At 72.2% G+C, this 51,945-nt stretch carries 42 protein-coding genes and 1 pseudogene; 26 read left to right on the top strand and 17 right to left on the bottom strand.

Annotation, left to right across the window (positions count from 1 at the left end; genetic code table 11):
• From HDC93_RS13600 to HDC93_RS38325, 5 genes are all read right to left on the bottom strand, one after another.
• Positions 1-834, bottom strand: an 834-nt coding sequence (locus HDC93_RS13600; RefSeq protein ID WP_185010517.1) for a hypothetical protein, incomplete at its 3' end; no start/stop codon positions are given.
• A 26-nt stretch (positions 835-860) separates the two neighbouring features.
• Positions 861-4,499, bottom strand: a complete 3,639-nt coding sequence (locus tag HDC93_RS13595; RefSeq protein WP_185010514.1) for a hypothetical protein — start codon at positions 4,497-4,499, stop codon at positions 861-863.
• Positions 4,499-6,727, bottom strand: coding sequence for a hypothetical protein (locus tag HDC93_RS13590; RefSeq protein ID WP_185010512.1), 2,229 nt, complete (start codon positions 6,725-6,727; stop codon positions 4,499-4,501). Before HDC93_RS13590 ends, HDC93_RS13595 begins: the two co-directional genes overlap by 1 nt.
• Positions 6,728-6,733: 6 nt before the next feature.
• Positions 6,734-10,012 (bottom strand): DUF6603 domain-containing protein, encoded by a 3,279-nt coding sequence (locus HDC93_RS13585; protein WP_185010510.1) that lies wholly within the window; start codon positions 10,010-10,012, stop codon positions 6,734-6,736.
• 1,163 nt (positions 10,013-11,175) lie between these two features.
• The gene (locus HDC93_RS38325) at positions 11,176-11,400 is read right to left on the bottom strand and encodes a hypothetical protein (RefSeq protein WP_260419579.1); all 225 of its coding nucleotides are present in this window, start codon (positions 11,398-11,400) and stop codon (positions 11,176-11,178) included.
• Positions 11,401-11,451: 51 nt separating this feature from the next.
• Between HDC93_RS38325 and HDC93_RS13580 the strand changes: the two genes are divergently transcribed.
• The 3 genes from HDC93_RS13580 to HDC93_RS13570 are packed head-to-tail and all read left to right on the top strand — an operon-like array spanning position 11,452 to position 13,243.
• A complete protein-coding gene (locus HDC93_RS13580; RefSeq protein ID WP_398984934.1) occupies positions 11,452-11,955 on the top strand; it encodes a tyrosine-type recombinase/integrase in 504 nt (167 codons plus the stop codon).
• Positions 11,956-12,011: 56 nt separating this feature from the next.
• A complete protein-coding gene (locus tag HDC93_RS13575; RefSeq protein ID WP_185010508.1) occupies positions 12,012-12,926 on the top strand; it encodes a HipA family kinase in 915 nt (304 codons plus the stop codon).
• Positions 12,923-13,243 carry a SelT/SelW/SelH family protein gene (locus HDC93_RS13570; protein ID WP_185010506.1) on the top strand — a complete coding sequence of 107 codons (321 nt, stop codon included), beginning with the start codon at positions 12,923-12,925 and terminating at the stop codon, positions 13,241-13,243. The genes HDC93_RS13575 and HDC93_RS13570 overlap by 4 nt, the downstream gene beginning before the upstream one ends.
• A gap of 16 nt (positions 13,244-13,259) precedes the next feature.
• Here HDC93_RS13570 and aceB read toward each other — a convergent pair whose 3' ends face one another.
• Positions 13,260-14,885, bottom strand: coding sequence for a malate synthase A (aceB, locus tag HDC93_RS13565; protein ID WP_185010504.1), 1,626 nt, complete (start codon positions 14,883-14,885; stop codon positions 13,260-13,262).
• A gap of 208 nt (positions 14,886-15,093) precedes the next feature.
• Positions 15,094-15,708 carry an NTP transferase domain-containing protein gene (locus tag HDC93_RS13560; protein WP_185010503.1) on the bottom strand — a complete coding sequence of 205 codons (615 nt, stop codon included), beginning with the start codon at positions 15,706-15,708 and terminating at the stop codon, positions 15,094-15,096.
• Between the two features lie 243 nt (positions 15,709-15,951).
• Between HDC93_RS13560 and HDC93_RS13555 the strand changes: the two genes are divergently transcribed.
• Entirely contained in the window at positions 15,952-16,281 is a 330-nt protein-coding gene (locus tag HDC93_RS13555) for a DUF5955 family protein (RefSeq protein ID WP_311774542.1), read from the top strand.
• Positions 16,282-16,335: 54 nt separating this feature from the next.
• On the opposite strand, the gene HDC93_RS13550 is transcribed toward HDC93_RS13555, so the two are convergent.
• Positions 16,336-17,133, bottom strand: a complete 798-nt coding sequence (locus tag HDC93_RS13550; RefSeq protein WP_185010501.1) for an IclR family transcriptional regulator — start codon at positions 17,131-17,133, stop codon at positions 16,336-16,338.
• Between the two features lie 237 nt (positions 17,134-17,370).
• Here HDC93_RS13550 and allB point away from each other — a divergent pair, with 237 nt between their 5' ends.
• The 5 genes from allB (at position 17,371) to HDC93_RS13525 (ending at position 22,211) form a co-directional block, all read left to right on the top strand.
• Positions 17,371-18,711 (top strand): allantoinase AllB, encoded by a 1,341-nt coding sequence (allB, locus tag HDC93_RS13545; protein WP_185010500.1) that lies wholly within the window; start codon positions 17,371-17,373, stop codon positions 18,709-18,711.
• A 37-nt stretch (positions 18,712-18,748) separates the two neighbouring features.
• Positions 18,749-19,864, top strand: coding sequence for an allantoicase (gene alc, locus HDC93_RS13540; RefSeq protein ID WP_185010499.1), 1,116 nt, complete (start codon positions 18,749-18,751; stop codon positions 19,862-19,864).
• A gap of 280 nt (positions 19,865-20,144) precedes the next feature.
• Positions 20,145-20,969, top strand: a complete 825-nt coding sequence (locus HDC93_RS13535) for an AIM24 family protein (RefSeq protein ID WP_185010498.1) — start codon at positions 20,145-20,147, stop codon at positions 20,967-20,969.
• 89 nt (positions 20,970-21,058) lie between these two features.
• Complete coding sequence (locus HDC93_RS13530) at positions 21,059-21,685, top strand: dihydrofolate reductase family protein (RefSeq protein ID WP_185010497.1); 627 nt, start codon at positions 21,059-21,061, stop codon at positions 21,683-21,685.
• A gap of 130 nt (positions 21,686-21,815) precedes the next feature.
• Positions 21,816-22,211, top strand: coding sequence for a ribonuclease (locus HDC93_RS13525; RefSeq protein ID WP_185010496.1), 396 nt, complete (start codon positions 21,816-21,818; stop codon positions 22,209-22,211).
• Positions 22,212-22,249: 38 nt separating this feature from the next.
• On the opposite strand, the gene HDC93_RS13520 is transcribed toward HDC93_RS13525, so the two are convergent.
• On the bottom strand, positions 22,250-22,441 hold the full coding sequence (locus tag HDC93_RS13520) for a hypothetical protein (protein WP_185010495.1): 192 nt from the start codon (positions 22,439-22,441) through the stop codon (positions 22,250-22,252).
• Here HDC93_RS13520 and HDC93_RS13515 point away from each other — a divergent pair.
• Positions 22,395-22,532 (top strand): annotated as a pseudogene (locus HDC93_RS13515) (DNA-binding response regulator); the annotation flags it as partial. The gene HDC93_RS13520 and the pseudogene HDC93_RS13515 overlap by 47 nt on opposite strands.
• 15 nt (positions 22,533-22,547) lie before the next feature.
• Here the strand turns inward: HDC93_RS13515 and HDC93_RS13510 are convergent.
• Entirely contained in the window at positions 22,548-23,570 is a 1,023-nt protein-coding gene (locus HDC93_RS13510; protein WP_185010494.1) for a Gfo/Idh/MocA family oxidoreductase, read from the bottom strand.
• A 128-nt stretch (positions 23,571-23,698) separates the two neighbouring features.
• Between HDC93_RS13510 and HDC93_RS13505 the strand changes: the two genes are divergently transcribed.
• The 5 genes from HDC93_RS13505 to HDC93_RS13485 all read left to right on the top strand — a co-directional run bounded on the left by HDC93_RS13505 (position 23,699) and on the right by HDC93_RS13485 (position 31,980).
• Positions 23,699-24,436 (top strand): GntR family transcriptional regulator, encoded by a 738-nt coding sequence (locus tag HDC93_RS13505; protein ID WP_185011041.1) that lies wholly within the window; start codon positions 23,699-23,701, stop codon positions 24,434-24,436.
• 123 nt (positions 24,437-24,559) lie between these two features.
• Positions 24,560-25,708: an ROK family glucokinase gene (locus HDC93_RS13500; protein WP_097221728.1), complete on the top strand. Its 1,149-nt coding sequence runs from the start codon at positions 24,560-24,562 to the stop codon at positions 25,706-25,708.
• Positions 25,705-26,286 carry a sugar kinase gene (locus HDC93_RS13495; protein WP_185010492.1) on the top strand — a complete coding sequence of 194 codons (582 nt, stop codon included), beginning with the start codon at positions 25,705-25,707 and terminating at the stop codon, positions 26,284-26,286. The genes HDC93_RS13500 and HDC93_RS13495 overlap by 4 nt, the downstream gene beginning before the upstream one ends.
• Positions 26,287-26,410: 124 nt before the next feature.
• Positions 26,411-29,266, top strand: coding sequence for a DEAD/DEAH box helicase (locus HDC93_RS13490; RefSeq protein WP_185010490.1), 2,856 nt, complete (start codon positions 26,411-26,413; stop codon positions 29,264-29,266).
• A gap of 809 nt (positions 29,267-30,075) precedes the next feature.
• On the top strand, positions 30,076-31,980 hold the full coding sequence (locus HDC93_RS13485; RefSeq protein WP_260419564.1) for an SWIM zinc finger family protein: 1,905 nt from the start codon (positions 30,076-30,078) through the stop codon (positions 31,978-31,980).
• Between the two features lie 119 nt (positions 31,981-32,099).
• Here the strand turns inward: HDC93_RS13485 and HDC93_RS39645 are convergent, their stop codons facing one another.
• The 4 genes from HDC93_RS39645 to HDC93_RS13470 form a co-directional block, all read right to left on the bottom strand.
• Positions 32,100-32,393: a hypothetical protein gene (locus tag HDC93_RS39645; protein ID WP_398985131.1), complete on the bottom strand. Its 294-nt coding sequence runs from the start codon at positions 32,391-32,393 to the stop codon at positions 32,100-32,102.
• Positions 32,330-32,665, bottom strand: coding sequence for a hypothetical protein (locus HDC93_RS39640; RefSeq protein ID WP_221516673.1), 336 nt, complete (start codon positions 32,663-32,665; stop codon positions 32,330-32,332). Before HDC93_RS39640 ends, HDC93_RS39645 begins: the two co-directional genes overlap by 64 nt.
• Complete coding sequence (locus tag HDC93_RS37800; RefSeq protein ID WP_221516672.1) at positions 32,644-33,246, bottom strand: hypothetical protein; 603 nt, start codon at positions 33,244-33,246, stop codon at positions 32,644-32,646. Before HDC93_RS37800 ends, HDC93_RS39640 begins: the two co-directional genes overlap by 22 nt.
• 1,094 nt (positions 33,247-34,340) lie before the next feature.
• Entirely contained in the window at positions 34,341-35,627 is a 1,287-nt protein-coding gene (locus tag HDC93_RS13470) for an NAD(P)H-dependent oxidoreductase (protein WP_185010486.1), read from the bottom strand.
• A gap of 473 nt (positions 35,628-36,100) precedes the next feature.
• Here HDC93_RS13470 and HDC93_RS13465 point away from each other — a divergent pair, with 473 nt between their 5' ends.
• The 6 genes from HDC93_RS13465 to HDC93_RS13440 all read left to right on the top strand — a co-directional run bounded on the left by HDC93_RS13465 (position 36,101) and on the right by HDC93_RS13440 (position 42,827).
• The gene (locus HDC93_RS13465; RefSeq protein ID WP_260419551.1) at positions 36,101-37,801 is read left to right on the top strand and encodes an ABC transporter ATP-binding protein; all 1,701 of its coding nucleotides are present in this window, start codon (positions 36,101-36,103) and stop codon (positions 37,799-37,801) included.
• The gene (locus HDC93_RS13460) at positions 37,798-39,540 is read left to right on the top strand and encodes an ABC transporter ATP-binding protein (protein WP_185010481.1); all 1,743 of its coding nucleotides are present in this window, start codon (positions 37,798-37,800) and stop codon (positions 39,538-39,540) included. The genes HDC93_RS13465 and HDC93_RS13460 overlap by 4 nt, the downstream gene beginning before the upstream one ends.
• 68 nt (positions 39,541-39,608) lie before the next feature.
• Positions 39,609-40,370 carry a cyclopropane-fatty-acyl-phospholipid synthase family protein gene (locus tag HDC93_RS13455; protein ID WP_185010479.1) on the top strand — a complete coding sequence of 254 codons (762 nt, stop codon included), beginning with the start codon at positions 39,609-39,611 and terminating at the stop codon, positions 40,368-40,370.
• A 91-nt stretch (positions 40,371-40,461) separates the two neighbouring features.
• On the top strand, positions 40,462-41,151 hold the full coding sequence (locus tag HDC93_RS13450; protein ID WP_185010477.1) for a StsF protein: 690 nt from the start codon (positions 40,462-40,464) through the stop codon (positions 41,149-41,151).
• Positions 41,148-42,140: a phosphotransferase family protein gene (locus HDC93_RS13445; RefSeq protein WP_185010475.1), complete on the top strand. Its 993-nt coding sequence runs from the start codon at positions 41,148-41,150 to the stop codon at positions 42,138-42,140. Before HDC93_RS13450 ends, HDC93_RS13445 begins: the two co-directional genes overlap by 4 nt.
• Before the next feature lie 42 nt (positions 42,141-42,182).
• Positions 42,183-42,827: an HAD family hydrolase gene (locus HDC93_RS13440; RefSeq protein WP_185010473.1), complete on the top strand. Its 645-nt coding sequence runs from the start codon at positions 42,183-42,185 to the stop codon at positions 42,825-42,827.
• A gap of 6 nt (positions 42,828-42,833) precedes the next feature.
• On the opposite strand, the gene HDC93_RS13435 is transcribed toward HDC93_RS13440, so the two are convergent.
• Positions 42,834-44,108 (bottom strand): DegT/DnrJ/EryC1/StrS family aminotransferase, encoded by a 1,275-nt coding sequence (locus tag HDC93_RS13435; RefSeq protein ID WP_185010471.1) that lies wholly within the window; start codon positions 44,106-44,108, stop codon positions 42,834-42,836.
• Between the two features lie 232 nt (positions 44,109-44,340).
• On the opposite strand from HDC93_RS13435, the gene HDC93_RS13430 reads away from it, so the two are divergent.
• Both HDC93_RS13430 and HDC93_RS13425 read left to right on the top strand, forming a co-directional pair.
• On the top strand, positions 44,341-45,864 hold the full coding sequence (locus HDC93_RS13430; RefSeq protein ID WP_185010469.1) for a GMC family oxidoreductase: 1,524 nt from the start codon (positions 44,341-44,343) through the stop codon (positions 45,862-45,864).
• A gap of 43 nt (positions 45,865-45,907) precedes the next feature.
• Positions 45,908-47,143, top strand: coding sequence for a DegT/DnrJ/EryC1/StrS family aminotransferase (locus HDC93_RS13425; protein WP_185010468.1), 1,236 nt, complete (start codon positions 45,908-45,910; stop codon positions 47,141-47,143).
• A 49-nt stretch (positions 47,144-47,192) separates the two neighbouring features.
• Here the strand turns inward: HDC93_RS13425 and HDC93_RS13420 are convergent, their stop codons facing one another.
• Positions 47,193-47,966, bottom strand: a complete 774-nt coding sequence (locus HDC93_RS13420) for an inositol monophosphatase family protein (RefSeq protein ID WP_185010467.1) — start codon at positions 47,964-47,966, stop codon at positions 47,193-47,195.
• A 128-nt stretch (positions 47,967-48,094) separates the two neighbouring features.
• Here HDC93_RS13420 and HDC93_RS13415 point away from each other — a divergent pair, with 128 nt between their 5' ends.
• From HDC93_RS13415 to HDC93_RS13405, 3 genes are read left to right on the top strand one after another with little or no spacing between them, the layout of a single operon-like run.
• Positions 48,095-49,027, top strand: coding sequence for an aminoglycoside phosphotransferase family protein (locus tag HDC93_RS13415; protein ID WP_185010465.1), 933 nt, complete (start codon positions 48,095-48,097; stop codon positions 49,025-49,027).
• A gap of 55 nt (positions 49,028-49,082) precedes the next feature.
• A complete protein-coding gene (locus HDC93_RS13410) occupies positions 49,083-50,141 on the top strand; it encodes an inosamine-phosphate amidinotransferase 1 (RefSeq protein WP_185010464.1) in 1,059 nt (352 codons plus the stop codon).
• 14 nt (positions 50,142-50,155) lie between these two features.
• Positions 50,156-50,758: a dTDP-4-dehydrorhamnose 3,5-epimerase family protein gene (locus HDC93_RS13405; protein WP_185010462.1), complete on the top strand. Its 603-nt coding sequence runs from the start codon at positions 50,156-50,158 to the stop codon at positions 50,756-50,758.
• Between the two features lie 79 nt (positions 50,759-50,837).
• Here the strand turns inward: HDC93_RS13405 and rfbD are convergent, their stop codons facing one another.
• Positions 50,838-51,752, bottom strand: a complete 915-nt coding sequence (gene rfbD, locus HDC93_RS13400; protein ID WP_185010460.1) for a dTDP-4-dehydrorhamnose reductase — start codon at positions 51,750-51,752, stop codon at positions 50,838-50,840.
• Between the last annotated feature and the right edge of the window lie 193 nt (positions 51,753-51,945).

Genomic DNA, 51,945 nt, shown 5'->3' with positions numbered 1-51,945 from the left:
GCGCACCGATCCGGCGACCGTCAGGTCCTTGGCGGTGTTGCTGAGGCTGACGCTGTCGGCGAATGTGGCCGGGCCTTGGACGGTGAGGTTCCTTACGACGAGGTCAGGAATGCGTACGGTGACCGCCGTGGTCAGGGTGTGGGTGAGGGTGACGCCACCGGCTGTGACTTCGGCGCGGAGCATGAAGCCGGTGACGGTGGTCAGGCCGCGCGGGGTGGACCAGACACGTTCCTTGTCGAGGGGGACTCCGGCGGGGGTGTCGCCCCAGTGCATCGTGTACTTCGCGTCCGAGCCCTCCCAGCGGAGCACGGCGACCTCACCGTTCTCCACCATGATCTTCTCGGGCGCGAAATTCCGGAACACGAACCCGGCCGGGAACTTGTCCACCTCGACCGCAGCTTCCTTGTTGGTGAAGCTCCCGTTCGTCCTTGACGAACTCTCGATGATCTCGATGGAGACCTGACCCGCCGTGCGGTTGACCGTGATGTTGGACAGGGTGAGGGTGACGATCTGCCCGGTGAACTGCACCGCGCGGGCCGGGGTGAAGGTGATGACCGCGAAGCCGCCGGAGACGGTGGGGGCGGACGGCGTCCAGCCGGTGCTGGCGCCGGTCTTGATGTCGGCGCCTTCGGTGGTGAGGTGCTCGGCTCCCGCGCCGACCGGCACCCGGACGGTGATCTTGTTGCACCAGGCCGGCGTGGTGATGCCGCCGCCGACATTGATGTTGACGGAGCCGGATTCGGTTTCCTCGGCGGAGCTGACCCGCAGCGGCTTCGGGTCGGTCGACGGTTCGTACGGCAGCAGGTTGGTGGCGTTCACCATGACGACGCTCATGCAACAGCCTTTCTGTTGACGGAGGTTCAGGACGTCTCGGTCGCGTCGAGCAGCAGGTATCCGTACCGGGCCTCCGCCTGCGGATCGCCGAAGTGCGCCGCGGGATCAGCCGGAACGATCGGCAGCTCCACCCACTCGGTCTCCGACCCGCGCGGCTCGGCCCAAGTCCACGCTCCGTGCCACGACGCGGGCTGCGGCAGCACCACGCCTGCCTCCGTCGGTTCCGCCTCCGCCCGCGCCCGCCGGGCTTCCTCGGCCTTGTCGACCCGCTCGGCCGCGAGCAGTGGGCCGAGCCGGAAGGACGCCCGGATCCGCCGCATCGCCTCGGACACCAGGTCGTCGGGCAGCTGGACCTTGGTCACCGGGAGGATGTCCGTGGTGGCGTGCACCGCCGCGTACGGATCCATCAGCAGTGTCAGGTGGTGCGTCACCGGCTGGTCCGGGGTGCGCGCGGGCACGGCCAGGCCGTGGCCTTTGTCGATCGGGGTGAGATAGCCTCCGCCGCCCTGCGGCATGACCGCGTGGAAGAGGTCGTACGAGGTCTCCTGGTCGGGTCCGGTCGCCCCGGCGAAGTATCCGATGAGGCCGTCGCCGAGCCGTTTCTCGTTGCCGAGGCGGACCGGCCAGCGGTAGCCGTCGTACTCCTCCTCCGACTCTCCAAGGACCTGGTCCCAGCTCGGGTTGCTCAGCAGCGGTCCTTCGAGTTCGACGCCCAGATCGGCGCGCACCAGTGCTAGCGGGCGGCCGATGAGCCGCAGTGGAGAGGCGTCCTCCTGGGCCGCGTCGTCGAGGATGGTGTCGAGGGTCTGGTCGATGGTGTCGAGCAGACCGGTGAGGGCGGCGGCGGGTTTGTCCTTGAGGGTGCGGACGAACCGGGCCAGGTGCGGCATGGCGTCCTCGAACTCCTGGGCGTCGACGTCGGGGTGGGGGGAGCCCGGGAGCGGTAGCCACACGCTGTCGTCCGCGCCGTCGATGTCTTTGACGACGCGGAGTTCGCCGAGACAGACGCCGTCGGGTCCGTGGACGACGAGGGTCTGGTCGAGATGGTTGAGCAGCAGCCAGCCGGCCAGGGGGTTTTCCGTTGTGGCCGCGCGGGCCATCGGCGAGAGCCGCTGTCCGTCCACGGCGCGTACGGTCTCCAGCCGCAGTCGGGCGCCCTGGAGGAGACGCGGGCCGAGCTGGACGAAGCGGGCCGTGCCGATGAGGTCCTCGTGCAGGATGTTGTCAGGGGCAACGCTCTCCGCGAGGGTGAGGGAGACCTGTTCGTGGTTGCCGCTGTTGACGATGTCGTAGGTGCGGCCGAAGCGGTCGACGATGCGCAGGTCGTGGAAGGTGAACTGGCCGGCGCGGACCGGCTGGAACGGTGTTCCGGGGTCGTCGGCGGGCGGTTCGAGCGGGCCGCCTTCCGGGACGCTCTGGATGTCGCCGACGAGCCGGGCGGTGGCCTCGGGGACGTGCACGGTGGTCCTGGCGGTGCCGTCCTGCTGTACGAGCCAGTCGTGGAAGCCGTCGAGGCGCTGGGAGAGCATTCCGGGGTCGCCGAGTTCCTCACGCAGGGCGAGCAGGCCTTCGGCGGGGGCGCCGGAGTAGGTGTCGAGGTAGCGGTCGATCTGCTTCTGCAGGACGTACGGCGCGCTCGGGGTGAGGAACGCCCGGTTCTTGAAGGTGAGCCAGCGCAGGTTGGCTTCGCCGCCGCCGGGCTGGGCTCCCCGGCCGGACCATTCGTAGCGGCTGCCGTTGAAGGTCCAGTAGGTGGTGTCGCCGGCCTGGAAGGGCGTGGGGCAGTACTTCAGTTCGTATTCGAGGTGCATGGGCAGCCAGGGTTGCTGCCACAGCGCGGTGTGCTCGGGGACGGGCCCGGTGACGGCGGCGGGGTCCTTGAGCGCCGCGTCGAGAGCGCCGGGGACCCGGGCCACCTGGTCCAGGAGGGCGAACTCGGCGAGCAGCGGGGTGCAGGCGTCGGGGAGTCCGGCCAGTCCGGGGCTGGGCGGAGTGGTGGGCCGGTCGTAGGTCGTGCCGCCGACGGTGATCCGGGTGATCAGGGCCTCGGGAAGGCGGCAGGGCAGCGGGGTGTCCCGGGTGAGGGGTTCCTTGGCACCGGTGTCCTTGATGAGCACGACCGGGTCGGCGGGGCGGTAGTAGGACTCGCGGGCGGTGCGCTCCAGCTGGTAGCGCGGGTCGAGTCCGCGTTCGGTCGCGTACTGCGCGATGTCGGCCGCGAGTTCTTCCGGAGTGCCGCCGGTGGGCAGTTGCCTCGACAGCACGAACTGCTCATCGAGCAAAGCCTTGGTCCGCCCGGCCAGACTCGTCGCATCGCTCTCGTTGAGCTGGACGTCAGCTGCGGCGTCGAACCCCGCGGGGTGCTCAGGGGTGAACGGGGGAACCGGCTTGTTGCGCAGCCACCAGATGTTCCACAGGCGCTGCTGGGAGCGGCGGAGTCTGGGCGTGAGGTCGTCGTACTGCCGTTGGACATCGTTGAGTTCGGTCAGCCACCCGGGTTCCGGCGGCGGGGGCGGCAGCTCGTCGTCGCCTTCGACGGGGCGCGCGGTCACCTTCCACACATGGCCGCCGTCGGAGCCGGAGAACCAGGAGTGATGGGTGAGGGTGTCGAGGTCCTCTTCGCCGTCGGCGGTGTCGAGTGTTTCGAGGGTGCCGTGGAAGAGCGAGCGTACGAGGTCCCCGGTGCGCGCGGACCGGGTCTGGCGGGCGGCCAGCCGGCCGAGGGCTTCGGCGCTGCTGCTGCCCAGCGTGAGGATCTTGCTGAGCTCGATGTTGCTCGGTTTGTCGGACTCGTGGGTGGCGCCTTCGCGCTGCCAGTCGACTCCCAGCGCGAAGCCGCTGTAGAGGGTCCGGTCCAGGGCGTCGGCGGCGGTGCCGTCGGGGACGTTCCAGCCGAGGGCTTCGAGGAGGTCAGCCGTCCCGTCCGCGTCCGGCGGGAGCAGGCCGGGCACGGACGCGGCGTGGTTGAGGTAGTCGAGTGAGTCGTCGCTGTACCAGCCGACGACGAAATAGCTCAGCGTCGCGTCGGGCGGGTAGTTGTCCAGGTCGCCTTTGAGGTCCTCAAGGGTGTCGTGGATGGAGAACACGTCTTTGTTGTAGGGCTGGTAGGCCGCGAAACCGGGCAGTCCGGGCCCGGCCGCGGTCAGGTGTGGCTTCTGGGCGGGTGGTTCGGTCCACGGCGCCTGGGTGAGGTCGTGGCGGCGGCCGAGGAAGGTCAGCTCCAGCGGAGCGCCCTCCGGTGAGTCGGGGTTCGGGTGCTTGTTGGTGCCGTAGATGTCGTTGCCGTCGGCGTCCTGGACCGGGCGGCTCTCCAGGTAGTCGCTCTGTACGATCCACCCGACGGCTTTGCGGTCCGCCGCCGCTGTGGTGCTGTAGCGCACGACCAGCCAGCGGTTGGGGACGAAGGGGAAGGTCGTCTCCCCCGTCGCCTGGTCGTAGTGCCCGTTGGCCAGCGCCTCGGGCAGCTGCCAGTGGACGTAAACGCCTTCGCTGTCCGGGCCCATGGTCTCGGTGCCGACCCCGGGGGGCGGTTCCGCGCTCGCGCCCTCCTCGATCATGGCGTCGAAGTTCGGTGTCCACCGGTTGAACGTCTCGGCGGTGCGGGTCAGCCGGTTGACGACAAGGGCGTTCACCTTGACGGGGACGATCAGGTCCGTGGCGCTCATCAGGCGGTCTCCGTCCGGGCAGCGGTGCCGGTGGGGCTGAGGATTTCCTGTTCCAGCGGGGCGTTGACGAGTTCCAGGGCCAGCTGTCCGGGATCCAGGTCGGTGAGACCGAACTCCCGGGCCAGGGCGGGCACCAGGCCGCCGGTGCCGAACATCTGGAGCACCGCGGGTCCGGTGTCCGGGTCGCCGCGCAGATGGAGGTCGAAGAGGTCGCCGGTGGCCGGGTAGTAGGTCTCCAGCGGGGTGCCGATCGGCGGGTCGGCGGCCAGGCTGCGCAGGCCGAGCCGGTTCCCCGAGTCGATGCCGTAGTGGATGCCCTGTCCCGGTTCGCGGAGGACGACCTTGTCGGGAACGCCGTCCCACAGGACGAGCAGGATCCTCTTGTCCGGTGTGGCGCGGCGCAGTTCGGTGAGGACGGTGCCGTCCTCCAGGTAGGCGGTGATCTTGATGTCCGGCCAGGCGGGGATGAGTTCGGAGTGGATGAGCAGCCCGCCGGCGGCTCCCTTCGCGCTGTTCGCGCGGGCGGTGGCGCGGTTGAGTTCGGGGGCGAGGCGGCTGTCGACGGAGGTGTGCACGCCGACGTCGGCGGCTCCGGCGACGAGCGCGTCGAGCCAGCCCTGGTCGAGGCGGAACATCCGGAGGGATTCGAGGGGCAGCATCCGCGGGTCGGGCACGACGTGGTGGAACGGCACGCCCTGGAGCAGGCCGAGGCGGGCCTGCCAGGCGGCGATGGCCCCGGCGTCGCGTTCCGCGGTGGTCCGCAGCAGGGAGAGGGCGCGCTCGTCCGCGAGCATGGCCCTCGCCCGGGTACGTGTCACTCTCGGCTGCGGGGTCCTGCGGCCGGCGTCGTCCGGGAGCTGAGGGCCCTTGAGGCCGGTGCTGAGCTGCTCGCGGAAGCGGGCGGAGGCGAGTTCGCGCAGCGCGCCGAGGGTGGGCGGGGCGTCGGGGTCGACCGAGGATCGCGCCGGATCCGCGGCCAGCGCCATCAACGTCGTCGCCCGGTTGGCCAGTTCGCGGCGGGCCCGGCTGACGGTGGTGGTGTATTCGGGGTCGGCCAGGCCGATGGCGCGGCCCAGGGTCCAGGCGGCGGCGTAGCTGACGTCGAAGATGCCGTGCTCGGGCTCGTAGATGAGCGCGTGGTCGGAGGTGGTGTGCGGGCCGGGGCTGTGCTCGGTGGGCACGTCGAACGCGGTGACCGGCGTGGCAGGGCCGCGGTACCAGGCGAAGGTGCGTTCGCCGGAGAGGGTCAGCTGCGGGACGGCGGTGTAGCCGAGTGCGAGGCGGTCGCGGACGTAGTCGTCCTCGGGGTCGTCGGTGACCGGTGCGGTCACCGGCAGCCGCAGGGCGAGGTTTTCGGGGTCCGCGGCGCCGGGGGCGACGAGGTTCTCCAGCAGCGCTCCGGGGTCGGCGGCGGGCCCTTCGCTGCTGGTGAAGCTCCAGCTGTGCAGCGAGCACAGGCGGACGGCCGTGGTGCCGCCGGGCAGGGTGCCGGACAGGCGGCCCTCGAAGCCTTCGAGGGAGACGAGGTGGACGGCGTAGTTGCCGGGGTTGTGGGGGAAGCGGTTGGCGTTGACGACCGCGTACTCCCCTTCTTCGAGGACTTCGCCGTCGGCCCGGGTCTTGTTCGCGTCGACGACCTTGCGGACGTGTGCGAGGTAGTACATCTCCTCGTCGCGCGGGGCGACCGCGTTGAAGAGGTCCGCCGGGACGTCGATGGTCTGGCACTTGCTCCGGGCCTCAGCCTCGTCGACGCCGCCGGACGGCAGGTTCGGGCCCTTGACCCCCGCCTCTGCAGGGTTGCGGAGCTCCTCGACGGTGCGCAGCACGGTGTCCCCGGACGCGGCGGGGTCGTCGGGCAGTTCGTTCTCGCCGAAGACGAGCAGGGCGAGCCAGGGCGGGCGGGCCGGAGGCTGCTCGGCGCGGGTTCCGGCGAGGTTGCGTTCCCAGGGCAGGATCGACCGGCTGAGGGTGATGTGCGGCAGGGTCCTGGTGTAGGCGCCGGTGCTCTCGCGCGGCGGGTAGTAGGCGTGGACGGACGCTTCGCTGAGTACGAAGCGGACGGCCTTGATCTCGAAGGTCTCCTCGGACGGGAGCAGCTTGTCCTGGGCGTCCACTTCGCCGCCGGGGTCGCTGAGGGTGTTCTTGACCACGACCCGGTAGTCGCCGGGGGTGGCACGCGGGATCAGGTGGTCGAGGAAGTGGATGCGCAGATCCGGTTCAGCGGTCACGGCCGGTCACCTCGTCGCGGTGGTGGTCAGGGGCGGGGTGGTCAGGCTGCGGCCGGCGAGTGCGGCGTAGCCGGTGAGCGGACTGTCGGTGTCGGCGCCGGGTCCCGCGCCGAGCCGGGCGAGGGTGCTGAGCACGGCGGTACGGCGGTCCTGGACGGTAGGGGCGGCGAGGGTATCGACGATGGTCCGGACGCTCTGGTCGTCGGCTCGCGGCTCGGGCCCGGCGGGGTCAAAGACGCGTAGGGGCATGCGACCGTCCGGGAGTCCTTCGTACGAAAGCGCCTTCGAGGTGACGGGTCCGGTGTCGGTGCCGTAGTCCGGCTTGGGGAGGGTGATCCTCAGTCCGGTGAGGCGGTTTTCGAGTAGCTGGTCGCCGTCGAGCGCATCACCGGGTTTGGCCAGGGGCTTGCCCCACAGGCCGGGGGCGACCGTGCCGGTGACCGGCTTGACCACCCAGTGATGGTCGGTGGGGTGGAAGGTCGTGCCGTCCTTGGTGATGGTGACCCGGTGGGCTGAGGTGACACCGGTCTTCCGCATGGGGCGGATGTCGATGCTCCCCTCATCGGACTGTTTGATCAGCCGGTCGTTGATGTAGAGATGTGAGGCAGGGATGCCGGCTTCGGTGGTGAAGGTGAATCCGGCCGAGGAGACGAGGGTCGGTTCCTTGGTGGCCGCGCGCCGGGCGATCTCGCCCTGGTCGGTGTCGGCGAGCAGGCCCTCGTTGGGGATGACCCGGGCGGGTGCGGGGATCTGGGTGCGGAACTCGGGCCAGTCCACGGTGGGGGTGCTGTCGCGGGAGGAGCCGAAGCCGAAGCTGAAGGAGATGAACCAGAGCTTGACGGTGGCCCGGCCCCCGAAGGGCGGCAGCCACAGGTGGAGGTCGATGCCGACCTCGACGGAGATGCGGACCCGGACGATCCAGACCTTGATGGTGGCCGCGACACCGATGCTGATGCCGAGCTGGACATCGAGGTAGAAGGGTTTCCACTGGACCAGCACGTCGAGGTGCGCGGTGAACCACGCGGAGAAGATGCCCTTGTCATAGACGGCGGCAAGGCGCCCGCCGAACATGAACGCGGCGGGGGTGATCGCTGCGTAGGCCTCGGCCCGCACGGTGATGTCGCTGGCCGGGGACCACACGAACCCGAGCCGCTTGGGCCGGGGGTAGTGGGCGGGGACGTTGTAGTCGGGGTGGTAGCCACCGAGGCTGATGGCGAAGTCACCGGCGCGGCCTCCGCCAGTCCAGACGTAGACGGCAATGCCACCGGTGAGTTCGATCGACGGATCGAGCACATAGCTGCCGGGCAGCAGAGCCACGTCCATGGACAGGCAGTGCTCGGCGGAGCTGAAGCCGAGGCTCAGGCCGATGTTCACCCTGGCGATGGCCCGGGCGTTCGGGTTGAGGGTGCGCGGCAGGCTGACGGAGGTGCGGCCGAGCAGCATGGCCTTGACGGAGTCGCCGAGTTCGATGACGGCGAGCGCTTTGGTCTCGATGAAGCCGAAGCTGGTGAACTTCACCCCGGCGGCGATCCAGTACTGGCCCTCGGTGGGGCGGATCCAGCCGGTGGGTCCGGTGAGGGCCTTGAGCGCGTCCTCGGGGGTGTACGGCGTCGGGGCCGGCAGGCCGGGCAGGGCCTGGGCCGCGTCCAACCGTGCCACCAGAGGGAATTCAGCGATCTCCGCGCCGGTGGGGACCTTCTTGAAGGAGCTGTTGATCCCGAATCCGGCGGAGAAGCCGGTGACGGTGAAGGGCGGCGGGCCGAAGACGGAGGCGCCGCCGAGGAGGGACATCTCGCCGTAGACGAAGACCGAGTGCCAGCCTTCGACGCTGCGTGCCCACACGGCCTGGGCGCCGAGTTCGACCGCCATCGCCTGGACCAGGATCAGTCCGGCGAGTTCGAAGTCGAGGGTGGGGTCGTCAGGCGTCTTGTTGAGCAGGCCGCCCTTGAAGCCGATGAGTCCGTCGGCGGCGGTGGCTTCGATGTTCATGCCGTGCAGGAAGGGCAGCAGCGGGAAGCCGCCGCTCATGCCGACGTAGAAGCCGAGTCCGGCGACCTGCCAGGTGAGAGAACCGATCGTGACCTGGCCCTGGAGCTCGATCAGCAGGCCCTTTTTGTGGTCGTAGCGGAATACGATCGACGAGAGGTAGACCGGCCCGAACTGCTTGCCGATCACGAACTCGTATTCGAGCTTCGGCTTCTCCGGGCTCTGCGGAGCCGGTCCGAACTTCGGCGGGACGGTGATCACCAGTGCCGGGGTCGGATGGCCCATGACCGCGAGGTGGACCGCCGCACTCACGTTCTTGCCCAGCGGGACCCCTGCCGCCGCGTTCACCACCGGCAACTGCTGGAGCGGGCCGAGGTTGTACTCCGTGACCACCCGGTTGATCTTGATGACGTCTTCGGCGCTGAGGTTCTCGGAGACGTACATGATCTGGAGCGCGGGCAGGGACAGCAGCCCGTTGCCGATCATGGGTCCGACCACCGGCAGCCCGGAACCGTCCCAGTCCGTGCGGGCCCGGACCATGGCGACGGTGGTGGCCTTGGGTTTGCCGTCCTGGCCGGTGCGGCCGAGCGCTGTGGTCCGCAGCACCAGCAGTTCCACCGGGTTCGCGCCGGTGCCGTGGTCCACCGGCGCTTCGGCGGTGACCATCAGGTTGTCCATCTTGCCCATCGGATGCTGGTGCAGCTGGACCCGCTCCAGCCAGTCGACCAGCGGTCCGGGCAGTTCGACGCCGTACTCGCCCAGGGCTTCGAGCAGCGGGGTGATCAGCAGTGGCGGTCCGTCGAGGGGCTGGGCCGTGCCGATGGACTCCTTGCGCAGTTCGGCGCGGAACTCCAGCGGGTCGGCGACCGCCCCGCCGAGCTGGAAGCCCACCCAGGGCCCGGTGCCGGGGCACCGTCCGGCCGCGGCCGCGGCCTGTCCGGCGGCCAGCAGGACCCGCAGTGACCGGCCGCCGGACAGCCCGGACAGGTCGACGCGGGCGACGGCGGTCTGGAGCAGCCAGGTCGCCGGGCTCGCCTCGAAGAGCAGCGCGTCGACCGCCGTGCCAGTGGCGAAGAACCGGGCACTGGCCGGCATCGCCTCACCGGCCAGAGTGACTTTGCCGGTCACTGTCAGAGCGGTGCTGTCGGCAGTCGCCTCAGTGAGGGTCAGAACGCCGCTCGGCAGGTGCTCCAGGGACCCGGCCTCGCCGGTCAGCCCGAGCCGCCCGGTGTCGAGTTCGAACGTACCGGCACCCCCCGCCGGGAACAGTGCAACCAGTTCGTCGACCGTCAGCGCCATGGGTGACCCCTGCCTGTGGACACGGTTAGGTGAGGCGCCCGCGGAACTGCGGGGCCCCTGTGCCGGTATGTGCCGTTACGGAAAATAAATTAGGCGAGGGTCACGGAAACATCAATACGGAGCATGTGCGTGGCACAGCCATCCGGCCATTACGTCTGGATAACACCGGCCAGGGGCCGGGAAATGGACACCTATTTCCCGCCAAACGCGTTTCACGTGAGGAGATCTAGAATATTTTACGGGCCGCAGGGAGCGGACGCCTGGTCGAAGGACCGTTCGGAGAATCGATTCGGTCGGCGCATTTCCCGACGACCGAATCCGCCGCCCGCCGCCCTCCCCGCTTCGCGATCCCCCGCCCCGAATGAATGACCGAATTTCAGGATTCAGCCATGCGCCCCCGGGACAGCATCAAAGTCAGTTGATCAGACAGCGGGGCGGTCCGGACCGAGGGGCGGATGATGCGGCCGTGGGAACGCCCGGTTTGGACGTGCTCCCCCGCTTCGGGGACCGCGGGTGGCAGAGCGGCGTGGACCCGGGCGAGCGGGGCGCCTGGTTGCCCCTGGCCGACAGGGCGTAGTCGGCGTGACGCTGTTCCAGCAGGTAGGCGACGGTGCCGCGCAGGTGCGGGCGGGGTCGACGTTTCGGAACATCCGTCGGATGGTGGGTTCGCTGGCCGCGCGGCGCCGAGGGGACTCGGCGGTCGGCGGGCGCCGAGGGCACACGTCATCGTTCCAGTTGATGGGCCGCCGCCGTTCTGCGGGTCAGAGATCTCCCGAGCCGTCCCCGGTCACACTTCCTGCACGGTCAGCGGATTGACGTTGCACTGCGTTCGCGAGGGGGGAATAGGCCGGTGGGTCATTGACTGACTTACGATGGGAAACGGGCGGAATGGCTCACACGGCGGTCATGCAAGTGAGTCCCGGACCGACTGGTCCGGGACTCACGGCAGTGCGGGACGCGGCTGCTACAGGTCAAACTCCAGGTGCCCGATGTCCGTGAACCGGACTTCGTCCACGCTGTCATCATTACCTCGAATGCGAGAGAGCGACAGACAGACGCGGGGGAGGTGAGTAGCCCGCAGCGAACCGTGCCTGACGGGCGTTTACTGGTCACGTCCGCTGGAGTGGCGTATCGACGGCCACTCGGTTATCTCGTCTTTGAGGCTATGCGGTGAGTTCGGTGGGGATGGTGGGTTCGTTGGTTTCCGACTCGATCGGGTGGAGGCGGGCCTTGGCGAGGAGTTCGCGGCCCATGTAGCGGCGGGCCTCGGTCCACTCGTCGTTCTGCTCGGCCAGGAGGTCCTTGGGTTGAGTCCCGACGACATCGACTGTGCGCGGGGCGTCCTCCACGTCCGTCGCCAGATTCAGGCGGCCAACGGGAGGCTGCACTTCGCCCTGCCGAAGGGGGCGAAGACGCGGATCGTCGACATGCCCTCCTCGGTGGCCGAGGAGCTGAAGGGTCATGTCGAGGCGTTCGCACCGGTGGAGGTGAAGCTTCCATGGGGGAAGCCGGAGGCGGACGGGCAGCGAAGGAGGTTCTCTCTCCTGCTCACCACATGGTTCGGCAATGCCATGGCGGTGAACACGTGGAACACCTACACCTGGAAACCGGCGCCGGCCGAGGCCGGCATCATTCCGCCACGCTCGAAGGAGGCGAAGAAGTGGCAGTGGGAGGCAGCGCCGAAGGACGGCTTCCACGTGCTGCGTCACACCTACGCCTCGATCATGCTGGAGGCGGGGGAGTCAGTGGTGACGCTGGCGCGATGGCTCGGGCATTCGTCTCCGGCTGTAACGCTTGGTTACTATGCTCACTTCATGCCGGAGGCCGGAAGCCAAGGGTCGCACCGCCCTCGACGGATTGCTGGGGAGGAAGGGAGACGAGCGTGCCAGTCGAAACTCCCCAGATTCTCCCCAGGGGTGATCGTGGCTGTTTCCCCGGATTGAAGCACTTCGGAGGTAGTCGTGAAATGTAAGGAAAATGCGCGACGGGGCCTTCGTACGTGCTGAGAGAGGTCACCGCCACCCGCTATGTCGAGCCCTTGCATTCGGGCGGCTCCGTCCCCGGGGTCGTCGAGGCGGACGACCTCGGCACCTACGTCGTGAAGTTCACCGGCTCCGCGCAGGGCCGCAAGGCGCTCGTGGCCGAGGTGATCGTGGGGGAACTGGCCCGCGCCCTCGGGCTGCGCTTCCCGGAACTCGTCCTGGTGCACTTCGACCCGGCGATCGCGGACCACGAACCCCATCAGGAGGTACGGGACCTGCACGCGGCGAGCGCGGGCGTGAACCTCGGCATGGATCACCTGCCGGGCGCCCGGGACTTCACCCCGGAGGTCGCCCGGGTCTTCCCCGTCGATCCGGCGGAGGCCGGGAGGATCGTCTGGCTCGACGCGCTGACCGTGAACGTCGACCGTACGGTGCACAGCTCCAACCTGATGGTCTGGCCCACCCTCGGCGTCGCACCCCCGCGCCTGTGGCTGATCGACCACGGCGCCGCCCTGGTCTTCCACCACCGCTGGGACGCCACCGACCCCCGCAGGGCCTACGACTTCCGGCACCACGCCCTCGGCCACTACGGGCCCGACGTGCGGGCCGCCGACGCCGAGCTGGCGCCCCGCGTCACCGAGGAACTGCTGCGGCACATCCTCGCGGAGGTCCCGGACGCCTGGCTCGCGGACGAGCCGGGTTTCGCCGGCGCGGACGCGGTGCGCGAGGCGTACGTGACCTACCTCCGCGCCCGCGCGGAGACCTCCGCGGACTGGCTGCCCACCGGCTTCCCCACCCGCGAGGAACTCGCCGCCGAGGAGGCCCTCCGGGCGGCGAGGAGCCGGCAAGGACGCCCCGCGTGGCTCAAGCAGGTGCCCGACCTGCACGGCAAGCCCGCGGCCGAGCAGGATTGGTCGGTGCACCTCGGATGACGGATGTTCAGCGGATCGAGATCGAACCGACGGAGGACGCCCCGGGCGCCTCGGCAAGGGTCGAGATCGAATACTGCACCCAGTGCCGCTGGCTGCCCCGCGCGGCCTGGCTGGCGCAGGAACTGCTCACGACCTTCGAGGCGGAACTGACGGAGCTGGCCCTCAAGCCCGGCACGGGCGGGGTGTTCATCGTCCGCGTCGGCGACGAGGTCGTCTGGGACCGGCGCGAGCAGGGCTTCCCGGAGCCGACGGCGGTGAAGAAGGCCGTACGCGACCGAGTGGCCCCGGAGAAGTCCCTGGGCCACTCGGAGCGCTAGCGTCCGGCTCGGCCGGTCAGCCCTTGAGCTGCTCGTACGCCGGGAGCGTCAGGAACTCCGCGTAGTCCTCGTCGAGGGAGACCGTCAGCAGCAGGTCGTGCGCCTGCTGCCAGTTGCCGGCCGCGAAGGCCGCGTCGCCGATCTCGGCCCGGATGTTCGCGAGTTCCTCGGCGGCGACCTTGCGGGCCAGGTCGGCGGTGACCTGCTCGCCGTTGTCGAGGACGACCTCCGCGTTGATCCACTGCCAGATCTGGGAACGGGAGATCTCGGCGGTGGCCGCGTCCTCCATCAGGTTGAAGATGGCGACGGCGCCGAGGCCGCGCAGCCACGCCTCGATGTAACGGATGCCCACCTGCACGGCGTTGACCAGGCCCGCGTACGTCGGTTTGGCGTCGAGCGAGTCGACGGCGATCAGGTCGGCCGCCTCGACGACGACGTCCTCGCGGAGGCGGTCCTTCTGGTTGGGCCTGTCGCCGAGGACCTTGTCGAAGGACTCCATGGCGATCGGCACCAGGTCGGGGTGGGCGACCCAGGAGCCGTCGAAGCCGTCGCCGGCCTCGCGGTCCTTGTCGGCGCGGACCTTCTCGAACGCGACCTTGTTGACCTCGGCGTCCCGGCGGGACGGGATGAACGCCGCCATGCCGCCGATGGCGTGGGCGCCGCGCTTGTGGCAGGTGCGGACGAGGAGTTCGGTGTACGCCCGCATGAACGGGGCCGTCATCGTCACGGCGTTGCGGTCCGGCAGGACGAACTTGGCTCCGCCGTCACGGAAGTTCTTGACGATGGAGAACAGGTAGTCCCAGCGGCCCGCGTTCAGCCCGGAGGCGTGGTCGCGCAGCTCGTAGAGGATCTCCTCCATCTCGTACGCGGCGGTGATCGTCTCGATGAGGACGGTCGCGCGGACCGTGCCCTGCGGGATGCCGCAGTACTCCTGCGCGAAGACGAACACCTCGTTCCAGAGGCGGGCCTCGAGGTGGGACTCCGTCTTCGGGAGGTAGAAGTACGGGCCCTTGCCGAGGTCCAGCAGGCGCTGGGCGTTGTGGAAGAAGTACAGGCCGAAGTCGACGAGCGCGCCGGGCACGGGGGTGCCGTCGGCGTCGACGAGGTGACGCTCGTTCAGGTGCCAGCCGCGCGGGCGCATGACGACCGTGGCGAGCTCCTCGTCGGCCTTCAGCGCGTACGACTTGCCGGACTTCGCGTCGGTGAAGTCGATGTTCCGGGTGTAGGCGTCGCTCAGGTTGACCTGGCCGAGGACGACGTTCTCCCAGGTGGGCGCGGAGGCGTCCTCGAAGTCAGCGAGCCACACCTTGGCGCCCGAGTTGAGGGCGTTGATGGTCATCTTGCGGTCGGTGGGACCGGTGATCTCGACCCGGCGGTCGTTCAGGGCGTCCGGGGCCGGGGCGACCCTCCAGGAGTCGTCGGCGCGGATCGCGGCCGTCTCCGGGAGGAAGTCGAGGGTGGAGGTGCGGGCGATCTCGGCGCGGCGCTCCGCGCGGCGGGCGAGGAGCTCGTCACGCCGGGGCGTGAACCGCCGGTGCAGCTCGGCCACGAAGGCGAGCGCCGCTTCGGTGAGGACCTCCTCCTGCCGGGGCAGGGGCTCGGCGTCGACGATGGCCAGCGGGGACGGCGCTGGAGCGGACATGAACGGTCACTTCCTTCAGCGAGCTGTGAAGACGAGCCGGCGTGCTTGGCACCGGGTGCCAGTCTTCCCGGATACGGCGTTCGGCACCCGGGGAGCGGTCGGGCGCTTCTGAACAGTGGATACTAGTTTCCTCATGGTGGAAGTTCAATCGTCTGTTGATGTCGAGATTCTCAGGGTCGAGGCAAGGTGGCGCTCCGTGCCACCCCGCTCACTCCAGGTGGGTCAGATCGGTTTCGGTGTCGATGTCGAAAGGCCGGGCGACGTCCCCGCACTCGACGAGGGTGATCGCCGTCCGGTGCTCCTTCAGGTAGGCGCGTGCCCCCCGGTCCCCTTGCGCAGTCGCGGCGGTGCCCGCCCAGTGGGCGGCGCCGAACAGCACCGGGTGTCCGCGCACGCCGTCGTACGCGGCGGAGGCGAGCGACTCCTCGCCCTCGTACGCCGCGAGCACACGGGCCACCGCCTCGGGTCCGATGCCGGGCTGGTCGACGAGCGACACCAGGGCGGCCCGTGCGCCCGTGCCGGCGAGCGAGTCGAGTCCGGCGCGCAGGGAACTCCCCATTCCCTGCTCCCAGTCGGGGTTGTCCACCAGGACGCAGCCCGGCAGTGACGCCCGTGCGCGCACGTCGCCGGCCTGCGCGCCCAGGACCACGTGGACGGTCGCGCAGCCGCCCTCCCGCAGCACCCGCACCGCGTGCTCCACCAGGGGCCGGCCGCGATGGGGGAGCAGTGCCTTGGGCCGCCCGCCCAGCCGTCGCCCGCCGCCGGCCGCGAGCAGCAGTCCGGCAACCGCTCGTGCCCCGTCCGTCGTCTCCCGTGTCGTCATGGCTCCTGCATACCGCACGCCCCGTACGGGGGTGCGACGGCGCCGGGCGCGCGTCGCACGGGCGTTCGCCTCGGGCCAGAAAGTCACACAGCGAAACAAGTCGATGACGCAATGGACTGGCGCCTGATGGTCCGCGTCGTTTACTGTCGCCCGCACCGACCGGCCGGGCGCCCGACTGCGGCCCGGTGTGGGGGACTTCGCGTCGGAAGGGCATGCGCACGACGAGGTGCGAGGGGGAGGACTGTGTTGCGGAGCGTCGAGCAGAAGCGGCAGGGGCCTGTGGCCGGCGGCGACGAGGACCCACGCGTGACGGGGCTGCGCTCCGCCGTGTCCCGGTTGCGCCGCCGACTGGCCGCCCATCCCGGCGAGTTCGCCGACCGGGCCATCGCCGAGGAGGAACTGGCCGCGCTGGCGGCCATGGCCGCCGACGGCATCCCCGAGATACCCTGCCTGCGCCGCTCCCTCCTGCTGATCGCGGGCGCGATCGGCTCCGTGAGCGCTGTGTCCGCGGAGCTCACGGAGGTCCGGCGGGCCGTCGATCTCTTCGGTGGGCCGGTGCGGGGTCAGGGGTAGTTGCCCGGGCCGGCCGGGCCCGGCGGTGGCGCGGCGCCCTGCGGCCCGCCGCCGTTATGCCGGGCTCTGGCTGGCGAGCGCCGCGGACAGTTCCACGGCGACCTGCTGGAGCACCGGCACGATCCTGTCCGTCGCCGCCTCCGTGACCCGGCCCGCCGGGCCGGAGATGGAGATGGCCGCGGCGGTGGGGGAGTCGGGCACCGGCACCGCGAGGCAGCGGACCCCGATCTCCTGCTCGTTGTCGTCGATGGCGTAGCCCTGCCGGCGCACGTCCTCCAGGGCCGCGAGGAAGCCGTCGGCCGTCGTGATCGTCTTCTCCGTCGCGGCGGGCATGCCCGTACGGGAGAGCAGGGCCCGCACCTCCTCCGGCGGGAAACCGGCGAGCAGGGCCTTGCCCACGCCCGTGGAGTGCGGCAGCACTCGCCGCCCGACCTCCGTGAACATGCGCATCGAGTGCTTCGACGGCACCTGCGCCACGTAGACGATCTCGTCCCCGTCCAGCAGCGCCATGTTCGCCGTCTCGCCGGTCTCCTCGACGAGGCGCGCGAGGTACGGCCGTGCCCAGGTGCCCAGCAGCCGGGAGGCCGACTCGCCGAGGCGGATCAGGCGCGGGCCGAGCGCGTACCGCCGGTTGGGCTGCTGACGTACGTACCCGCAGGCCACCAGTGTGCGCATCAGGCGGTGGATGGTCGGCAGGGGCAGGCCGCTGCTCGCGGACAGCTCGCTCAGGCCGACCTCGCCACCCGCGTCCGCCATCCGTTCGAGCAGGTCGAAGGCGCGCTCCAGGGACTGGACGCCGCCGTTGGCGGAGGACCGGGCGGAGTCGGTGGTGCTGGCGCTGGACGTCGGCACGGCGCGTTCCTTTCGGGGCGGGCGGGAAGGGCTGAAGCCTACCCGGCGGTCGGTTGACTCCCCGCTTGTACGTAGCTACGTTCTGCTTGTTGGAAGTTTAATTCCGCTTTGTGGAAACGTCCAGGAGTTTCGCCGAAGGGCGCCGCAGCCAAGTGTGCCCTTGACGGCACGGAAGAGGGAGTGAAGACTTCTTCAACAGAAAGTTGAATTCCGTTACGCGGAAGTTAAGGGGTTCGGGTGTCCGACGCTGAACTGGTGCTGCGCTCGACGCGAGTCATCACCCCCGAAGGAACGCGGGCCGCGTCCGTCGCGGTGACCGACCACACGATCACGGCCGTCCTCCCGCACGACGCGCCCGTCCCCGAAGGCGCTCGCCTGGAGGACCTGGGCGACCACGTCCTGCTGCCCGGCCTGGTCGACACGCACGTGCACGTCAACGATCCCGGCCGCACCGAGTGGGAGGGTTTCTGGACCGCCACCCGCGCGGCGGCGGCCGGTGGCATCACGACCCTCGTCGACATGCCCCTCAACTCCCTCCCGCCGACCACGACGGTCCCGCACCTGCGCACCAAGCAGCAGGTCGCCGCCGACAAGGCACACATCGACGTCGGGTTCTGGGGCGGCGCCCTGCCCGACAACATCAAGGAACTCCGCCCGCTGCACGAGGCCGGCGTGTTCGGCTTCAAGGCGTTCCTGTCGCCGTCCGGCGTCGACGAGTTCCCGCACCTGGAGCGGGACGCCCTCGCCCGCACCATGGCCGAGATCGCCGCCTTCGACGGCTTGCTCATCGTGCACGCCGAGGACCCCCACCTGCTCGCCTCCGCCCCGCAGCAGCCGGGCCCGAAGTACGCCGACTTCCTCGCCTCCCGCCCCCGGGACGCCGAGGACACCGCCATCGCCCGGCTCATCCGCGAGGCGAAGGCCCTCCACGCGCGCGTGCACGTGCTCCACCTGTCCTCCAGCGACGCCCTGCCGATGATCGCCGAGGCGCGGGCGGAGGGCGTGCGCATCACCGTGGAGACCTGCCCCCACTACCTGACCCTCACCGCAGAGGAAGTCCCCGACGGCGCCAGCGAGTTCAAGTGCTGCCCGCCCATCCGCGAGGCCGCCAACCAGGACCTGCTCTGGCAGGCCCTCGCCGACGGCACCATCGACTGCATCGTCACCGACCACTCCCCGTCCACGGCCGACCTGAAGACCGACGACTTCGCGACGGCCTGGGGCGGCATCTCCGGCCTCCAGCTGAGCCTGTCCGCGGTGTGGACGGAGGCCCGCAGGCGCGGGCACGGCCTGGAGGACGTGGTGCGCTGGATGTCGGCGCGCACCTGCGAACTGGTCGGGCTCGACGACCGCAAGGGCGCCATCGCGGTGGGCCGCGACGCCGACTTCGCCGTCCTCGCCCCCGACGAGACCTTCACCGTCGACCCGGTGGCCCTCCAGCACCGCAACCACGTCACGGCGTACGCCGGCAAGACCCTGCACGGCGTCGTGAAGTCCACCTGGCTGCGCGGGCAGCGCGTCGTCGCGGACGGCGAGTTCACCGAACCGAAGGGGCGGCTCCTCACCCGGACCCACTGAATCCCATCCACGACCTCGAAAGGCAGACCTGATCATCGTGACGGCGATCCCCAGCTTCACCGGCGACGCGAACCCCTACGGAGGCGGCGACCCCTACGCGGACTACCGCACCGCCGACTTCCCCTTCACCCAGTACGCCGACCTCGCCGACCGGCGCCTCGGAGCCGGTGTCATCGCCGCCAACGACGAGTTCTTCGCCCAGCGCGAGAACCTGCTGGTGCCCGAGCCCGCCGAGTTCGACCCCGAGCACTTCGGCCACAAGGGCAAGATCATGGACGGCTGGGAGACCCGCCGCCGCCGGGGCGCCTGCGCCGACCGCCCCTGGCCGACCGAGGACGACCACGACTGGGCACTGGTCCGCCTCGGCGCCCCGGGCGTGATCCGCGGGATCGTCGTCGACACCGCCCACTTCCGCGGCAACTACCCGCAGGCCGTGTCCGTCGAGGGCACCTGCGTCCCCGGCTCACCGTCACCGGAGGAACTCCTCGGGGACGACGTGAAGTGGACGACCCTCGTCCCGCGCACCGCGGTCGGCGGCCACGCGGCGAACGGTTTCGCCGTCGCCGCCGAGCAGTGCTTCACGCACCTCCGGGTCAACCAGCACCCCGACGGCGGCATCGCCCGCCTGCGCGTCCACGGCGAGGTCGTCCCCGACCCCGTGTGGCTGGAGACGCTGGGCACCTTCGACGTCGTCGCCCTGGAGAACGGCGGCCGGGCCGAGGACGCCTCCAACCTCTTCTACTCGCCCGCCTCCAACACCATCCAGCCGGGCCGCTCCCGCAAGATGGACGACGGCTGGGAGACCCGCCGCCGGCGCGACCAGGGCCACGACTGGATCCGCTACCGGCTCGCCGCCCAGGCCCAGATCCGCGCCCTGGAGATCGACACCGCCTACCTCAAGGGCAACAGCGCCGGCTGGGCCTCGGTGTCCGTCAGGGACGGCGAGGACGGTGAGTGGCAGGAGATCCTGCCCCGCACCCGCCTCCAGCCCGACACCAACCACCGCTTCGTCCTGCCGGCCCCGGCCGTCGGCACGCACGCGCGCGTGGACATCTTCCCCGACGGCGGCATCTCCCGGCTCCGCCTGTTCGGCTCCCTGACCCCGGAGGGCGCGAGCCGCCTGGCGGCACGCCACCAGGAGCTCGGCGGCTGACCCGACCCGTGGGGCGGGCGCGTGCCGGAGGTTCCACGGTCCGGCACGAACCCGATGCGCCCCACCCTCGATGCGCCCCACCCTCGATGCGCCCCACCCTCGATGCGCCACACACCCGATCCGGCACCGACCCGATCCGGCACCGACCCGATCCGGCACCGACCCGATCCGGCACCGACCCGATCCGGCACCGACCCGATCCGGCACCCACCCGATCCGGCACCCACCCGATCCGGCGCACATGCGGAACCTTTCCCTCCGCCTCCCGCGTTCTCCGGTCGTGACCCTTCAGCAAGAGATCGTCGGCAACGCCATGCAGATGGCGGTCGTGAGCCTGCAGCCCGGTCAGACGGTGTACTGCGAGGCCGGAAAGTTCCTGTTCAAGACCACGAACGTGACCATGGAGACCCGCCTCGGCGGCCCGTCGGGCGGGGCCGGGCAGCAGTCGCAGCCCGGCGGCAGCGGCTCGGGCGGCATGGGCGGGCTGCTGCGCCAGGCCATGGGCACGGCCATGCAGGCCGGCCAGCGCGCCCTCGCGGGGGAGTCGCCGGCGTTCCAGTACTTCACCACCCAGGGCGGTGAAGGCACCGTCGGCTTCGCGGGCGTGCTCCCCGGGGAGATGCGCGCGCTGGAACTGGACGGCACGCGCGCGTGGTTCGCCGAGAAGGACGCCTTCGTGGCCGCGGAGTCCACCGTCGACTTCGGCATCGCCTTCCAGGGCGGCCGTACCGGCCGGAGCGGGGGTGAGGGCTTCGTCCTGGAGAAGTTCACCGGACGCGGCACGGTGATCATCGCCGGAGCCGGCAACTTCATCGACCTGAACCCCGCCGACTTCGGCGGCCGCGTCGAGGTCGACACGGGATGCGTCGTGGCCTTCGAGGAAGGCATCCGGTACGGCGTCCAGCGCGTCGGCGGCCTCAACCGCCAAGGCGTGATGAACGCGGTCTTCGGCGGCGAGGGGCTGTCCCTGGCCACCTTGGAGGGCAACGGCCGCGTGATCCTGCAGTCCCTCACCATCGAGAGCCTCGCGAACGCCCTGAGGAAGGCCCAGGGCGGCGACAAGCAGGGCCCGACGGGCGGGCTGTTCTCCACGAACGCCCAGTGAGCGGGCGTCCGGGCCGGTGATGAGTTGCGGGTGCCGGCGGGATCTGACGTGATGGCATCAGGCCCCGCACCAGGAAGCAGGCACCCGCCATGGGCAAGCTCGTCTCCACCCTCTTCGTCACCCTCGACGGCGTCTACCAGGCCCCCGGCGGGCCGCAGGAGGACACGCGCGGGGGCTTCAGCCACGGCGGCTGGAGCTTCCCGTACGCCGACGAGGACTTCGGCCGGTTCATCGGAGAGGTGTTCACCCGTCCGGGCGCCTTCCTGCTCGGCCGCCGTACGTACGACATCTTCGCCACCTACTGGCCCAAGGTGACCGACCCCGCGGACCCGGTCGCCGGCCCGCTCAACTCCCTGCCGAAGTACGTGCCTTCCTCGACCCTGACGGACCCGGGCTGGGCGGGCACGACCGTGCTTTCCGGCGACCTCGCCGAGGAGGTCACCGCCGTGAAGGAGTGCACCGACGGCGAGGTCCAGGTGCACGGCAGCGGCGCCCTCGTCCGGTCCCTGCTGGCGCTCGACCTCGTGGACACGCTGCACCTGCTGACCTTCCCGGTCGTGCTCGGCTCCGGGTTCCGGCTGTTCATGGAGGGCACCGTACCGACCGCGTTCGAGCACACCGGCGGGAGTGTCACCGGCGGGGGCGTCTCGATCCAGACCTACGACCTGAAGGGCCGCCCGGAGTACGGCGAGTTCGGCCTGCCGGAAGGCGCGTGAGGGCGACGCGGGGCTAGGCGTGAGGGTGCCACGGGGCCGGTGAACTTCCCGCGAACTCACGGAACTTCACAGGAAATTCTCCGGGCTTGTCATTGACATGCCAGCGTCTACGCGCGTCATCATGAGCGTCATGAATGTCCCCCCACGCGCCTCGCGGCTCGGCGCAGCAGCCGCCCTTCTGTCCGCTCTCCTCGTCGGCGGAACCGTCTCCGCCACCACGGCCGACGCCGCCCCCACAGCCGTCGGCGACATCTGCTACAGCAAGCTGCCGTCCCAGGCCCACGACACGCTCGACCTGATCGAGCAGGGCGGCCCCTACCCGTTCGACCAGGACGGCACCGTCTTCCAGAACCGCGAAGGCGTCCTGCCCAGCCAGTCCTCCGGCTACTACCACGAGTACACGGTCATCACCCCGGGCTCCTCCGACCGCGGTGCGCGGCGCATCGTCACCGGTGAGCAGAACCAGGAGGACTACTACACGGCCGACCACTACGAGTCGTTCGACCTGGTCGACTACGGCTGCTGAGCCCTGACGGGACCGCGGGCCGGACGTCCGTCGGCAGCTCAGACGGACTTCCGGCTCCCGGCCGCCGCGAACAGGGCCACGCCCAGCACGAGCAGCGCGACGCTCGCGTAGATCTCGTAGCCGTCGAGGAACCCCAGGCGCCGGACCAGGCCCCAGTTCCAGTCGGTGAACTCGTGCACCACTGGCCTCTTCACGAGCGTCGCCACCGTGAAGCCGTATGTCTCGTGCATCCTGGCCAAGCTCGACCTCAACAACCGGGTGCAGATCGCGCTGCTCGCCTACGACGCGGGGCTCCTGGAGGAGGAGCAGGAAGAGCACTGACGGCCGGATCCGCCGTCAGGCGACCACGGGCGGGGAACCGCCGGCGATCTCCGCGAGGTGCACCGGCCTGCGCTCCCGCCGCGACAGCTCGCACGCCTCGGCGATCCGCAGCGCCTGCAGCGCCTCGCGCCCGTCGCAGGGGTTGGCGCGCTCGCCCCGGACGACCTCGACGAACGCGTTCAGCTCCGCCTCGTAGGCAGGGCCGAACCGCTCCAGGAAACCCGTCCAGGGCTTGTCCGCGGCAGGTGGTCCCGTCGGCTCGGTGGACGCGATCGGCGTACGGTCGTCCAGGCCGACCACGATCTGGTCGCGCTCTCCGGCGAGCTCCATGCGCACGTCGTAGCCGGCCCCGTTCATCCGGGTCGCGGTGAGCGTGGCGAGTGTGCCGTCGTCCAGGGTGAGGAGCGCGGCGGCGGTGTCGACGTCGCCCGCCTCGCGGAACATCCGGGGACCGGCGTCGGACCCGGCCGCGTAGACGTCCGTGACCTCCCGGCCCGTCACCCAGCGCAGCACGTCGAAGTCGTGGATCAGCGTGTCCCGGTACAGCCCGCCGGACAGCGGCAGCCACGCGGCGTCCGGCGGCGCCTGGTCGCTGGTCAGGGCCCGCACGGTGTGCAGCCGCCCCAGCCGGCCGGACCGCACGGCCACGCGCGCACCCGTGTAGCCCGCGTCGAAGCGGCGCTGGAAGCCCATCTGGAGAACCGTCCCGGCCGCCTCGACCTCGGCGATCGCCGTCAGCGACCCCGGCAGATCCAGTGCGATGGGCTTCTCGCAGAACACCGGCAGGCCCGAGCGTGCTGCCCGACCGATCAGTTCGGCGTGGGCCGACGTCGCCGTCGTGATCACCACGGCGTCGACGCCCCAGCGGAAGATCTCCTCCACGCCGGGCGCGGCCGTCTCGCCCAGCCGGTGCGCCAGTTCCTGGGCCCGGGTGGCGTCCGTGTCCGTGAGGATCAGGGAGCCGACGTCACGATGCCGACTGAGCGTGTTCGCGTGGATGGTGCCGATGCGGCCCGTACCGATGACGCCGATGCGCATGGAAACAAAGTGCGTGCCCAGCTCGCCGCTGTCAATCTGTATGTCCGGACAATCTGACTACACGACTTCCCGTCAACAACGCGCGGAGCTACGCTCGGCCCGTGCCGAAACCAGAAGTGGACCCGACCGTGCAGCTCGAGCTGAGTGTGGACCGCAGCTCTCCCGTGCCGTTGTACTTCCAGCTGTCCCAGCAGCTGGAGGCCGCGATCGAGCACGGCACGCTGACCCCCGGCAGCCTGCTGGGCAACGAGATCGAGCTCGCGGCCCGGCTCGGCCTGTCCCGGCCGACCGTCCGCCAGGCGATCCAGTCGCTCGTCGACAAGGGCCTCCTCGTGCGCCGCCGCGGCGTGGGCACCCAGGTCGTGCACAGCCAGGTCAAACGCCCGCTGGAGCTCAGCAGCCTCTACGACGACCTGGAGGCGGCGGGTCAGCGCCCGGCCACCAAGGTCCTGGTCAACAAGCTCGTCCCCGCCTCCGCCGAGGTCGCCGCCGCACTCGGCGTAGCCGAGGACAGCGACGTCCACCGGGTCGAGCGCCTCCGTCTCGCCCACGGCGAGCCCATGGCCTACCTCTGCAACTTCCTGCCCCCCGGCCTCATCGACCTCGACACCGACCAGCTGGAGACGACCGGCCTCTACCGCCTGATGCGGTCGGCGGGCATCACCCTGCACAGCGCCCGCCAGTCGATCGGCGCCCGGGCGGCGACGACGGAAGAGGCGGAGCGGCTGGCGGAGGAGACGGGCGCGCCGCTGCTGACCATGCAACGCGTCACGTTCGACGACACGGGCCGCGCAGTGGAATACGGCACACACACGTACCGTCCGACGCGCTATTCCTTCGAATTCCAGTTGCTGGTACGCACCTGATTTCTCAGGGGCGCGGAGACTGGGCGAGCAACCAACCACTCACCGGCACCCGGCAACGATCCGCACCACCCCGCCCCTGCCCCGCTCCGCACACCACCCCGCCGTGAGGCAGAATCGGCGGCGATGAGCACCTACCGCGACTTCACCGCCCCCATCGGCTCCCGCCGTGCCACCGTGCTCCGCACCGTCGGCACCCGGGAGCGCCGCTCGCACCTGACGGCCCCCCGCGTGCCCACGGTCGGCATCGACATCGGCGGTACGAAGGTGATGGCGGGTGTCGTCGACGCCGACGGCAACATCCTGGAGATGCTCCGCACGGAGACCCCGGACAAGTCCAAGAGCCCCAAGGTCGTCGAGGACACCATCGCCGAGCTGGTCCTGGACCTCTCCGACCGGCACGACGTGCACGCCGTCGGCATCGGCGCGGCCGGCTGGGTGGACGCCGACCGCAACCGCGTGCTGTTCGCCCCCCACCTGTCCTGGCGCAACGAACCGCTGCGCGACCGCCTCTCGGGCCGGCTGTCCGTCCCGGTCCTCGTGGACAACGACGCCAACACCGCCGCCTGGGCCGAGTGGCGCTTCGGCGCCGGCCGCGGCGAGGACCACCTCGTCATGATCACCCTCGGCACCGGCATCGGCGGCGCGATCCTGGAGGACGGCCAGGTCAAGCGCGGCAAGTACGGCGTCGCCGGAGAGTTCGGCCACATGCAGGTCGTGCCCGGCGGCCACCGCTGCCCGTGCGGCAACCGCGGCTGCTGGGAGCAGTACAGCTCCGGAAACGCCCTGGTCCGCGAGGCCCGCGAGCTGGCCGCCGCCGACTCGCCGGTCGCGTACGGGATCATCGAGCACGTCAAGGGCAACATCGGCGACATCACCGGCCCGATGATCACCGAGCTGGCCCGCGACGGCGACGCCATGTGCATCGAACTGCTCCAGGACATCGGCCAGTGGCTCGGCGTCGGCATCGCCAACCTCGCCGCCGCCCTCGACCCCTCCTGCTTCGTGATCGGCGGCGGCGTCTCGGCCGCCGACGACCTGCTGATCGGCCCCGCCCGGGACGCCTTCAAACGGCACCTCACCGGCCGCGGCTACCGCCCCGAGGCCCGCATCGTCCGGGCCCAGCTCGGACCCGAGGCCGGCATGGTCGGCGCCGCCGACCTCGCGCGGCTGGTCGCCCGCCGCTTCCGCCGCGCCAAGCGCCGCCGCGTGGAGCGCTACGAGCGGTACGAGCGGTACACGCAGTCGCTGCGCAGTACCCAGGAGACGTCGTGACCGCCTCCCTGCCCCACCAGGGCCCCTGGCCCGACGAGCCGGACCGTCCGGCCGAGGACCGCCGCCACATGATCCGCCGCAGGTCCCTCACCCTGCTGATCATCGTGCTGCTCATCGGCATCCCGGCCGGCTACCTCGTGATCTCCGCGAACCAGAGCCGCGACAGCGGCAAGGACAAGGAGGCGAAGTACTCGGCGACCGGCCTGACCGAGGGCTGGCCCTCCAAGCTCCAGCGCCGGATCTACCAGGTGCCCGTCCCGCACCCGGCCTGGCACGTGGCGTACTACGAGACCAACAACTGGAAGACCAGCCGCCTCTACACCCAGTTCGAGACCAACGCGGCCGGTCTGGACGCCTACCTGACCGGCCTGGGCGTGACCCGCAAGGATCTGAAGCAGGGCCACATCACCATCGGCGCCCGCGACCGGAAGATCACCGGCTGGAAGTTCGCCACGAACGACTCCTGGTACGGCTTCGTCCACCGGCAGAAGAACCCGGCACCCACCCACGACGTGGTCGTGGACCTGTCCAACCCGGCGTACCCCTGGGTGTACGTCGTGGGGCGGACCGTGCCCTAGGGGGCGTGACACCGCCGAGATCCCTCGGAAGCCTCCGGGACCGCCGCCGGGGCCGATTGTCAGACCCCGCCCGTAGAGTCGGAGACAACTGATCCGACACGCGGGGCGGGAGGTGGCAGGACGTATGCGAGAGGCGGCTCAGGTGGCCGAGCGGGCGGGGGACGCGACGGTCCCGGTCCGGCTCCCCGCCGTCTTCCTGCCCGCGCCCCTCCCGCGCGAGGGCCGCATCGCCTTCTGGGACCCCGAGGGCGAGCCCCTGCCCCCAGGGGACTCGGAAGGCCCCGCGGACGCCGGGGACACCGAGCTGACCGTCGTACGGCGGCACGGCGCCGCCGGAGTCCGGCGGCGCACCACCCGCGCGCTGACCCTCCCGCTCGACGCGGCCCTGCCGCTCCTCGTCCGCGCCCGGCACGACCCCGCGGCCCACCCCGCCACGGCCTGCTGGGGCGCCGCCGCCCTGCACGCCCTGCGGCTGACCGCCCGCGGCCGGCTGCTGCCCGGCCTCACCGCCACGGGCCACGACGCCTGGCGGGCCGGCCCCCTCGACCCGGACGACATCACGCACCTGCGCGCGGTGGCCGCCGCCCTGCCCTACGAGGGACACGCCGTGCCGCTGCCCGGCCCCGGCCCGATCCTGCTGCCCGAACCGGAAGCCCTGGTGCGCGCCTTCCTCGACGCGGTCGCCGACACCCTGCCCCGCACCCCGGCCGCGCCCCACACCTCCGGCAGGCCCTTCGCCGCCCGCGAGGCCCAGCACCTGCCCACCGCCCACGACTGGGCCGCCGAGGTCGCCGCCGGCATGGACGCCGGCGTGCGGATCTCGCTCCGCCTGGACCTGTCGGCGTACGACCTGTTCGACACCTCCGGCGGTGCCCGCAGCGCCGGAGCCGCGATCGTCCAGGTGCACAGCCTCGCCGACCCCACCCTCGTCGCCGACGCGGCGGCCCTGTGGGCGGGCGCCGCCGCCGACGCCTTCGGGCCCCGCGCGCGCGTGGACGCCGCCCTCGCCGTGCGCCGCGCGGCCCGCGTCTGGCCCCCGCTCGACCGGCTCGCCGACCAGGACGTGCCCGACGTGCTGGCCCTGACCGAGGACGAACTGAGCGACCTGCTCGGCGTCGCGGCGACCCGGCTCGCCGCCGCCGGGGTCGCCGTGCACTGGCCGCGGGACCTCGCACAGGACCTGTCCGCCGCGGCGGTGGTCCGCCCCGCCCCCGGCTCGGCGACCGACGGCACCGGCTTCTTCGAGAGCGAGGACCTCCTCCAGTTCCGCTGGCAGCTGGCGCTCGGCGGCGACCCGCTCACCGACACCGAGATGGACGCCCTCGCCGAGGCCCACCGCCCGGTCGTCCGGCTGCGCGACCAGTGGGTGCTGGTCGACCCGGCGCTCGTCCGCAAGGCCCGCAAACGGGACCTGGGCCTCCTCGACCCGGTCGACGCGCTGTCCGTCGCCCTCACCGGCACCGCCGACGTCGACGGCGAGACGGTCGAAACCGTCCCCGTCGGTGCGCTGGCCGCCCTGCGCGACCGCCTGACCGCGGGGATCCGCCCGGCCGAACCACCCCTCGGCCTGCGGGCCACCCTCCGGGACTACCAGCTCCGGGGCCTGGCCTGGCTCGACCTGATGACCTCCCTCGGCCTCGGCGGCTGCCTCGCCGACGACATGGGCCTCGGTAAGACCGTCACCCTCATCGCCCTGCACCTGAAGCGGGCCCGCCGCGAACCGACCCTGGTCGTCTGCCCGGCCTCCCTGCTGGGCAACTGGCAGCGGGAGATCATGCGCTTCGCCCCCGGCGTCCCCGTCCGCCGCTTCCACGGCCCCGACCGCAGCCTCGACGACCTGGACGGCGGCTTCGTCCTCACCACCTACGGCACCATGCGCTCGGCGGCCCCCTCCCTGGCCGACCGCACCTGGGGCATGGTCGTCGCCGACGAGGCGCAGCACGTCAAGAACCCCTACTCGGCCACCGCCAAGGCGCTGCGCACGATCCCGGCCCCCGCGCGCGTGGCCCTGACCGGCACGCCCGTCGAGAACAACCTCTCGGAGCTGTGGGCGCTGCTCGACTGGACCACCCCGGGCCTGCTCGGCCCGCTGAAGTCCTTCCGCGCCCGGCACGCGCGCGCCGTGGAGAACGGCGAGGACGAGGAGGCGGTGGAGCGCCTGGCCCGGCTGGTCCGGCCCTTCCTGCTGCGCCGCAAGAAGTCCGACCCGGGCATCGTGCCCGAGCTGCCGCCCAAGACCGAGACCGATCATCCGGTGCCGCTCACCCGCGAACAGGCCGCGCTGTACGAGGCGGTCGTCCGCGAGTCGATGCTCGCCATCGAGACGGCCGAGGGCATGCCCCGCCGGGGCCTGGTGCTGAAGCTCCTCACCTCGCTGAAGCAGATCTGCAACCACCCCGCGCTGTTCCTCAAGGAGGAGCAGACCCCGGCCGCCGGCGACCGGCTCGCCGCCCGCTCCGGCAAGCTCGCCCTGCTGGACGAGCTGCTGGACACCTTGCTGGCCGAGGACGGGTCCGCCCTCGTCTTCACCCAGTACGTCGGGATGGCCCGCCTGATCACCTCCCACCTGGCCACCCGCGCCGTCCCGGTCGACCTCCTCCACGGCGGCACGCCCGTCCCCGAGCGGGAGCGCATGGTGGACCGCTTCCAGGCCGGTTCGACGCCGGTCCTGGTGCTGTCGCTCAAGGCGGCCGGCACCGGCCTCAACCTCACCCGGGCCGGCCATGTCGTGCACTTCGACCGCTGGTGGAACCCGGCCGTGGAGGAGCAGGCCACCGACCGCGCCTACCGCATCGGCCAGACCCAGCCGGTGCAGGTGCACCGCCTCATCACGGAGGGCACCATCGAGGACCGCATCGCCGAGATGCTCCAGTCCAAGCGCGCCCTGGCCGACGCGATCCTCGGCTCCGGCGAGTCCTCCCTCACGGAACTGACGGACCGGGAGCTGACCGACCTGGTGTCCCTGCGGAGGTCGTCATGACACCCCGCGAGGACCACGCACCCGTCCCCGGGGAGGACGCGACGAGCGCCCGCCCGGCCGACGAGGCCCGCCGCGCGCTGCGTGAGGCCCGCGAGCGGGCCGCTGCGGCCCAGGACCCCGACCCGGCACCGGCTGCCCGTCCGGAGCCTCCCCCGGCCGGGGGAGGCTCCGGACGGGCAGCCCCCGGTCCGGCCGACGCGGCCCGCGAGGCGCTGCGGAGGGCGGTGTCCGAGCTGCGGGGGAGCGGACGGGGGGACACCGGTGCCGTCGAGGCCGCCGGCTCCTCCGAAGGCGCCGACGCGCCGGGGAATGCCGGTGCGCCACCGGTCACCCGTGCCCCCGACGCCGCCGGAGCTTCCGAGGGCGGCGGTGGGCAGGAGGGCAGGACTGCCACCGGTGTGGACAGCGGGTCGGAGGGCGCGGACGCGTCCCACACCGCCGACGCGTCCCACATCGCCGGCAGGCCACACAATGCCGGTGAAACCGAGGACACCCTGGCGGCCGTGAAGCCGCAGCCGCAGCCGCAGCCGCAGGAATCCGGCGACCCGCGGACGAGCCCGGAGCAGACCACCCCGGCCGATGCGCCGCCCGCGCGCTCTGCCGACCCGGCGGGCACCGAGCCCCGTGCCGCGGACGTGGCGCGCGAGGCACTGCGCGCGGCTCGGGACGAAGCGCGGCGGGCCCGGGAGGCGACCGAGCGGGAAGGCGCCCGCCGCAGGCGCCGGGCCCGGCAGAGCGCCGTGGACGACAGGGCGGCGGCTGTGCGGCGGGCGGGCGCGGACACCCCCGGCAGGGGCGCGCGTGACGGTATGCAACTGCTGTCCGACGCCTTCCGGATGCCGGGCCTGTCGGACGCGGCCGCGGACGACCAGGAGCGAACGAGCAGCCAGGAGCGAACGAGCGGGCACGAGGCCCGGTCCGCTCGCATGACCGACCTGCTGCACGGCCCGGCCGTGCCTAACTCGGAAACGCCGCACAGCGGGCATGCCCTGGCCGCAACGAGCCCGGACGAGCCGGACAGCGCAGGGCGACCGGGGCTCCGGCCCGAGACCCCGCACACCCCGAACGCCGGGACCAGCGACCCGGACACCCGGGATCCGGCCCCCGCCCCGCACGGCAACGGCCGGGCCGACCATGACCCGGACCTCACTCCGCACGACGATGCCCCGCACGACGACGCCCTGCCCAAGGACCCACCCACCGACGCCCCACCCACCGACGCCCCGCCCAAGGACGCCCCACTCGCCGACACCCCGTCCACCGACACCGCCCAGGCGAAGCCTGCCCCGGCCTCGGTCGCGGCCCCGCCCCCCACCACCTCCACATCCACCCACAACCGACCCCGCCACCCCGCGCCTCCGAGCTCTCCACCCACCGGCCCTGCCCTACCCACCGACCCGGCCCCGCCCACGACCTCCGCGTCCCACACCCCCCGGTCGGCCCGATCCCCCCGCTCCATGGCCGCCCCGTCCCGCGACAACGAACTCCGCCGCACCTTCCCGCCCCTGCCACCCCGGGAGGGCGACCGCTTCGCCGAGAGCTGGTGGGGAAACGCCTGGGTCGGGGCGCTGGAGCAGGGCGCGCTGGACGTGAAGCGGCTGGAGCGCGGGCGGGGATACGCGGGGCAGGGGCATGTCGACGCCATCACGGTGACGCCCGGCCTCGTGCTGGCCTACGTCCAGGGCAGCCGCCCCCGCCCGTACCGCGTCCAGGTACGCCTGCGCACACTCGACGACACCGACTGGGACCGCTTCCTGGACGCCGCCGCCGACCGCCCGGGGCACATCGCGGCGCTGCTCGACAAGGAGATGCCCCAGTCGCTCGCGGAGTGCGGCGTTCCGCTGCTGCCCGGCCCCGGTGACCTGGAGCCCCGGTGCAGCTGCCCCGACCGCGGTCACCCCTGCAAGCACGAGGCCGCCCTCTGCTACCAGACCGCCCGGCTGCTCGACGCCGACCCCTTCGTCCTGCTCCTGCTGCGCGGCCGGGGCGAGCGGGACCTGCTCGACGCGCTGTCGCGGCTGAACGCCACCCGCGCGGCGCGCGCCGCGCAGGACAGGGGCCCGGCGCCCCTGCCCGGCGTGCGGGCGACGGAGGTGCTCGCCTCGCGCGCCCTCGCACCCCTCCCCGCTCCACTGCCTCCGCCCGCCCATCCCCAGCAGCCCCCGGCCTACCCGGCGGCCCCCGGCGGCCCGGACCCCTTCGCGCTGGACCAGCTGGCCACGGACGCCGCCGCCCGCGCCCACGCCCTGCTGGTCACCGGCCGTGACCCGGTGGGACAGCTGACCTTCTGGCAGGACGCGGTCCGCCTGGCCGCCGCCCGACCCGGGGCGGGGCTCACCGCCGGCACCCGGGCGGTGTACGCGTCCCTCGCCGCCGCGGCGGGCCGTACCCCGTCCGAGCTGGCCCGCGCGGTCGCAGCCTGGCGCCAGGGCGGACCGGAGGGCCTCGCCGTACTGGAGGAGCCATGGGACCCGCCGGCCGGGCGGTTCGACCGGGCCCGCCCCCTCCTGCTCGCCGCCGACCTGCCCGCCTTCCGGCCCCGGCGCAACCACCTCACCCACCCCCAGGGCCACGTCCAGCTCCGCCTCGGCCGTGACGGCCTCTGGTACGCGTACGAGTCCGAGCCGGGCCACGACGACTGGTGGCCCAGAGGCACCCCCGACCTGGACCCGGTCGGCGCCCTCACCGGACTCGGACTGCCGGGCGACCCCTGACGGAGCCCCGGGCGCACCTCGCGGCATATGCGTGAAGGCGGTATGAGAGTTCCCCGGTGACACCCGGGAGCCGGGTGTCAGGATGCGGGGACCCGCGTCGGCGGTGCCGGACCCGGCGGTTAGCGTGGAGCGGTGAGTGAGACCACGACCCCTGCCCTCCAGTACCGCTTCGACGGCCCGGAAGACGCCCCCGTCCTCATCCTCGGGGCCTCGCTCGGCACGACGTCGCAGATCACGTGGACCGCCAGGCCTGGATCAGTCTGGCGGTCGATCTCGTCAAGGAAGTCGCGGAAGTCAACCGCCCGGTGCTGCGCGGACAGCTTCCCGATCACCTTGCCGGTGGCGGTGTTCAGGGCGGCGAACAAATCCACCGTGCCGTGCCGGACGAGGACGGCCTCCTCGGTCGTTGCCACGGCCTCGGCGCTTCTGCCGACCTCACTCGGACGGTGCCGAGGTCGTTGAGCGAGGAGCGGAGACAGTCCAGATACGTGCCCGGATCGGCCTCGGCGAGGCGGCGGTGGATGGCGACGGCCGAACGCAGTGAGACCAGCGCCGTCTGCGGGCTGCCGAGGTCCGCGTGCAGGGTGCCTAAGTTGATGAGCCAGGTGGCGATGTTCGCCAGCTGAGCTTCTCGGAGCGCGGAGTCGAACCGGCGAGAGATTCCTACTGCGGTATCCAGCGACACCAGCGCTTCCGCGTGTCGACCCAGTTCCCATGGTTGCCGTATCCGCCGCCGGCAGTCGCCGAGCGCCGTGCGCAGCCCGGAGATGAGGGGGCGTACGTGGTCGGATCCACGTGTATGTAAGCCTCCGCCCAGGCGAGCCCGCCTTCCAGCGGGCCGAGCGCGTCCGCCCAGCGCTCGTCGTCCGCCAGGTAACGGCCCATCTGGTCGAGGACCCGTGCGAGGTCGAAGGCGTACCGCACCGGGTCGGTCTTCCACGCGGCCTCGTACTGCCTGACGGCGCCAGCAGCCGCCCCGTGGCGTTCCTGCCGAAGGCCGGCCGCGTTCAGGCAGACGGCCAGGATCGACAGGCACCGGCCGAGGTCGGCCCGGTGAAGTTCGGGCGCTTCTGCGTGGCGGAGTTGCATGAGCTGGACGGCTTCCGCGGCGGCGGGCAGTGCCTGGGGCGGCGGGTCCGCGAAAAGGCGGAGGAGGGCGAGGTTGGAGAGAGACTTCGAGAGTTCGGCGGAGTGGGCGGCTGGGTTGCCCCGGGCGAGGCGGCGCCAGACGGCGATGGATTCGGCTGTCGTGTCTGTCCCCTCCATCAGCTGTCCCGCCTCGGCCAGGTCTGCGCCGAGGGCCTGCAGGGCGTGTGCAAGACCCGCGTCGTGGGCGGTGGGGTCGGCCCGGGCCAGGGTGCATGCTTTCCACCGCTTGCTGCCAGCACGCCAGAGCCTCCGCCCTCCGTCCCTCCCTGGCCAACTGCGCGGAAAGGGTGAGGAGGGAGGCGGCGAGGGGCTCGTGCCCCGCCGCGTCCTGTTCGGCAAGTGAAAGCCGGAGGGAAAGTGCCTCGCGGGAGACTACGACGGACTCGGCCTGAAGTCCTTGGTGGGAGAGCTGGCGGCCGTGAGCGTGTAGGGCGTCGGCCAGTCCCGGCTCGTGGGCGGGGGCGGCGGCGGAGAGCTGGCGCCAGGCCGTCGCCGCGCGTTCGCCAACCTCCAGGGCGTCCTGATGCCGGCCGGCCTCCGCAAGCCGCACGGCGAGGCCCGCGAGGATACCGGCGTAGAGAGGCTCATGCCGGGCACGCTCGGCTTCGGCGAGGGGCTGGGCGAGGGCAGCGGCCTCCTCGGTGGCCCGCAGGGCCTCGGCCGGGCGCCCATTGTGGTGGAGGCAGTCGCCGAGTCGGCCCAAGGCAGCAGCGAGCACCGGGACGTCGTCATCGAGCTCCCACGCGGCGGTCACGCCCCGCCGGGCGACCTCCAGGGCCTCGGCGTCGAGCACGTCGCGCACTCTGGGCGACCGGCTGCCGCCCAGGTCGGCGATGACCTCGGACTGGTCGTCGAGCGCGGCCTGCCCCTCCAGCCCGTCGGCGGTGGACACCTCGTCGAGGAGGTCCGAGAGTTCGGCGATCGCCTCCTCGAGGCCCTCCGCGATGGCCGCGAAGTGCCGCCCGTCACCGGCGATCAGCGCCGGATCGGCCTTGCGCGAGGCGCTCCGGGAGCGCGAACACCGGCGCGGTGTCACCGCGCGGCTCATGGACGGACAACTCCGCACGCACGTCGTGGTTCCCCATTTCCGCAGCTTCCTGGCCTGGCCCAGCGATACTGCGGCACCACGGGGGCCTTGCCGCAAGCCCCCCGGTGGGCTACACATCGAGAGTGGCGAGGAGTGGGTGCACCTCCTTACTCCCGTGGTGGGGTCAGACGGCGAACAGTGTGTCCTGCTCCGCGCGGAGCGTGTCGACGAGCCGCCTCGGCGGGAGGGTCACGTCCCCGTAGCTGAGCACGGTGTCCTTGGCGACGGCTCGGCGCAGCACGCAGCCCTCGGAGATGCCCATCGGCAGCAGGTCGTCCGCCCGTGTCACGGCGTGCGACTCGGCCACCCCGTAGGCGTCGTAGCCGCCGATCCCGTCCAGCACCGTGCCGGTCGGCAGGTCCCGCTTGGCGGTGGCCACCACATCGACACGGGGACCCGCGGGCGGGGTGAGGGCCGCGTCGCCGAAGTCCACGGCACGGACCACGGTGTGCGGCACCTCGAAGTGGCACAGGTGGTAGGGCGTGTAGAAGGCGTACAGAGGGCCGCGGCCGAGCTTGTACAGCTCCAGGTAGCTGCGCTGCGCCGGGTCGTCGTGGGTGCCGAGGACGTACACACCGGGGGCGGGCTTGGTGCCTACCACGTAGTCCACGATGCCGCCGTACTCGCGCAGTTCGTCGACGTCGTACATCTGGGTCAGCTCGTCGACGTGGCCGGTGTGGTCACGTCCGTACATGCCGCGCCGGGGCACGGTGAAGCCGAAGGCGTTGGCCACGATCGCCTGCTCGAAGGAGACCTTCGTCCCGTCGGTGAAGCTGGTGATCATGTGGACGTTCTGGCCCCACCGGTCGGCGAACGGCTGCTGGGTGGTGGGGGTGCGGTACTCGTCCTGGAAGCCCTTGATGTTGCCGGCCACCAGCGGCGTCACGCCCAGACTGCGTACGAAGCGGAGCAGGTTGGCCTGCACCGCCGGCTGGTCGCCGTCCGCCCCGGTGAGCACCACCCCGGCCGAGCGGGCGCGGTGTGCGAGCAGCGGGCCCACGGTGCAGTCGAGCTCGGCGTTCATCGTCACCACCGGCAGGCCCCGCTCGATGGCGGCGATGGTGATCCGGGCGCCGAAGTCCACCGCACCGGTGACGTCCACCAGACAGTCGATGCCCTCTGCGGCGATCAGCGCGAACGCGTCCTCGGTGACCACAGGACGGCCCCCGGCCACCGCGGCCGAGATCGCGTCCGCCGTGTCGGCCCGCGCGGGCGCAAGCCCCGCCTCCTTGTAGGCGCGTTCGGCGTTGGCCGGATTGCGGTTGGAGATCGCCGCGACCCGCATGCCCGGCACCGAGGCGGAGATATGCCGTACCAGGCCGCGCCCCATGTAGCCGGCGCCCACCATGCCGACCCTGATCGGCCGATCCTCTTCCGCGCGGCGGCGCAGCGCGGTGTCGACAATGATCATCGGCTGCCCGCCGGAACCTCGGCCGACCCGGGTCGGCGGGCGGGGCGCGGTGCGCCCGCGCGGCGGCCGGGCGACGCGTCACACCGTTCGCCCGAGCGGAGAGGGCGTAAGGAGCGGGTGGGTGACCCGCGGTCGTCATCCGGTTGTTTCCGCTCGATGAGCGCCGCACTCGTCGGCGGAGTGGCGTGAACCAGCATGGCGAATCTCCGATGCCTGTCGATGTGTCAGGGAATTGCGAGGCTAGGTCGGTGGCACGAAGCTGGGCAACAGCCGCCGGAGCGCGTCACGCCGAAAGCGGCGCGGGGCTCTGGTGGCCGGCCTTTCGACTGCTTACCGTACGCAGTCGAACAACGAACTAGGTCACTGTGCAACGGAGTTGACGGTCCGACTGGCGCACTCGATATCGTCGCGCAATGCGTCCGCTCCCCGTCGCAGACCCAGGTCATCCCGATATCCGATCGGCCTCGCGCTATATGCTGTGGCTCGCCGGCCGTATCGCCGGGCCACTGAGCGCGGCGGCCTTCCTGGGCCTGCTCTGGCTCGGCTCGCAGGCACTCATGCCGGTCGTCGTCCGCGAGGCCATCGACGAGGGGCTCGTTCCCGGCGACATGCGCGCCGTGCTGCTGTGGTCCGCCGTGCTCCTCGGCCTCGGCGTGGTGCAGGCGGTGTCCGGCATGATCCGGCGCCGGCTGAGCATGCACAACGCGCTGGCCGCGGGCTTCCGCACGGTGCAACTCGTGGTCGGCCACGCGGGTCGGCTCGGCGCGGACCTCGAACGCCGCGTCGACGACGGTGAATTCGTCAGCGTCGGTACCTCCGACATGACGACCATCGGCAACGCCTTCGACGTCGTCGGCAGGGCCTTCGGCGCCGTCGTCTCGACCCTGCTGGTGGCCGTGGTGCTGCTCGACCAGTCGCCCTCCCTCGCCGTGCTCCTGATCGTCGCCCTGCCCGCGATCATCCTCACCATGGGCTACACCCTGCGCCCGCTGCACCGCAGACAGAGCGCCTACCGGGAGCTCCAGGGCGAACTGACCTCCCGGCTCACCGATGTGGTCACCGGCCTCCGGGTCCTGCGCGGCGTCGGCGGCGAGACCTCCTTCGCCCGCTCCTACCGCGAGCGCTCCCAGCGGGTGCGCGCCGCCGGCTCCCGGGTAGCCGGCGCCGAGGCCCTGATCCGTGCTGCCCAGGTGCTGCTGCCCGGCCTGCTGGTCGGCACCGTCACCTGGATCGGCGCCCGCGCCGCGCTGACCGGCGCGGTCACGCCCGGCGAGCTCGTCGCCTTCTACGCGTACGCCGCCTTCCTCGTCGAACCGCTCGCCATCTTCACCGACACCGCCGACCGGTTCGCCCGCGCCCACGTCGCCGCCCGCCGCGCCATCGCCGTGCTCGCCCTGCCGGCCGGTCCGCCCCACGGCACGCACGGCCGCACCCCGGTACCGGCCGGTGCGCACGACCTGGTCGACGAGGCCACCGGACTGGTCGTGACCGCCGGCTCGTTCCTCGTGGTCGTTGCGCCGCCGGCCGAGGGCGTACGCCTGGCCGACCGGCTCGGCGGCTACGCCGACGGGCCCGTCCGCTACGCCGGACTGCCGCTGACCGAGCTGCGACGCGACGACCTCCTCACACGCGTCCTCGTGGTCGACAACCGCTCCCGGCTCTTCCGCGGCCCCCTGCGCGACAGCCTCGACCCGCACCGCACCGCCGGCGACGATCAGGTGCTCGCCGCGCTGCGGGTGGCAGCCGCGGAGGACATCGTCGAGGCACTCCCCGACGGCCTGGACACCGAGATCACCGCTGACGGGAGCCGCTTCTCCGGCGGCCAGCGCCAGCGGCTGGTCCTCGCCCGCGCCGTGCTCGCCGACCCTGACGTCCTCGTCGTCGTGGACCCCACCTCCGCCGTCGACGCCCACACCGAGGACCGGATCGGCCGCCGGCTGCGGGCCGCCCGCGAGGGCCGCACCACCGTCCTCGTCAGCTCCAGCCCGCTGCTGCTCGACCACTCCCAGCAGGTCGCCCTCGTCCACGACGGCTTGGTCGTCGCCACCGGCGGCCACCGCGACCTGCTCGCGACCAGCGCCCCGTACCGCCGGGTCATCCAGCGCGAGACCGGCGCGGAGCCCACCCGGGACGCGCCCGCCACCAGCCTCGTCACCCGGGAGAACACGGAATGAGCAGGGCAGCACTGCCGGTCGCTGACACGGCCGAGGTACGCCGGCACGCCCGCGCCCTGGCCAGCCGCCACACCGGCGACCTCGCACGGCTGCTGGCGCTGCACGGACTGGCCGCGGCGTGCGGCCTGGTCGCCCCCTGGCTGATCGGCCGGCTCATCGACGAGGTGGTCGGCGGCACCACGGCCGGCACCGTCGACCTGCTCGCCCTCGGCCTGCTGGCCTCCCTGGTCGCCCAGGCCGCGCTCACCTACGGTGCGGTGCAGCGCTCCTGCCGGTTCGGCGAGAAGATCACCGCCGAGGTGCGCGAGGACTTCGTCGACCGGGTGGTGGACCTGCCTCTGTCCACCGTCGAGGACGCCGAACCCGGCGACCTGATCACCCGCGCCTCGCGCGACACCGATGCCCTCACCAACACCGTCCGCTACGCCGCGCCCGAGACCCTGATCGCCTCGCTCACCTGCCTGTTCACCTTCGGTGCCCTGCTGCTGACCGGCCCGCTCACCGCGCTGCCCAGCCTTCTCGCCGTCCCGCCCCTGTGGATCGGCACCCGCTGGTACCTGCGGCGCTCCGGCATCGCCTACCGCAGGCGCGGGGCCAGTTACGTGGCGCTCGGCGACAGCCTCGCCGAGACGGTGCCAGGGGCCCGCACCGCCGAGGCGTTCGGCCTCCAGCAATGGCGCCGCCGGGCGCTCGACCGCGACCTGGGCACGGCCTACCGGGCCGAGCGGCACACCATGTGGCTGCGCAGCTCCTGGTACCTGCTGGTGGAGCTCAGCTACGCCGTCCCGCTGGTCGCCACTCTCGCCATCGGCGGGCTGCTCCACACCCAGGGCCTCGCCTCGCTGGGCCAGGTGGTCGCCGCGACCCTCTACGTACGGCAGCTGATCTTCCCTCTGGACGACGTGCTGAGCTGGATGGACGAGCTCCAGATCGGCTCGGCCTCGCTGGCCCGGGTCCTCGGGGTGAGCAAGCTGCCCGCCGACCGCGAGCCCACCGGCGCCCGGCCCGCGGGCCAGGACCTCACGGCCCGCGCGGTCACCTACTCCTACGTGCCAGGGCGCCCCGTCCTGCACGGCGTCGACCTGGAACTCGCGCCGGGCGAACGGCTCGCCGTGGTCGGCCCCTCCGGCTCCGGCAAGTCCACCCTCGGCAAGCTGCTCGCCGGCATCTACCACCCCGGCTCCGGCACGGTCCGCCTCGGCGGCGTACCGCTGGTCGAGCTGAGCACCCGCGACCTGCGCGGCCGCGTCGCCCTGGTCACCCAGGAACACCACATCTTCCGCGGCACCCTGCGGGAGAACCTCACCCTCGCCCGGCCGGTCGCCGACGACGCCGAGGTGCACCGCGCCCTGGAGGTGGTCGGCGCTGGCGACTGGGTGGCGGCCCTGCCGGACGGCCTGGACACCCCTGTCGGCTCCACCGGGCACGACCTCACCGCCGCACAGGCCCAACAGGTGGCACTGGCCCGCCTGTTGCTCGCAGACCCGCACACCCTGGTGCTCGACGAGGCCACCGCGCTGCTCGACCCGGCCACGGCACGGCACACCGAACGAGCCATGGCCGCCGTCCTGAGCGACCGGTCCGTCATCGCCATCGCGCACCGGCTGCACACCGCCGAGGACGCCGACCGGATCGCGGTCGTCGAGAACGGCCGTATCACCGAACTGGGCAGCCACCACGAACTGCTGGCCGCCGGCGGCGCCTACGCCGCACTGTGGCGCGCCTGGCACAGCGAATGAAATAGCGGTACCCGGACGGCGATTGAAATCGTTGCGGTGAATACGGCTCCGGTCCTAGCCTGAGGAATATGAACCCAAGGAATCCGCATGTGGATTGGGACGCCCTTTTCGGCGACGACTACGACTACTTCGATCTCCCCGATCTCACACCGGAACTGAGTGAGAAGGAAGCGTCCAGCATGGTCGCACTCGGCGGATTCGAACCGGGAATGGACCTCCTGGACGCCCCGTGCGGGCACGGCCGGCACGCCAACGTGCTGGCCTCGCGCGGCTATCGGGTGGTCGGCATCGACCGCGACGAGCGCTTTCTCGCGATGGCCGGCAGCGAGGCCGGGAAAATGGGCATCCAGGTCGATTACCGGCACGTCGACCTGCGGGAGATGTCCTTCGAGGCGGAATTCGACGCGGCCGTCTCCTGGTACAGTTCCTTCGGCTACTTCGACGACGAGACGGACCGCGACATACTCCGGCGCTATCGCCGCGCACTCCGTCCCGGCGGCCGGTTCCTGCTCGACATGCATTCCCCCTACCGGCACATTCCGAGCGTGCTCGCCAATCACGAGATGCACGTCGACATCCTGCGCCGGGGATCGGACATGGCCGTCGACATCCAGGAACTGGACGCCGAGGCCAGCCGCTACTACGCGGAGAAAATCACCATCCGCGACGGCAAGGCGGAGCGGGCCCGCTACAGCGTCCGCATGTTCACCGCCCCCGAGATCCTCGAGTGGTTCCGGGCCGCCGGCTTCTCCCAAGCGCGGGTCATGAACGAGTCCGGCGGCACCTTCACCGTCAGCAGCCGCCGCCTGGTGGTCCTCGGCACCGCCTGACCCACCCCGCGCCCGTCCCCGCCGGGTCACGCGTGCCCGGCCTCGTCCAAGACAGCCCACCGTGACGACCATCCGCGAAAGAGGGGTTCTTGTGGACATCCACTCCGCCCATCCCGTGGCCTCGACCAGCCGGTTCCGTACCAAGGGCGCCGACATCGGCGTCGACGCCCTGCGCGCCCACTACTCCGCCCACCGCTGCGCCCAGATACCGCGGGTCACCGACGTCACCGAGCTCAAGGCGGCGGCCCTGTCGGCCTACCGCGAACTGGGCGACGAGGTCGAGCTCGACGCCCAGGAGCACACCTCCGCCGACGGCGCGCTCGGCTACGGCTTCCGGCTGCGGCGCATCGACGCCAAGACCGACTCACCGGCCCGCGCCGAACGCGTCACCACCGTCCTGCGGGACTACGGCCTGCTCGACTGGGCCGAACACGCGGCACACCAGCTGCTGCCCGTCGTCGACACCATCACCGGCCGCCGACTGCACTACGAGCGGGCGTTCGTCCTGGTCTACCGCGAGGGCGACTACATCGGCCCGCACGGCGCCGAGGAGGACACCGACCTCGACCGGTTCAACCTCCAGTTCCCGCTCTGCTACGGCACCGTCGGCTCCATGCGCGTCCTGCGCGAGGGCTTCCTGGAGCCGATGTACGACCGCGACGGCGACGCCCGCCTCCTCGGCCCGCGCATGTGGCACGAGGTACCGCCGCTGCTCCGGCTGCCCGACGGTCCGGACCCGCTGCGCCTGGTCGTGTCGCTGCGACTGAGGGCGCACGGATGACCGGCGTCACCACCGGCGCCGAACGCGCGGCGCGCGCCGCCGAGACCGCCGCCGTGGCCGCCGAGGTCTTCCGGCGCCACGGCGCGGACTTCGCGGCCGCCCGCCGCGCGGCCGGCTGGACGAACGCCACCTGGCTGGGCGGCGGGCTCGCCGTACGCGTCGCCGGTTCCGCCGGCGCCCGGGACCTGGTCCGCGAGACCCGGCTGGCCGCTCTGCTGCCCCCCGAGGTGGGCTACCCGACGGTGCTGGACTCCGGCGCGACCCGCGGCTTCGAGTGGGTCGTCACCCGGGAGATCGCCGCGACCAGCCTGGACGACGCCTGGGACACCCTGGACGGCGAACGGCGCGTGGCCGCGGCCCGCCGGCTGTGGGAGCGCGCCCGGGCGGTGCACCGGGTCGACCAGACCGCCGCCGCGGCCGTGGCCCGGCTCCACAACCCCTTCTACGCGCGCTCCCCGGACGAGGGCGGGGCCGCCCTCCTGCGGCTGCACACGGCCGGGGTGCTCACCCGGGACGAACGCGCACGGCTGAGTGCCGCGCTCGACCGCCACTGGGCGGCCCTGCCCGACGCCCCCCGGGTGCTCAACCACGGCGACCTCTCCCCGGTGAACGCGCTGTGGGACGGCACCGACGTGGTGGCTCTGCTGGACTTCGAGTTCGCCGTGCTTGCCCCCGTACAACTGGACCTGAACGAACTGGTGAAGCTGGCCTTCGCGCCCCCGCCGGCCGGCGCCGGGCCGACCGCCCGGGAACGCGCCGACCGGGCACTGCTCCAGGAGGCGGTGGCCGAACTGGCCCGGCCCCTGCTGCGCACCGACGCGGACGACGACCTGCTGATCGGCCACTCCATCCAGCTGGAGACCTGGGGGCTGGAGCGCGAGCTGGCCAAGCCCGGCAGGAAGTCCTACGAGGACTGGGAGCCGTACCGGATGCTCGTCGCCTGCGCGCACACTGACGGCGGTCATTACGCCCCCCTGCTGGGGCGTTGAGCCCGCGGGGCCGTCACCGGCCCCCGGGGAAGGGTCTGAAGCATGATTCGAGCGCTGTTCGTGGACGCCGGCGGCGTGCTCTACAACAACATCAACGAGGAGACGGACTTCCTCGACCGGGTGGCCGACCGCTACGGCGTGGACCGCGCCGAACTCGCCCGGCGCGTCGAGGCGTCGGCGCCCCGGTACGAGAGCGGCGCCCGCCATGTGCACCAGGTGCTGAGAAGCCTCGTCGCGGACGGAGCGGGGCCACCGGCCGGCACACCCGAGGAGGCGCGGTGGCTGGACCGCGCGTACCTGGACTCCGTCCGTGCCCACCGGGACAACTTCCGCGCCCTGCGCCGCCTGCGGCAGGAGCGACCGGGCCTGACGACGGTCCTCACCAACAACGAGGCGGAGCACTGGGACCGTATGAAGGACGCCGCCTACGGGCACTTCGCCCTGTTCGACGCGCTGTACTCGTCATGGCGCGTGGGCCGGGTGAAACCGGCGCTGTCGTTCTTCACCGAGGCCCTGCGGGGCTGCCGGGTGGCGGCCGCCGAGACGCTGCTCGTCGACGACCGCGTCACGGTGCTGCGGGTGGGGGCGGAACTGGGGATGCACACGCTGCACGTGTCCACCCCCGAGGTCCTCGCCGAGCGGCTCGGCCCGGCGATCCGTGGGGACGTGCTGCCTTCCATTCCGTGACCCCCTTCAGCGGTGGATCTCCCGGACGTTGTCCAAGACCTTTTGGAACGCCCGGGCGATGTCGTCGATGGCGTCGAGCGGGGCCAGCAGCACCTCGTGTCCGAAGCTCACCACGCTCTCGTGGATGCGCTTGGCGACCGGAAGGTCGAACCGCGCCGGGTCCACCCGCTGCAGGTAACGCGCGTCGGTGGCGAACCGCCGGCGCGAGGCGGGTCGGTGCAGCGGATTGTCGTTCAGCGGCCGGTGGGTCAGCATCACCGGGAAGCCCAGCTCGGCGGTGAGCGCCCGGGCGATCCGGTCCACCGGCGCCACCGCCAGCACCTCGTCGGGCAGCCGCACCATGTAGCGGTAATAGGCCCGGGCGGTGGTCCCCGGTGAGGTGTCCTGCACCGTCATCCCCATGTCGGTGAGCCGGCCGGTCAGATGGTCGGCGGCACGCACCCGGCGGGCGTTCTGCCCGTCGAGCAGGGCCAGCTGGTCCAGAAGCACAGCCGCGTGGAACTCCGACAGGCAGGCGTTGCTGCCCATCAGCCGGCCGGTCTCCTCCAGCTCCATCTCGCCCACACCCACCGGTTCCTGGCGCAGCACCCGCCCGTCCGCCCGCAGGTGCTCCGCGCGGTTGGCGATCTCCGCGTCATCGGTCACCAGCGCACCGCCCTCGCCGCAGGTCAGCAACTTGCTGCCCTGCATGCTGAACACCCCCGCCGCACCGAACGCACCCACCGGCCAGTCGCCGTAACCGGCGCCGTGCGCGTGCGCGCAGTCCTCGATCAGGGGCAGACCGTGCCGCTGGGCGATGTCCAGCAGCGAGTCCAGGTCCGCCACGGCCGAGTACGCGTGCACCACGGTGATGGCCCGGGTCCGCTCCGTGATCGCCGACTCCACGGCGGCCGGATCGAGGCAGTACGTGGCCGGATCGACGTCCACCAGCACCGGTACGGCGTTGATGCCGAGCACGGCCGACGCGGACGCCACCCAGCTCAGCCCGGGCACGATCACCTCGTCCCCGGCCCCCACCCCGCACGCCTCCAGCGCGATGGCCAGCGAGGCGGTTCCCGTCGCCATCGGCACGCACATCGCCGAACGGCAGTAGTCCGCGAATGCGGCCGCGAATTGGCGCTCGTAGGACTGCCGCCCCTGATATGCGCAGCTGATGGTCCAGCGGCCGCTGGTCAATACGTCCTCGAGGCTTTTCAGTGCTCGCTCGCCCGGCTGTGGCCAGCGGGGCCACTCCCGCTCCGTCAGACGCGGTCCACCGGAGATCGCCAGTGCATTTCCCATGATTGCCCTCGCTTTCGAGAATGCGACGGATGGGCATCGGAATTTACGCACCCCCACCAGCCGTACGCCACAGTGCGTACGGCACGCACGGACCACCAGGAACTCCCGGCCGTGTTCGACCGGGGAAGGCACGCAGTCGAACGGGATGGGTACGCTGCGGCAAACCGGCCGCCCGGATATCAGGTCGCCTCTCCGCGGCCGGAGGCGGGAAGAATCAGGCGAGGAGTCAGAGATGTCCGGCAGTCCCCCGTCGCACCACCACCCGGCCGCCTCCCGTGCCGATGGACCGGGCCCGTGGGGGCCCCTCCAGGGGCACGCCCGGACGGTCATCGTCGGCGGCGGCCTCGCGGGCGTCGAACTCGCCGCCGCGCTGGCCGGCCACGGCGCCGAGGACGTCCTGCTGCTGGAGGCGGGCCCCGGGGAGGACCTGTCCCACATCCACATGACCCACCCGCGGGGGGCCGCCACCGAGGTCGTCTTCGCGCCGGAGCGCGACCCGCACTTCCACCGGCCCTGGCGGTCCGACGCGCCCCCGCACTACACCGGCATCTCCGGGCTGCGACGCCGGCTGGGCGGCCGGTCCCTGTACTGGCACGGCGTCATCCTGCCGCTGGAGGACTGGGCACTGCGCCCGCCCGCGTGGCCCGCCGAGGTCGTGGCCGACCTGACCACCGCCGCCGCCGGAGGGCCGTCCTGGTACGACCGGGTCACCGCGGACCTGACCGCCTGGAGCGGCGGCGTCCTGTGGGACCCCGCGCAGCCCGCCCGAACCCCGTTCGGCGGCTGGGAGTTCCGCCCGCTGCCCCGGGCCTGCCGGCACGTGCCCGGCACGGGCCGCTGGGAGGCGTACACCGCGCTGGCCGCCTGGCGCGGGCCCGGCGGCCGCCCCGCCCCGCCCCCCGGTGTCCGGGTGCGCTGCGACACCGACGTGCTCGCCGTGGACGTGCGGGACGGACGGGCCCGCGGGGTCCGGGTGCGCGCCGCCGACGGCACCGTGGCGACGGTCGCCGCCGACACCGTGGTGCTGTGCGCGGGCACCGTGGAGAGCACCCGGCTGGCCGCGCACGCCCTCACCGAGGCGGGCGCACTGCGCGCCCCCCGGCTCGGCGGCCTCGCCGACCACATCGTGCAGGGCTTCGTGGTCCGGCTGCCCGCCGGCCGACTGCCCGCACCCGGCTCGTACCACCTCCCGGCGGATCCCGTGCTGCGCTCCTACCTGCGGATGGACGTGTACGACGAGGGTCACGGCGAGGCGCTGCTGGACGTGCGGGTCACCGGCGAGCAACTCCCCAGCGATGACAGCGTGGTGGAGTGCCGGCCGTCCGCCGGACAGCCCTGGCGGGCGCACGTCCGCACCGCACTGCTGCCCGAGGACCGCAAGATGATCGGCGGACAGCGCGACCTGCTGCGCGACTTCTGGGCGGCGGCCGCCCGGGAACTGGGACTGCCCGCCACTCCGCTGGAGTTCACCGGCTTCGGTGACGCCGACCGCGACAACACCCGGGTGCTGCCCGACCACACCCGCGGCCAGTCCACCGGCCGGCCCGAGACCTGGGCGAGCCTGCTCGGCACCGAGGACCACGAGGGCGGCAGCCTGCCGCTCGGCCGGCTGCTCGACGCGCGCCAGGCCTTCCCCGCGCTGCCCGGCCTGTACGCCGCCGGGCCGGCCGTGTTCCCCCGGCTGGGCGCCGCCAACCCGTCCTTGACCACCATCGCGTTGTCCCGTCGGCTCGCCGCCCTGCTCGCGGCCTGCTGACACCGCACCCCGGACCACGGGGCGACACCCAGGAGGAACCACAGTGCCGGGACCGGGCTACCGCTTCTTTGGCGACGAGGAGCGCGCCAATGTGATGGCCGTGCTCGACCGCTGGTACGCGGGCCGAGAGGCGTTCGACGACCCCGGCGAGGGGGAGTGGGTGCGCCGCTTCGAACGGGCGGCGGCCGAGCGCTTCGGCGCCGCCCACTGCCTCGGCGTCAACAGCGGGACCTCCGCGCTGGTCGCCGCCCTCGTGGGCCTCGGCATCGGACCGGGTGACGAGGTCATCGTGCCCGGCTACATGTTCGTCGCCTCGATCGCCGCGGTACTGCACTGCGGTGCCGATGTGGTGCTCGCCGAGATCGACGAGTCCCTCACCCTGGACCCGGTCGACGTACGGGCCCGGATCACCCCCCGCACCCGGGCGATCATGCCCGTGCACATGCTTGGCGCCCCTTCGGACATGGACGCGCTGCGCGCCCTCGCCGACGAACACGGCCTGCTCCTGCTGGAGGACTGCGCCCAGAGCGCCGGCGGCAGTCACCGGGGCCGCCCGCTCGGCACCCTGGGCAGCGCCGGCACCTTCTCCCTCAACCACTACAAGGTGATCACCTCGCTCCAGGGCGGGTTCGTGCTCACCGACGACCCGCTGGTCTTCCAGCGCGCCTACTCCTTCCACGACCAGGGCTGGTTCCCCTACCGCCAGGACAGTGGCCGGGGCGACCTACTGCTCGGCATGAACCTGGGACTCGGCGAACTGCACGCCGCCGTGGCGCTCGCCCAGCTCGGCAAGCTCGACCGCATCCTCGGCCGGGTCCGCGACGTCAAACAGCGGCTGGTCCGGGCCGTCGGCGAACTGCCCGGAGTGCGCCGCAGGCACCTGCACGACCCCGAGGGGGAGTGCGGCACGACCGCCGTGTACGTCTTCGACGACGCCGCGCACGCCCGGGACGTCGCCGCCCGGCTCGGCACCCGGACGCTCCTCGACTCGCCGACGCACTACTACGGCGGGCTGCCCGCGCTCACCGCGTTCGGCCGCGGCGACCGTTCCACCGTGCCCTTCCGCGCCCCCGGAGGGCGCCCCGCCCCGCGCGCGTTCGAGCCCGGCGCCCTGCCCCGCACCGACAGCGTCCTCGCGCGTTCCCTCGCCCTGGCCACCGGCGTCTCCGACGGCTACCTCGGCCCCGGATTCGGCGTCCACCCCGGCTCTTCGGACGCCGAGATCGACGGCGCGGCGGACACCTTCCGCCGCGCCGTCAAGGGCGAGGCGCTGACCTGAGCGGTGCGGGCCGCCCGGGGCCGGCCGGCGGCGGTGCCGGCCGGTGACGTCACACCCCCGCGTCCCGCAGCAGCCCGGTCAGCCCGTCCGCGACGCCGTCCGCCGCGTACACCAGCCAGCATCCGTCCAGCCGGCTGCCGCCGCACAGGTCGTCGACGCGCCCCCCGGCCTCCCGCACCAGCAGGGCGGCCGGGGCGCGGTCCCAGACGTGGCCGCCCTCGTCGACTACCGCGTCGGCCCGGCCCTCCAGCAGGTCCGCGACCAGGCACACCGGGGACTCCACCCACCGGACCCGGCCGCGCACCGGCTCGACGGGGGAACCCGGCATCAGGAAGCCGCCCACTCGGGCCTCACCTAGCGGCACCGCGGCCCCGGGGATGCGCAGCGGACGTGCCGCCGACAACGGCTGTCCATCGGTGGACGCGAACGCCCCCCGGCCCTGGACCGCCCACCACCTCACACCCTCGGTGGGCCGGCTCAGCACGGCGGCCCGCAGCGCACCGTCGACCTCCAGGGCCACATGGGTGCCCCAGTCGCGCGCCCCGGCCAGGAACGGGATCGTCCCGTCGATGGGGTCCAGTATCCAGCGGCGCCGGGACGTGGTCCTCAGCGCGCCGCACTCCTCGCTCAGCACCGCGTCCCCGGGCCGTTCCGCCGCCAGCACCGCCAGCATTGCCCGCTCCACGGCGAGGTCGGCCTCGCTGACCGGGCTGCCGTCGCTCTTGTGCCGCGCGGCCGGCCGCCGTCCGAAGAATCCCAGCGCCAATTCACCCGCCAGATCGGCGAGTCGGTGCGCCAGCAGTACGTCACTGTCATTCTCCATCGGCCCACCATATCCACGGATGGATTACCGGCGGCGCGCCGCATTCCCCGCCGGCGTTCCCCGGCACCGGACAGTTGAACACCCGCGTGGAAAAAGTCCCGTGGCCGTTCCCGGTGTTAGCCTCTGGCATGCTCTTGGAGAACAAGCTCGTGGATCGCCGGAGCCTCGTCCGGCTTGTCGAGGAGAACTTCCAGGAATACATACCGAGCGGCCGGGAATTGCCCGAGCCGGAATTCTTCCCGCTCGGCGAGGACAGTTGGTCCTACCGCTGCGGACCCCTGTGGATCAGTGTCCGCCGCGATCTGGACGGGCATTTCCCCGGGGCGTACGAAGTGGCGCTCCTGCTGCGCGAGAGCGGCAAGGAGTACGTGCTCGCCCCGCTCGCCGGGCGGGACGGACGGGTGGTGCACCGGATCGCCGACTTCCCCGTCGTGGTCTTCCCGTACGTGGAGCGTGCCACCGCCTCCTCGGCGCCACCCAGCCCCGCACAACTGGACCTGCTGAAAGGCCAGTTGCGTGACGTGCACGGCTTCGAGCCGCCCGCCACCCGGCACGTCGACGTACCCACCGAGGACTTCCGCTTCCCCTTCGAGAACGACCTCGACAAGGCGCTGGAGGCGGCCCTGAACGGCGGCGCCGCGGAGTGCGGCCCCTACGGCGGTCGGCTGGCCGGTCTGGTGGCCCGTCGGTGGGACCACCTCACCGCGCTGCGCGAGGAAGCCGCCCGGGTGGCGGCCCGGTGCACCGCGCAGTGGCGCGGCGAACGCCCCGCGCTGACCCACGGCGACCCCAGCCCGGCGAACGTCCTGTTCGGGCGGGGCGTGGACATCATCGACTGGGGCGGGGCGATGTGGGCCCCGCCGGAACGCGACTGGGCCGCCCTGACCCGGGTGTTCGACGCCGCCCCCGAGGGCCGCCCGGTGTTCCTGCGCTTCTACGAACTGCGCTGGACGCTCGCCGAGATCGCCGAGTACGCCAGCCGCTTCACCGGCCCCCATACCGGGGACGCCGACGACGACGCCATGTGGGGCCGGCTGGCCCGCTACCTGCCCGCCGCCTGAAGCCCCGTACACCGCCGCAAGCGTCCCGTGACCGACTCGTACCGGAGGGTTGGCCGTGAGCCTGGTCAGTGTCCACAACGAATGGGATCCGTTGGAGGAGGCCGTCGTCGGCACCGCCCTCGGCGCCCGGGTGCCGGTCGCCGACCGGAGCCTGCTCGCCGTCGAGTACGCCGAGTACGCCGGGCCCGGCCGCTGGCAGGACGTGCCCACGGGCCCCTACCCGGACCGGGTCGTCAAGGAGACCGAGGACGAACTGGAGGAGCTGTGCGAGGAGTTGCGCGGCCTCGGCGTGACCGTCCGCCGCCCCCGCCCCCGCGCCCGCGACCACGCCGCCCGCGTGCGGACCCCCGACTGGGAGAGCGACGGGTACCACGACTACTGCCCCCGCGACGGGCTGCTCACCGTCGGGAACACAGTCATCGAGGCCCCGATGGCACTGCGCGCGCGGTACCTGGAGTCGTCGGCCTACCGGGAGCTGCTGATGGAGTACTTCACCAGCGGCAGCAGATGGGTGTCCGCGCCCAAGCCCCGGCTCGCCGACACGATGTACGACCCGGGCGCGCCCCCCGGCGAGCGGCTGCGCGAGCTGGAGCCGGTGTTCGACGCGGCAAATGTGCTGCGGCTGGGCACCGACCTGCTGTACCTAGTCTCCGACAGCGGCAACGAGCTGGGAGCCCGCTGGCTCCAGTCGGCCCTCGGCGAGACGTACACCGTCCACCCCTGCCGCGGCCTGTACTCCTCCACCCATCTCGACTCCACCCTCGTCCCCCTGCGGCCGGGCCTCGTCCTGGTCAACCCCGCCAGGGTGACCGAGGACAACCTGCCCCACGTGCTGCGCTCCTGGGAGCGGATCGAGTGCCCCGAGCTCATCGGCCTCGGCTACGCCGGAGACGTACCGCACTGCTCCCCGTGGATCGGGATGAGCCTGCTGGTGCTCCGGCCGGGCCTGGTCGTCGTGGACCGCAGGCAGCGGGGGCTGATGCGGGTGCTGGAACGGCACGGCGTGGACGTCCTGCCGCTGCGGCTCACCCATGCCCGGATGCTCGGAGGGGGCTTCCACGGCGTCACCCTCGACGTCCGCAGGTCCGGAACCCTCGAGACCTACCGCTTCTGACGAGAGGAGAGCGGATGCGTCCGCTGAGTGTGGACGGCGCCTGGCTGGCCGAGAGCCGTGCGTTCGCCGACGACCGGGGCGAGTTCCAGGAGCTGTACAGCGGCCGGGAGCTGAGCGCAGTGCTCGGTTACGAACCCGGCGTCGCCCAGGTCAACCGGTCCGTCTCGCGGCGCGGGGTGCTGCGGGGCGTGCACTTCGCCCAGGTCCCGCCCGGCCAGGCCAAGTACGTCACCTGTCTCAGCGGTGCCGTACTGGACGTGGTGGTGGACATCCGCGTCGGCTCGCCCACCTACCGTGCCTGGGACGCCGTCCGCCTCGACGACCCGCACCGTAGCCTGTACGTCGAGGCCGGGCTCGGCCACGCGTTCATGGCGCTCACCGACGACGCCGTCGTTGTCTACCTCACCTCGCGGGGCTACGCCCCCGGGCGGGAGCACGGCGTGCACCCGCTCGATCCGGACCTCGGCATCGCATGGCCCGAGGACATCGAGCCGGTGCTCTCGCACAAGGACCGGCAGGCCCCCGGCATCGCGGAGATGGAGCGGCGCGGCCTGCTGCCGGCGTACGGGGAGTGCGTCGCCTTCCACCGCTCCCTGCGCGAGCGGTCCGTGGCCTGAGCGCACGACTGGACGGCCCACCGGTGGACCTCCACCGGTGGGCCGTCGTCCGCGTGCGCCCCCGGCCGGAGGCGGCACCTCACCGCGGGGGCACCGCCGAACGGCCCACCGCACCGCACAGCGTGGGGAACGCCTCCGCCAGCGCGGCGCGCCAGTCCCGCAACGGCTCCATGCCCACCTCCCGCCAGCGCGGCTGGTCCAGCACGCTGTAGCCGGGCCGCGTGGCCGGCCGGGCCAGCGCCCGGCTTGTGGTGGGACGGACCCGGTCGGGATCGGCGCCGAGCAGCCGGAACGTCTCGCGGGCCAGGGCGTACCAGGTGGTGCCGTCGGTGTTGGTCGCGTGGTAGACACCGGCGGGCGCCGCACCGGCGAGTGCCGCCGAGCCCAGCGCCGCCAGCCGGTCGGCGAGGTCGGCGGTCCAGGTCGGCTGGCCGTGCTGGTCGTCCACCACGCGCACGGTGTCCTGCTCGGCCTCCAGGCGGATCATCGTGGCCACGAAGTTGGGCCCGCCCGCCCCGTACAGCCAGGCGGTGCGGACCACGTAGCCGGCCTCCGGCAGGGTGCTCAGCACCGCCCGTTCCCCGGCCCGCTTGGTGTAGCCGTACACCGTGTGCGGAGCGGTGGGGTCGTCCTCCCGGTACGGCCGCGCGGCCGACCCGGCGAACACGTAGTCGGTGGAGAGCCGGAGCAGGACGGCGTGCAGGGCGCGGCAGGCCCCCGCGAGATGACGCGGCCCGTCGCCGTTCACCGCCATGGCCCTCGACGGCTCCGACTGCGCCGCGTCGACCGCGGTCCACGCCGCGCAGTTGACCACCACCGCCGGCCGGTGGCGTGCCAGTGCGGCCCGCACGGCCGCGCCGTCCGTGATGTCCAGGGCGCCGCGGCCGAGCGCGGTCACCGCCGCACCCCGGCGCAGCAGCAGGGAGGTGAGTTCGCGCCCCAGCATGCCGGACGCACCGGTGACGAGGCAGCGCGGGCGAGGGTACGGGGACATGGTGTCGGTCTCCGGGGGATGCGCGCCCGGCGTCGGGCGGAGGGAACCCAGGGGCGTGCTTTCGGATCGTGCCGGGCGCGGTCCGAAAGACGCCCTAGTACTCCAGTCTGACTTCGCGATCTTGAGTCGGGTCCGGCTGGGAACGGGTACGGCCACCGCGTGATCATCGGGGGTTGTGTGGACTCCTGAAGAT

Source organism: Streptomyces sp. AK010 (assembly GCF_014207295.1).
Taxonomy (GTDB): Bacteria; Actinomycetota; Actinomycetes; order Streptomycetales; family Streptomycetaceae; genus Streptomyces; species Streptomyces massasporeus.
The sequence above is the reverse complement of the archived record's forward strand: the minus strand, read 5'-3'. Positions and strand labels throughout refer to the sequence as shown.

Excerpts from the sequence above, each read along its gene's own strand:
- HDC93_RS13595 (WP_185010514.1), bottom strand. The coding sequence starts at position 4,499 with ATGAGCGCCACGGACCTGATCGTCCCCGTCAAGGTGAACGCCCTTGTC.
- HDC93_RS13585 (WP_185010510.1), bottom strand. The coding sequence starts at position 10,012 with ATGGCGCTGACGGTCGACGAACTGGTTGCACTGTTCCCGGCGGGGGGT.
- HDC93_RS13570 (WP_185010506.1), top strand. The coding sequence starts at position 12,923 with ATGACGGATGTTCAGCGGATCGAGATCGAACCGACGGAGGACGCCCCG.
- aceB (WP_185010504.1), bottom strand. The coding sequence starts at position 14,885 with ATGTCCGCTCCAGCGCCGTCCCCGCTGGCCATCGTCGACGCCGAGCCC.
- HDC93_RS13560 (WP_185010503.1), bottom strand. The coding sequence starts at position 15,708 with ATGACGACACGGGAGACGACGGACGGGGCACGAGCGGTTGCCGGACTG.
- HDC93_RS13530 (WP_185010497.1), top strand. The coding sequence starts at position 21,059 with ATGGGCAAGCTCGTCTCCACCCTCTTCGTCACCCTCGACGGCGTCTAC.
- HDC93_RS13525 (WP_185010496.1), top strand. The coding sequence starts at position 21,816 with ATGAATGTCCCCCCACGCGCCTCGCGGCTCGGCGCAGCAGCCGCCCTT.
- HDC93_RS13520 (WP_185010495.1), bottom strand. The coding sequence starts at position 22,441 with ATGCACGAGACATACGGCTTCACGGTGGCGACGCTCGTGAAGAGGCCA.
- HDC93_RS13510 (WP_185010494.1), bottom strand. The coding sequence starts at position 23,570 with ATGCGCATCGGCGTCATCGGTACGGGCCGCATCGGCACCATCCACGCG.
- HDC93_RS13500 (WP_097221728.1), top strand. The coding sequence starts at position 24,560 with ATGAGCACCTACCGCGACTTCACCGCCCCCATCGGCTCCCGCCGTGCC.
- HDC93_RS13490 (WP_185010490.1), top strand. The coding sequence starts at position 26,411 with ATGCGAGAGGCGGCTCAGGTGGCCGAGCGGGCGGGGGACGCGACGGTC.
- HDC93_RS13485 (WP_260419564.1), top strand. The coding sequence starts at position 30,076 with ATGCAACTGCTGTCCGACGCCTTCCGGATGCCGGGCCTGTCGGACGCG.
- HDC93_RS37800 (WP_221516672.1), bottom strand. The coding sequence starts at position 33,246 with ATGGAGGGGACAGACACGACAGCCGAATCCATCGCCGTCTGGCGCCGC.
- HDC93_RS13470 (WP_185010486.1), bottom strand. The coding sequence starts at position 35,627 with ATGATCATTGTCGACACCGCGCTGCGCCGCCGCGCGGAAGAGGATCGG.
- HDC93_RS13465 (WP_260419551.1), top strand. The coding sequence starts at position 36,101 with ATGCTGTGGCTCGCCGGCCGTATCGCCGGGCCACTGAGCGCGGCGGCC.
- HDC93_RS13460 (WP_185010481.1), top strand. The coding sequence starts at position 37,798 with ATGAGCAGGGCAGCACTGCCGGTCGCTGACACGGCCGAGGTACGCCGG.
- HDC93_RS13455 (WP_185010479.1), top strand. The coding sequence starts at position 39,609 with ATGAACCCAAGGAATCCGCATGTGGATTGGGACGCCCTTTTCGGCGAC.
- HDC93_RS13445 (WP_185010475.1), top strand. The coding sequence starts at position 41,148 with ATGACCGGCGTCACCACCGGCGCCGAACGCGCGGCGCGCGCCGCCGAG.
- HDC93_RS13440 (WP_185010473.1), top strand. The coding sequence starts at position 42,183 with ATGATTCGAGCGCTGTTCGTGGACGCCGGCGGCGTGCTCTACAACAAC.
- HDC93_RS13435 (WP_185010471.1), bottom strand. The coding sequence starts at position 44,108 with ATGGGAAATGCACTGGCGATCTCCGGTGGACCGCGTCTGACGGAGCGG.
- HDC93_RS13430 (WP_185010469.1), top strand. The coding sequence starts at position 44,341 with ATGTCCGGCAGTCCCCCGTCGCACCACCACCCGGCCGCCTCCCGTGCC.
- HDC93_RS13420 (WP_185010467.1), bottom strand. The coding sequence starts at position 47,966 with ATGGAGAATGACAGTGACGTACTGCTGGCGCACCGACTCGCCGATCTG.
- HDC93_RS13415 (WP_185010465.1), top strand. The coding sequence starts at position 48,095 with ATGCTCTTGGAGAACAAGCTCGTGGATCGCCGGAGCCTCGTCCGGCTT.
- HDC93_RS13405 (WP_185010462.1), top strand. The coding sequence starts at position 50,156 with ATGCGTCCGCTGAGTGTGGACGGCGCCTGGCTGGCCGAGAGCCGTGCG.
- rfbD (WP_185010460.1), bottom strand. The coding sequence starts at position 51,752 with ATGTCCCCGTACCCTCGCCCGCGCTGCCTCGTCACCGGTGCGTCCGGC.